Source organism: Bradyrhizobium sp. CCBAU 51753 (assembly GCF_015291565.1).
GTDB lineage: Bacteria > Pseudomonadota > Alphaproteobacteria > Rhizobiales > Xanthobacteraceae > Bradyrhizobium > Bradyrhizobium ivorense.
In genome coordinates this window covers 1,651,561-1,706,229 of record NZ_CP030037.1, presented here as the reverse complement: position 1 = coordinate 1,706,229, position 54,669 = coordinate 1,651,561, and the positions used below count along the sequence as shown (strand labels likewise).

Genomic DNA, 54,669 nt, shown 5'->3' with positions numbered 1-54,669 from the left:
GCGGCACGCCGCGCGCAAGCGATCGCGTCTGGTCGAACGACGGCGTGACGCGCGTTCCGTTCTGGATATTCCAGGACAAGGCGATCTACGCCGCCGAGCAGCAGCGGATCTTCCAGGGACCGAGCTGGAACTTTCTCTGCCTCGCGATCGAGGTGAAGAACACCGGCGACTTCGTCACCACGTTTGTCGGCGACACGCCGGTGATCGTCTCGCGCGATTCAGACGGCGAGCTCTATGCGTTCGAGAACCGCTGCGCGCATCGCGGCGCCCTGATCGCGCTGGAGAGCCGTGGCAACACCAAAGCATTCACCTGCGTCTACCACGCCTGGAGCTACGACCGGCAAGGCAACCTCAAGGAGGTCGCGTTCAAGGAAGGCATCAAGGGCAAGGGCGGCATGCCGCCCTCGTTCTGCATGGAGCAGCACAACCCGCGCAAGCTCCGGCTCGCCGAAGCGTTCGGCGTCGTGTTCGGCAGCTTCTCCAACGACGTGCCGCCGCTGGAGGAGCATCTCGGCGAGGAGATCTATTCCCGGATCGGACGTGTGATGAGCGGGCGGACGCCGGTCGTGCTCGGCCGCTACACGCAGGCGCTGCCCAACAACTGGAAGCTCTACATAGAGAACGTGAAGGACTCCTACCACGCGAGCATCCTGCATCTGTTCTTCACGACCTTCGAGCTCAACCGTCTGTCGCAGACCGGCGGGATCATCGTCGATCCCACGGGTGGTCACCATGTCAGCTTCTCCGCCATCGATCCGAATGCTGCGAAAAGCAGCGACTACGACGCGCAGGATTTGCGCTCCGACAGCGAGTTCAAGCTCGCCGATCCGTCGCTGCTGCAGAGCTTCAAGGAATTCCCCGACAACACGACGCTGCAGATTCTATCGGTGTTTCCGACCTTCGTGCTGCAGCAGATCCAGAACGCCATCGCGGTCCGGCAGATCGTTCCCCGAGGTCCCGACAAGACCGACCTGCATTGGACCCTGCTGGGCTTCGCCGAGGACACGCCCGAGCAGCGAATGACGCGGCTGAAGCAGGCCAATCTGGTCGGCCCGGCCGGCTACATCTCGATGGAGGACGGCTGCGTCGGCGGCTTCGTGCAGCGCGGCATCCTGGGCGCGCCCGATGAGCAGGCGATCATCGAGATGGGCGGCTCCGGCACCGACTCCAGCGAAAGCCGGGTCACCGAGGCCTCGGTGCGCGGCTTCTGGAAGGCCTACCGCGCGCGGATGGGCGTTTGAGGTCATGCACGTGAGCAACACGACCGGCCTCATCAACCACGTTCAGAACGCCTATGCGCGCTGCATCGACAGCGGCAACCTCGAGGCCTGGCCCGACTTCTTCGAGGACGACTGCGTTTACAAGATCACGACATCGGACAATTTTGCGCAAGGTCTGGAGGCCGGCGTGATCTTCGCCAACTCCAGGGGCATGCTGCGCGACCGCGTCGCCTCGCTGCGCGAGGCCAATATCTACGAGCGCCACGTCTACCGACACTTCCTCGGCCAGGCGTGGATCGTCGCCGAAAGCGCGGACGAGGTCCGCAGCGAGACATCGTTCTTCGTGGCGCGGATCATGCGCGACGGCACCACCGACGTCTATGCGACCGGCCGCTACATCGACCGCTACGGCATGCACGGCGGCGAGCCCAGGCTGCGCGAGCGCATCGTGGTCTGCGACAGCTCCCGCTTCGACACCTTGCTGGCGTTGCCGCTATGACGCAGGACAGCAAGACCATCGCGCTGACCATTGGCGATCCCAATGGCATCGGTCCGGAGATCGCGGTCAGGGCCGCGGCGGAGCTGCGCGCGAGCAAGGATATCCGCATCGTGCTGGTCGGCGACGCGCACGTCGTCAGGCACTATGTCGAGCGCGTCGGTGCGGGCGCCCGGCTGCAGCCGTTCACGGCTGCCCCCGCGGCTGATGGCGCCATCCTGCTGCATGCAGTCGACGCGCTGGCCGCATCCGAATTCCGCCCCGGCCAGATCGAGGCCGCCGCCGGGCGCGCCACCATCGCCTATGTCGAAGCCGCGATCGGCTTGGTCCGCGATGGCAGGGCCGACGCGATCGTCGGCTGCCCGCACAACGAAACCGCGGTCAACGTCGCCGGCATTCCGTTCTCCGGCTACCCCGGCCTGATCGCGCGGCTCACCGGCACGCCCGAAGAAAAGGTCTTCATGATGCTGGTCGGCGGCGGCTTGCGCATCCTGCACGCGACGCTGCACGAGCGCATCCATCATGCATTGGCGCGGCTGACGCCTGATCTGATCGAGGAGGCCGGGCTCGCCTGTGCGTCCACGCTGCGGCGGCTGGGAGTAGCACACCCGCGCATCGGCGTGTTCGGCATCAATCCGCATGCCGGCGAGAACGGCCTGTTCGGCGATGACGATGATCACATCACCGCACCCGCCGTCGCCCGGCTGCGTCAGGCCGGCATCGCGGCCGAAGGCCCGGTCGGCGCCGACATCATGCTCGGCCGCAAGGACATCGACGGCTTCGTCGCGATCTATCACGACCAGGGCCACATTCCGATCAAGCTGTTGGCCGGGCGCAACGCCTCGGCGCTGTCGGTCGGCGCCGGCGTGCTGTTTTCCAGCGTCGGTCACGGCAGCGCCTTCGACATCGCCGGTCAGTGCAAGGCCGACCACTCGGCCGTGCTGCGAACGCTGCGGCTGATTGGCAATCTGCCCGCCGACAAATCCACCACGCAGGCGGGCATCGCATGAGCTTCAATGTCACCGTCGCCGAGCATGGGGTGACATTCCCTTGCGAGCCGCGCGAATTCGTGCTCGACGCCGCTGAGCGCGCCGGCTACGCGATGCCGTCGTCGTGCCGGAAGGGTGCCTGCAACACCTGCGAAGCCGGCCTGCTCGGCGGCGAAGTCGACCAGCGCGGTCGCGGACGGCGGACCGCCGAGGACCGCACCGCGCTGATGTGCCGGGCGCGCCCGCGATCCGACCTCGTGATCAAGCCGAAGCGGTTCGAGCGGATCGACATCTTCCGCCGCAAGACCATCACGGCAACGGTCTACCGGCTGGCACGGCCGGCCGCCGACGTCAGCATCGTGACGTTGCGCTTTCCGATTGGGCTGCGCGCCCCGTTCAAGGCCGGGCAATATCTGCAGGTCATCATGGACGACGGCGAGCGGCGCAACTTTTCGCTGGCCAACGCGCCGCGCGACAATGACGGGGCGGAGCTGCACATCAGGCACGTCTCCGGCGGCAGATTCTCGACGCAGATCCTGCCGCGGCTGGCGGTGGGGGACACGCTACAGATCGAGGCGCCGTTCGGCGATTTCTTCCTGCGCAAATCCGGGCGGCCAGCGATCCTGCTGGCCAGCGGAACCGGTTTTTCACCGATCAAGTCGATCGTCGAGTCCGCGATCCATGCCGGCGCCCAGCAGCCGATGCATCTCTACTGGGGCGCCCGGACGCGGGAGGACATCTATCTGGCCGATCTGCCGACGAAGTGGGCGAAGCGCTTTGCCTGGTTCAGCTTCACGCCGGTGCTCTCGGAGCCATCGCCGTCCTGGACCGGCCGCACCGGCCTCGTGCACGACGCGGTGCGCGAGGACCATGGCGACCTTTCCGCTGCCGACGTCTATGCCTGCGGCAATCCGCTGATGGTGAGCGCCGCGCAGCGCGACTTCACCGAAAACCATCGCCTGCCGGACGCGCAATTCTTTGCCGACGCCTTTGTCGAGTCCGGCGCTCCCGCAGACCTCCAACCGATTGTGGCTCAGACATGAGATTTTACACCGCCGCCCGCATTGCCCTGGGCATGCTCGCCGCCGCCACGCCGCTCGCCGCGCAGGCGGACGATGCGGCCGGCTATCCGGCCCGCCAGATCCGGATCGTCGTGCCGTTCCCGGCCGGCGGCACCGCGGATACGCTGCCGCGAATCCTCGCCGAGAGACTGCGCCAGAAATGGAATCAACCCGTCATCATCGACAACCGTTCGGGCGCCGGCGGCAACATCGGCGCCGAGGCCGTCGCCGGCAGTGCGCCCGACGGCTATACGCTGCTGGCGAGCCCGCCCGGTCCGATCGCGATCAATCAGTCGCTCTACGCCAAGCTTGGCTACGATCCATCCGAGCTGAAGCCGGTGGCGCTGATCGGCATCGTGCCGAACGTGCTCGACGTGCGCCCCGGCTTTCCGGCCAAAACCGTCAAGGAGCTGATCGACTACGCCAAGGCCAATCCGGGCAAGGTCACCTTCGCCTCGCAAGGCAACGGCACGACCTCGCATCTGACGACCATCCTGTTCCAGAAGCTGACCGGCACCACGATGGTGCACGTCCCCTACCGCGGGACGGCGCCGGCACTGCAGGACATCATGGGCGATACGGTCGACCTGTTCTTCGACAATCTCGGCTCGTCGCTGAGCCTGCACCAAGGCGGCACGCTGCGCATTCTCGGCGTCGCCGGTCCGACCCGCGCACCCTCGCTGCCCGACGTGCCGACGGTCCGCGAGACCGTGCCCGACTTCACCTCGGTGACCTGGTTCGCGCTGATGGCTCCGAAGGGCACGCCGGACGACGTCATCGCCAAGCTGAACGCGACGGTGACGGAGCTGCTGCGCGAAGACGACGTGCGCGGCCAGTTCGGCAAGCTGGGCGTGCAGGTCGATCCGATGGATGTCGAGGCGACGGCAAAGTTCATCGCGGCCGAGCGCGTGCGCTGGGGCGAGATCATCAGCACGGCCCACGTGACGGTCGACTGAACCAGCGCGTGGTCGATCCCTCTAGTGTTCCAGGAATCGTCCTGACGCGATCCGCGGCAGGTCGGTCACCGGCCAGTTGTAGAGATAGGTCCAGGCCTCACTGATGCTGCCGTCGGCGAGCCTGACCGGCAGCATCTCGCGGACATATTCGGTCGGCGGCGGAAACCCCTCGCCGCAGGCCTCGTACATGTCGAACTCATCCAGCATGGCGTCGCGCGCGCGCAAGCGGAACAGCTCGCCATGCACGATGTCGGCAGGATCGTCCGATCGCACCAGCCCCGGATAATGCTTGACGAGATAGAGCCGGCCGCGGCACTGCGCCTCGCCGAGGAAGTCGGCATTGCCCGCCAGCAGTTTTGCCATCGGATGGTCGAAGCCGCGCATCAGCGTGCCGTAGACAAAGAGAAGGTCGGAGGTCATGGCCTTCTATGTCATTGCGAGCGGAGCGAAGCAATCCAGGCCGCTCACGCCGCGGCCACCTCCTCGGTCACCACCACGAATTTCGTCAACGTCATTCGGCCAAAACTCGTGGTCAGCGCGACGTCTGCGGCGTCGCGGCCGGTCGCCATCAGGATGCGGCCGATCCGCGGGGTGTTGTGGCGGGCATCGAAGGTGTGCCACTGGCCGGAGAGGTAGACCTCGAACCAGCCCGAGAAATCCATCGGCGCCGGGTCGGGCGGCACGCCGATGTCGCCGAGATAGCCGGTGCAGTAGCGCGCGGGAATCCCCATGCAGCGGCAGAAGGTCAGCGCGAGATGGGCAAAGTCGCGGCAGACGCCGGCGCCGCTCTCGTAGACATCATGCGCCGACTTCATGTGGTGGGCATGCTGATAGCCGAAGCTGACATGGTTGTGGACGAAATCCGTGATCGCCTGCACCCGCGCCCAGCCCGGCGGCGTGTTGCCGAACAGCGACCAGGCGATGTCGGTCAGCTTGTCGGTCTCGCAGTAGCGGCTCGCCATCAGATAGACCAGCATCTCGTCCGGCAATTGCTCGATCGGCAGTTGCTGCGCGGCTGGATTGACCGCGTCGGGCACCCCGGAATCCCGCACCAATGCATTGCCGCGGAACGTGACGCCGCCGGCCGGCGCAACCAGCCGCCCGCAGACATTGCCAAAGCTGTCGCGGTAGAAGCCGACCGGCACGTCGGGATCGGTCGTGATCTGCTCGGTGCCGGCGATGTCGGCGAAGCGCGACGGGTGGATCGACAGCATGATCACCATCGGCGTCGGCTGCGGAGCCGTGTAGGTGATCTCGAAGCCGACCCCGATCTGCATCGTCACGCCATCTCCCTGTTCGCACTCTGGCTGGCCGAGACCACGTCGATATCGACGTCCATGCCGACAAAGGCATCGGCCGGACCGAGATAGACGCCGTGCAACGGGATCGCCTGGCGGGGATCGCGGGCCACCGCGACGCGGATCAGATCGCGCGTACCGACGATGCCGTTGGTCGGATCGAACTCGATCCAGCCGGCGCTTGGCAGATAGGCCTGCACCCAGGCATGCGTCGAGCCGCCGCCGAGATAGCCTGCGCCATCCGACGGCATCGCCAGATAGCCGGAGACAAAGCGCGCGGCCATGCCGAGCCGGCGCAACGCCTCGATCATGAACAGCGCATAGTCGCGGCAGGTGCCGGACCTCGTCTGCAGTGTATCAAGCGGATGCTGGGTGCCGCGCTCATGGCGCTTGCGGTAGCTGAACTCTTCCCTGATCGCATGCGTGATGCCGCTCAGGATCTTGAATGTCGGGGTCGGCGCCTCGGCATCCAGGAAGCGGCGCGCCCACGCCGACAGCTCGCCGTTCGGATCGCCGTATTGCGGCGTGACGAACTGCTGCACGTCGGGATATTCCTCATCGTCGTAGAGGAAGGGATAGAAATAGGCGGGATCGTCCGGCGTCAGCGCGAAGGCTTCCGCGGTGTTGAGCTCAACCGTCGCGGTCGACACGAACGACAGCGTGTCGGCGCGCTCGTCGAAGGTCGCGATCGCCACACTGTTGCCGAATACGTCGTGGATCCAGCGTAGCGACATCGGCGCCGGATCGATCACCAGCGCACTGTCGAGCACGCGCAGATCGTGGCCGTCGCGCGGGCGCAGCATCAGGCGGTGCTCGCCAAACGCCACCGGGCGGGCGTAGCGATAAACGGTCTTGTGATGGATGGTCAGCAGCGGCATCGTCGACAATCATCGTGATTCTGGATTGGATAATCTATAGAGGGTACTGCTCGATTCCAGATCAGCGTGCCGCCTGAATAGGCAAAGTTGAGGAAAAAAGCCGTTGAATTACGCTGGTGGTCCATCCGTCCTGCTCGCAAGCACCGATGCGTCACCGGTCCTCGAACATAATTCCGACGGCCGCTCGCCGTTCCTGTTCACCTGCGATCACTACGGCCGCCAGATCCCCGCGCCGCTCGGCGACCTCGGCCTGCCCGAGGGCGAGTTGGTGCGCCACATCGCCTGGGACATCGGCATCGCCGGGGTCGCCACGCAACTCGCCGACCACCTCGGCGCGCATCTGGTCGCGCAGCGTTATTCGCGGCTGGTGATCGACTGCAACCGCCCGCCGCATGTCGCAAGCTCGATCCCGCTGATCAGCGAAGCCACCACCGTTCCCGGCAATGAGGGGCTGACGCGCGAGGCGGCCGAGCTGCGCCGCACGCAGATCTTCGATCCCTATCACGCACGGATCGACGAGATCATCGAGCGGCGGCTGCGCGACGGCATGCCGACGGTGCTGGTGGCGCTGCACAGCTTTACGCCGGTCTATGCCGGGATCGCGCGGCCCTGGCACATCGGCACGCTCTATCATCGCGACACCGTGCTGCCGCCGCTGCTGCTGAAACATCTGCGCAGCGAGGGCGATCTCGTGGTCGGCGACAACGAGCCCTATGCGGTCAGCGACGAGACCGACTACACCATCCCCGTGCACGGCGAGAAGCGCGGCCTGATGAACTCCGGCATCGAGATCCGCCAGGACCTGATCTCCGACCAGGCCGGCGAGACCGCGTGGGCCGACCGCCTGGCGCGCATCCTCGGCGAGATCGAGACGACGCTGCGCAAGGAAGCGAAGATCTAGCCGCGAAACGAGATTGGATTCGAAATTCGCTCATCTCTCCCGCTTGCGGGAGAGAGGCACGATCCGATGCAGCTACTGCTCGACCTAATCTCATCACGCTCCGGCGGCCCGCGATCAATCGGGCCTCGCCGCAGCTCTCAGCCCAGCGACACGCCGGCCTTGGCGCGGCTGATGCCCAGCGCAACAATCCGCTGCAGCAGGTCCGGGTAGTCGAACCCGTCATGCCGGGCTGCGGTCGCGAACTCCTGGCTCTTGGCGATTTCGGGATTGGGATTGGCTTCGATGAAATACGGGATGCCGTCGGCGGAGAGGCGAAAGTCGATGCGCGCATAGCCATCGAGCCCGAGCGCCCGGTAAATGCGCTTGGCGGTATGCTGGATGCGGGTCGCCAGTTCCGGCGCCAAATCCTTGGCGGGCCCGTCGACGATTCCGACGCGTTCCTGATAGCTGGTATCGTGCTTGGCTTTTTCGGTGGCGATGCGTCGTGCGCGCTGGCCGCCCATGCTGCCGAATTCCAGTTCCCAGACCGGCAACGCGCGCAGCCGGTTGTTGCCGATGACGCCGACATAGAGCTCGCGTCCCTCGATATATTGCTCGGCGATCGCGGCCGATCCGATCCGCTCGTGAATGAAGGCGACGCGCTCGGCGAGCTTCTCGTCGGTATCGACGATCGAGGCCTGCGAGATGCCGAAGGAGCCGTCCATGTTCAGGCTCTTGACGATCAGCGGCAGCGCCAGCCGCGCCGGCCGCTTCACCTTGCGGCGCATCGGAAACACCGCAAACGCCGGGACCGCGATGCGGCGATGATGCACCAGCGCCTTCGACAGATCCTTGCCGCGCGCCAGGATCAGGCCGCGCGGGTTGCAGCCGGTATAGGGAATCCGCATCAGTTCGAGAAAGCTCGCAATGTGCTGGTCATACACGACCTCGTAGTGGAACTCCTCGAGCAACGTGAACACCACATGCGGCTTGAAATTCTCGATCTCGTCGCGCACCGGCTTGATTTCTTCCTGCACGCCCAGCGGCCGGACTTCGTGGCCGGCCGCGCGCAAGGTGCTGACGACATCGTATTCGGTCTTCCACGCATTGATTTCCTGCGCGGAGTATCCGTCGGACGAGTCCGGCGGCACGAAGTCCGGATGCATCAGCACGAGAATGCGAAGGCGCCTCATAGCGCAATCCATTTCCGCCGCGACGGACCAAACAGCGCGTGCATGGTCTTGGCGGTCAAGAGGATGGTGAAGTTGGTGACGAGCTTGTGCTCGGGCCCGACCGCGCGCAGATTGAGCTCGCGGCAACGCGAGATCATGTCATCGAGCACGGCATCGAGCGTCAACTGGTTCTCGCCGGTCCACTGCGCGACCAGTTGCCTGATCCTCGCGCGGTGGCGCCGGATGAACACCGCCGCCGGCGGCGAGCGCACATGCTTGATATCGGCGGAGAACAGCCGGGACAGATCGCGGTCGTAGGTCTTCGGCGGACTGAAGGCGTAGAACGCCTGCTTCTTCCTGTAGTGCTCGGCAAGCGTCTGGCTGAGGGTGTGCAGCGGATCGACCCGCTCCCGGTTCACGACCAATGGCCGCTTGCCGGCAATCTCGCCCATCAGCTCGTCGACATATTCGAGCTTCTTCAGCGCCGGCCAGCCGGCATAGCGCGTGCGCCAGTTCGAGCGCGGCCGCAGCCACACCGCAAAGGTTTCGGCGAAATCCTCGTCCGGATGGCTCTGCGCGTACCACAGCCGCAGATGCTGGACGTAGTTCCGGCTGGCCGGATTGGGCCGGTAGTAGCGCGGGTAGTGTTTCGAGGACGGCCCGAACAGCTGCTGCCAGCGCCGGCGACGCTGCAGCTGGTAACCGTGCTGCAGGGCATGGCCGGCCTCGTGACGGAGAATCGCCATGCACTGCGACCAGGTGCCGCCCTCGACGTCGAGCATCATCTTCTTCTCGAGCTTCATCAGGCGAGGATGGGCGAGATAGAACGGGATGGCGATGCCGGGCACGTTGGCCGGGCTGAACCATTCGCTCGAGATCCACGCGTGCGGCCGCAGCCGGATGCCGCGCTCTTCCAACTCTTCGTGCAGCGTGCCGAGACAATCCTGAAGCCAGGTGCCCTCGACCGCAACCCGCAGGCTGCTGAGACGTTGCCCGAGCAACTGCTCATCCGACAGTTTTTCCCAAGCAAATTTCCGCCGTGGCATGGGCCTCCAGAAACCATGACAATTCGATGTCCGGATGGTGACATAGGTTGCCGCCGGCAACAACCGCCGGGCTGCATCGCGACCGTCGCGCAACAGACATGGTGTCGTGCGGCGCTGTTCGTTCCGTCATCCTGAGGTGCTCATGAAGCGAGCCTCGAACGATCGACGGCCGCCAGCCGGGCCGGTTCATCCTCCGAGGTCCAGCAGCGCAACTGCGCTGCTGGGCTTGCACCTCCAGCGATAAAGGCGAAGCCTTTGCGCGAGGATGACGATTTGGAAAATCGTAACACAAAGCTCGGCCCTTTGCTCAGATGCGTCAGGACTACTGTCTTTCACAAACGTCGCACCGCCTTGCGATCGAGCGCGCGTTTTCGGATAAGTGCAGCAGGATCGGACAAATCGCAGTCGCTTCAGGAAAGACCCCAGACCCGTACCGCGCCTAGAACGCATCGAACGCGCAAGACAGACCCTCTCACCGGCGAGAACAGGTCCATGAGCAAGCCGCTTGCGCGAGCTATTTCGCAGAATCAGGCAGGCGCGTCTCCGGTGCAGCAAGACGATTTACCGACCGGCGAACGCCCGCATGCCGACGCGGAAATGGCGCGGGTGCTCAAGACGGCGCCGCTGCACATGGCGTCGGACCCAACCAGCGGCATGATCACCTTCTGGAGGCATGATCCGCTGCACGACGTGGTCCGGCCGATGGCCGACCACGTCATCATGACTTTTCCCGCCGAGCCGGTGCGGTTCGAGCGCCGCGACGGCCGGGCGTTTGTCAACGGAATGACGCGTCCCGGGACTGTCACGGTGATTCCGGCCGGTTCGACCTCGCGGTGGGATATCTTTCAGCCCTTGAGCGTCCTTCAGCTCTATCTTCCGCAGACAACGCTCGATCGCGTTGCCCTCGAAGCCGGCACCGCCGCGGCCGGCGACCTCGTGGAGCGAACCGCGCATCCCGACCCCATCACGTCCCGATTGCTGCTGAGCGCGGCCGATGCGCTCGAAGGCTGCGCGGCGCTGGATACGCTGTTCAGGCACCAATTGACCGACCTTTTGGCGACGCGCCTGCTCTCGGCGCACGCCGGCGCACCTGCCGCGTTCCGGCCGATCATGGGCGGGCTGTCGCCCAGGGTGCTGAGCCGGACCATCGAGCGACTGCGTTCGGATAGCGACACCGACGTCTCGCTTGCCGCCCTGGCTGCGGATGCAGGCCTGTCGCGCTTCCATTTCTGCCGCGCGTTCAAGGAAAGCACCGGGCTCTCCCCGCATGCCTGGTTGCGCCAGCATCGGCTCGAGCAGGCCATGAGCATGCTGCGCGACACCGACGTGTCGGTCGTCTCGGTCGCGGCCGCGCTCGGCTATTCCTCCCAGACCGCCTTCGCCGCGGCGTTCAGAAAGTTGACCGGGGAAACCCCGAGCGATTGGCGGCGACGCGTGCGGTGAATGTTCAAGTGCAGCGTCGAAGGGAAACAAGCGATGAAGACATTTCTCAGCATCGGAGCGGGCCCGGGAATGGGTTTCGCGACCGCCGAGCGCTTTGCAAGGGAAGGCTTTCAAGTGGTTCTGGCCGCTCGCAGGCTCCCCAGGGCTCAGGAGCTGGCCGATCGACTCATGTCGAAAGGTTACAAGGCCGAGGCGCGGAAAGTGGATGCGAGCGACGCGAAGAGCGTGGCGGAGCTGGTCGCCGAAGTTGAGACGCAGCACGGCTCGGTGGACGTCCTGCACTACAACGCCGCGTCCTTGCGCAAGGCGACGCTCGCCGAGCAGCCGCGCGACAGCTTCAATTTTGATCTGGCCGTGAATATCGGAGGCGCGCTTGCTGCCGCTCAGGCCGTCGCTCCGAAGATGGAAGCGCAACGGTCCGGTACGATTCTGTTGACGGGAGGCGGCTTCGCCCTTGCCCCGAGCCCGGACTTTCTCTCGATCAGCATCGGCAAGGCCGGCATTCGCGCGTTGGCTCACGGGCTTTTCGAACAGTTCCGGGCCAAGGGAATCCATGTCGCGACGGTGACGGTCTGCACCCTGGTTGCCCCGGAATCGAAGGAAGCCTCAGCGGTGGCGGACCAGTTCTGGCATCTGCACAGCCAGCCGAAGGACTCCTGGACGGTCGAAGCGAACTACGGACTGTGATTTCGGGGTACTGGGGATCTCTCAGTGCGGCTTGCCGAGGACGGATGCAAAGGACAGGACGCAGATCTCATCGCCGGCTTCGTCGCTGACATGCATGGCCCAGTCGCGCCAGTCTTCCAGGCTGGCCGTCGCGACCAGCGATCGCATCGCGCAGGTGGCCGCCTCGCACGCCTCGGTGAGGCTGGTGACGGCGGTGCCGCGGCGATCCATCAGCACGCCTTGGGTGTTGGAGCAGTGAAAATAGACCTGGGTCATGCACGTGTCCTCGCGGGATCCGGGTAAGCCGGCTCGACCCCGCATGACCGAACTCTACGCGGCCGAAGCCGGGCCATCTGTGAGGCTGCTCACACGCGCGGCGGCGCTGCGGACAAGTGCTGATCGCAAGTTTGTGAGCTGCTAGAGCTCCGTTCCGATGGAATCGGAACGGAGCTCTAGATTCTCGTTTTGACGCGTCTTCTTCACGCGAACCGGTATCCACTTCGCTGGAAAACGCTCTATCCGCGGAACGGCGTCAGCAGGACGTGCGGATCGGTCTGCAGGTCGGAATTCCTGCGCAGATGCTCCAGCATGAATTTAACAAAGGCCCTGACCCGCGCCGGCAGACCCTTGCGGCTAGGGTAGTGCAGCGAGATCTCGAGGCCGGGCGAGAACATCACCGCGCACGCACTGGCGTCCTGATCAATAGGATCGGCGCCGCCAGATGAACAGCAGATAGAGCAACGCCGGTAGACCGAGCGCCACCCAGGAGATGGCATCCCACAAGCCGTCGCCGACCAGCGCGCTGATCAGTCCGACCGTGCTGAGGATCGCGATGACGAGCGGGGCCGCGAAGATCTGGGCCAAAGAGCGATGCGAGATCATCAGCGGCGCGACGACGACAAGAGTGGATTATCGATCGCCCCGGCATTGGCGATCGCGCGTTCCTGGCTGACGCCGGCCTTGCGCCGCCGCCACCACAAATAGAGGCCGGTGACCAGGATGAAGATGGTCAGGATATCCAGCAGCGCCCAGACGATCTTCAGCGGCATGCCGCCATAGTCGCCGAAATGCAGCGGCTGCGACACGAACAGCGTCAGCACATACCAGGGCATGTCGCGGCTGTCGGTCAATTTGCCGGTTTCCGCATCGATCAGCGCCGGCTTGAGCAGCCGCGAGGTCAGCGGCGTGTCGCCATGCAGGAACACGGCGTAGTGGGTCTTGCTGCTGAACAGCGTGCCTGGAAATGCGACGAAGCTCGGCGTCATCCCGGGCACCGCCTCGGTCGCCACCTGCACCGCCGCATTGACCGAGGTCAGCTTCGACGGCACGGGCCGGTCGCTGTACTGCGCCGTCATTTCGGCGAGCTGGCCGAACTGCCACATCTTCAGCACGAGATCGGCCCAGGTGTTGATGACGCCGGTGAAGCCGACCACCAGTGTCCAGGCCACCAGCAGGATGCCGGCGAGATTATGCACGTCGAGCCAGCGCACGACGCGGGTGCGCTTGGCGCGGTAGGCGCCGAACCGCAGCTTGCGCATCGAGGGCGCGTAGACCACGATTCCGGAAATGATCGCGACGCAGAACAGGATTCCCATCAGCCCGAGAAACAGCTTTCCGGGCAGGCCGGCGAACATGTCGGTGTGCAGCTTCAGCATGATGTAGGTGAAGCGCCCCGTCACGTCGGGCGCATCGAGATAGGCGCCGGTGTGCGAATCCATCCGGATCAGCAGGTTCTTGGTCGGATCGGCGTCGATGGTCGGGCCGACGCTGACGAACATGGCGTTGGGATCGTCGCGATCCCAGATCAGGAAGTGCGGCACCTTTCCCGGCGCCTGCGCCAGCGCGTTGGCGAGCATGTGGTCCAGATTGGCGAGCGGCGTGCCGGCCGGCACGTCGGCCGCCTTGACCTGCTCATGCAGCAGATCGTCGATCTGCTCGTGAAAGATCAGCGGCAGGCCGGTGATGCACAAAAGCAGCATGAACAGCGTGCAGATCAGGCTGGTCCATTTGTGGACCGCGCCCCAGCGCCGCAGGGATGTTGTGGTCGACGTCAATTGAATTGCCAATTCCGGATCATCTAACGCGCGCGTCAGATGCATTTCATCGCCACGTCACTAGCATGATGAGATCGGCGCGCAGCGGTGCGGCTCTTAGAACCCGTCCAAGGTCCGGCTATCTCGCTGCTTCTGTTGCGAACCCGCAACGCGCGTTGAAGTAGGCTGCGGCAATTTCGCCCACTTCAGTCGAGGATACTTAGGATCGTTCTAATCGATCGCGGTCGCCTGCCCGCCGCTATTGCGAACCGTTGATCGGATTCTCTGGAGAGCCCAGCCCCGAACCGGTCGAACCGATCGGCCGTCCGTTGGCGGCATGGCCGACGCCGACGCCGGGCCCGCCGACGGTGTTGTTGGCCGTCCCGCCACTGCGATCCAAATTCTCCGTGACGCCATGTTCCGTTCCATTGCCACCCCCGCCGACAATGCGTGTCGGCAGAGATGGTTTCGCGGAAAGGCGGCACCACACTCAGGCGGCCGCGTGGCCGGCAGGTGCCACGGCTAGGCGAGCCCCAGACCGCCGTCGGCCGCGATCACCTGGCCGGTCATCCATTCCGAGGCCGGGCCGGCAATCCGAACGATCCATTCAGCAACATCGTCGGGCACACCGCGCCGGCCGAGCGGAATGCGCTCGCGTTCCTGCTGCTTGATCGCTGCCGCCTGCTCCGGGGAGAGCCCCATCATGCCGGTCAGCGCGCCCGATTCGGTGGGCCCCGCCGCCACCGCGTTCACCCGAACGCCGAACGGCGCGAGCTCCAGCGCCCAGCAGCGCGTCAAATGCTCCAACGCCGCCTTGCTGGCGGCGTAGTGCGACAATCCCGCCGCCGGCTTGTGGCCGAAGGTGCTCGAGACGTTGACGATGCTGCCCCGCGTGGCCCGCAGGTGAGGAAGCGCGGCCGCCGCAAGCAGGCTGGGGCCGATCACATTGACCGCGAAGATATCCATGATGCGATCAGCTGCCGCATCGGCCAGCGGCAAGATCGCGCCAGCGCCCGCATTGTTGATCAACGCATCCACCCTGCCCCAGGTCTCGATCGCCTTGGCGATGGTGCGCGCGGCGTCGTCCGCGGAGGCCGCATCCGCAACCAGGCCCACGATGCCCGGGTGCTCCGCAACCGTCTGCTCGATCGGCCCGGCACGTCGTCCGGTTACGAGCACCCTGTCGCCCTGCCGGGCAAAGCGAAGCGCCGCCGCGCGCCCGATGCCGGAGCTCCCGCCGGTGACAATAATGACTTTCGCGTCCTGCATGTTGGTTCGCCCTTCTGTCACTGCGCGGTCCAGCCGCCATCGACCGAGATCGCGGTCCCCGTGATCTGATCGGCCGCGCCCGAGCACAGGAAAGCCACAGTGCCGCCGAGCTGCGCCGGCGAGACGAACTGCAGCGACGGCTGCTTCTCCGCCAGCAACTCCTTCGCTGCATCCTGCTGGCTGATGCCGCGCTGCGCGGCGATGTCGTCGATCTGCTTGTCGACCAGCGGCGTACGCACCCAGCCGGGACAAACCGCATTGCAGGTCACGCCGCTGCCGGCGGTCTCGAGACCGACCACCTTGGTCAGGCCGATCAGCCCATGCTTGGCCGCGACATAGGCGGCCTTGTGCGTCGACGCGACGAGCCCATGCGCGGAGGCAATGTTGACGATGCGGCCCCAGCCCTGCTTCCGCATCTGCGGCACCGCGGCGGCAATACCGTGGAACGCGGCCGACAGATTGATCGCCAGGATCGCGTTCCACTTCGCGGCCGGAAATTCCTCGACCGGCGCGGTGAACTGGATGCCGGCATTGTTCACGAGAATGTCGAGCCGGCCGTATTTCTCAACCGTGGCGGCGATCAATCCGCGCACCGCCTCCTCCTTCGACATGTCGGCGCCGTCATAGGCGACGCGCACGCCATACTCGCGCGTGATGCCAGCGCGGATCTGTTCGATCTCCCCGGCATCGCCAAAGCCGTTCAGCACGATGTCGGCGCGGAGCCTCGCCAGCTCCCTGGCGATGCCGAGCCCGATGCCGCTGGTCGATCCGGTCACGATCGCGACCTTGCCCTTCAACATGACAATTCCTTTCGATGCTTTGTAGGTGAGATGTGCCGCAAGCTCAGTCGCGGCGATGGATGTCGTGGGTGACGATGCCGAGCTCCGGCGCGGGCCGGTCGAGGCGGCCCGGGTCGGCCAGCGTGCGGCGGATGTCCTCCAGCCCGCTCTGCCAGTGTGCGCGCATTCCGCTCAGCCCGAACTCGTAGTCCCGCGAATGGCCTTCGTGGAGCTTGGTCTGATAGATCAGGTGGACGATGTTGCAGGAGCGATGGCGGGCCATCTCGGCGATGGCGCGGATTTCCGGATCCTGCTTGGCGGAGTCCGGCAGCAGCGCGAGCGTCCGTTGCAGCGCCTGGCGCATCTTCTGCATCCGCAGCGCCTGATCGGTGATGGCGCGGGTGCGGCTGGAATATTGGATGTCCTTCTGGCGGCTCGACACTTCCATCATGTCGTAGGGAACGCGGCCCTTGGCCGACCAGAGGTCGATCTGGAATGTCAGCGTGTCGCATGGCTCCCCGGAGAGCACGCGGGACAGCGGCGTGTTCGAAACCACGCCGCCATCCCAGTAGTGCTCGCCTTCGATTTCGACGGCGGGGAATCCCGGCGGCAGCGCGCCTGACGCCATGAAATGCTTCGGTCCGAGGCGGCGTTCGGCGGTGTCGAAATAGGTCAGGTTGCCGGTGCGGACGTTGACGGCACCGACGCTGACCCGCACTTCGCCGGAGTTCAGCCGGTCGAAATCGACCAGCCGCTCCAGGGTCTGTTGCAACGGTGCCGTGTCGTAGAAGCTGGTCGAGGCATCACCCGAGAACGGCGACCACAGCGGCGAGGGAAAGCGCGGCTTGAAGAAGCCGGGCTGCCCCTGGACCAGCGCCCGCATCGCCGCCAGCGCGTTGCGGACCGAGCTGATGTCGAAGGCAAAGGGCAAGGCATTGACCAGCCCCTCTCCGGCGGGCCACTCGATCGAGAAGGCACAGATGGTCTCCCAGAATTGCCGCAGCCGCTGCACCCGCTCGGCTTCGGGCGAGCCGGCGATGATGGCGGCGTTGAGCGCGCCGATCGAAATCCCGGCAAACCAGTTCGGCCGGATGCCGGCCTCGTGCAGGCCCTCATAGACACCGGCCTGATAGGCGCCGAGCGCGCCGCCGCCCTGCAGCACCAGCGCCACGACATCATACGGCAGCGACCTGGCCTGCCGCGGCACCGGATTGGTCTGCTCGCGCATCACATTCAACATGGTTGGCACTCCTGATGAGGCTGATTCCGCTCAGCCGGCATTCGCTTCGATCAAGGCGTCGGCGCCGCGGCGCGGCGCGGTGTGGCCGGCGGCGAGATAATCGTGCACCACGCTGCCGAGCCCGAGCGTGAGGTCGGCGACAAGGTGCTTGGCTGACAGTACCTGCAGCACCGGCAGCTCGGCGACAGGGGCCAGCGCATGCGAGTAAAGGTCGAGCGCAACCGGCCCGGTCCACGCGCCCTTCACGGTGATATCCTCGAGGTGATAGCGCACCAGCTCGCAGATCCGCGGCGTGCCATCGACATGCGGGATGATCTTGAGCAGGAAATTCGGCGCGGCGAGCTTCTTCGCCTCGGCCGCGATGTCGAGCGCGCGGTGCTTGTAGCCCATGGTGCCGGTGGCGATGCGCACCGAGCCGTAGTTCAACGTGCCGACCAGCGTGTCGATCTCGACCTCGAGCTTCGGCTGCGCCAGCTTCTTGGGAAAGCCCCACAGCTCGCGCCCGCCGGCGATCGGCGGATGATCGTTGAGGAACATCTGATGGGTGAAGCCGCCGAGCTGGCCCTTGTAGGCGACCGGAATCACCTGGCCGCTCTCGGTGTAGTCGCCGAAGCCGGTGGAGTCCGGCATCCGGATGAACTCGTAGTTCACCACGGGATCGGTCAGCTCCAGCGGCTCCGGCACCACGCGGCGCAGCGCCTCGGGATCGGTGCGGTACTGGATGATGAAATATTCGCGGTTGATGAAGCGGTAGGGCCCGGGCGGAAAGGCCGGATTGGTCAGCGGCATCGCGAACGACGACGCGCGCACGGTGTCGTGTTTCATGGTGATCAAGCTCCAGAGTGATTTGAGGTGGGCGGGCCGCGCTTCAGGGCAAGCGCGGCCCGCTCCGTGACGGGTCTAGAAGAAGCCAGACACGTCGGTCACATGTTCCGGATCGGCGGAGGCCAGCGCGGCGGCACGCTCGGCCCGCGGCGGGTAGATCCAGACGGTGTTGATTTCCTGCTTGGTCTTCTTGGCGACGTCGCCGACCATCGTCACCTCGCGCTCCCAGCCGCGCGTGAACAGCGCGCCGGCGCCGCCGAGGTCGAGGCAGGTGACGTAACCCTTCTGGTGGTAGGGCCTGGTCGGAACGCCGAGCAGCTCGGCGGCGGCATTGTTGCCGGCAAAGGCGCCCATTCGCGTCGCATGCTGGCACGACATCAGCGCGTAATTGCCGACATCGTCGCACGCGGCGCGCGCCGCATCGCCGGTGGCGAACACGCCGGGGATCCCCGGCACGCGCAGATCGCGGTCGACCAGCAGGCGGCCGAAATTGTCGCGCTCGGCGGGGATCTGCTGGGTCAGCGGCGCGGCGCGAATGCCCGCGGCCCAGACCACGGTCGCGGCCTCGATATGCTCGCCGTTCGACAGCGTGACGCCGGACTTGCTCACCTCGGCGACGCCGGCGCCGAAGCGGCCCTCGACCCCGAGCTTGCGCATCGCGTCCTCGATGATCGGGCGCGGGCCCTCGCCCATATCGGGCGCGATGGCGGCCCCGCGATCGACGATGACGATGCGCGGCTTGGCATCCTTGCCGAGGATGGCGCGGAGCCGCGACGGCAACTCGGTGGCCGCCTCGATGCCGGTGAAGCCGCCGCCGGCAACGACGACCGTGTCGCGCGCCGCCGATTGCGGCAGTTTGGCAAGGCCGTGCAGATGCTTGTCGAGCGCGATCGCGTCCTCGAGGCTGTCGACGCTGAAGCCGTGCTCGGCAAGCCCGGGCACGTTGGGACGGAACAGCTGGCTGCCGGTCGCCACGATCAGGCGATCGTAAGGCAGCGTCTTGCGCGCGTCCTTGGCGGTGACGATCTGCACGGTGCGGGCCTTGGTGTCGACCGCCTCGGCGCTGCCCTGCACATAGACCACATCGATCGCGTTGAAGACGTCGAGCAGCGGCGCGGTCAGGGTTTCCGGCTTCGGCTCGTAGAGCCGCGGGCGGACCACCAGCGTCGGCTGCGGCGCGACCAGCGCAATCTCGAGCTCCTCGGGCGAAGCGCCCTTGATCTCGCGCAGACGGGCGGCGGACAGCGCGGCATACATACCGGCGAAGCCGGCACCAATGATGACGATTCGCATTTCAAGTCTCCTCTGGTTTGGTAGTCGGGCGCACGCGCGCCGCCGCTGCCTGCCGCGGGCGGCAAGGCTTGTTGCGATCAACGACGCGAACAGGTGAAACGGGCTTCAGTCGCGCTATTGACGCGAGACGCAGCCGGTGACGAATGGCATGCGCGCGGGACGCTCGCATGCCGCAAGGCAACCTCGCGAACTCAGCGACGCGCCGCGGCGAAAGGCAGTCAGTTGCGCCGGCCCCGGCCGCCAGTCCCCGGCGAGGATCGGCGTAGCGTCATTGATCATGATCGACGTGATCGGATCGTTGCCCTGAACGGCCCTTGCCGGCGTGTCCGCTTCGTCACCGGCCGCCGACGTGAAGCGAACCGTCAGCGTGAGCCCGTACATGAGCGCAGTGGCGACGGCCCTGCGTCGCCGGGTGAGAGCAAGGGAGCTGCCTAAATCTTTCCAGATCATCGCGTGTCTCCGTCGTTGGCGTGGGCGCGATGATGGTCTAGCGAATCGGACGCGCCGCCGCCCCAGAGCGATTGCCGTACCTGCAGAGCGATTGCGGCTAGCGCACCTGCCGGCGCCGGCCGCCGGCATGCGGCGCAACGTCATCGGACCGCAATGCCCTTGAAATCATTTCGAAATCGCGTTGTCGTGATCGCTCCGCCAAGGCCGCTTACGATCGTGCCAGGAACTGGACGGCGCCGCGCCGATCTCTGATAATGCAGCACGACCATGGGACGATGATCATCGCCTCCCGGTCTGATATCACTGACGGAATTCATCGATATGGCACAGGCTGGCGTCTACGGACGGAAGCTCGGGCAACCCCTGCAATTGAAACACGCGCCCTCGCTGATCACGCGCTCGTTGCGCAGCGATGCGCTCGCGGTCACCGAAATCCGCAACGACAATCCGGTGCGCGACCTGTCCGGCTCGCTGCCTGCGGACGACGCCTATCTCGTCAGCCTCAAGTTTCGCGACTACGACGATTGCGAGTGCTGGGAAGACGGCCGCTGCATCACCAAGTCGAACATCCGCAGCGGCGCGACCTATCTGTACGATCTGAAGCGCGACCCGCGCTACGTGATCGACAAGCCGTTTCACTCCGTCTTCTTCTACCTGCCGCGCTCGGCGCTCGACGATATCGCGCGGCAATCCCGCGCGCGGCGGATCGACGAGCTCGGCTACGAGCCCGGCATCGGCCACGACGACGGCGTCATCCGCCATCTCAGCGCCGTGCTGCTCGAGGCCCTGCGCCGGCCGGAGGAAGTCAACCAGCTGTTCGTCGATCATGTAATGCTCGCCTTCACCGCCCATGTCGCCCGGACCTATGGCGGGCTGCGCAGCGTCACCGCGCCGGCCCGCGGCGGCCTTGCCGCATGGCAGGCCAGGCAGGCCTGCGAACGGCTCGAGGCCGACCTGCGCGGCAAGATCCCGTTGAAGCAGATCGCGGCCGAGTTCGATCTCTCGGTCAGCCACTTTTCGCGCGCGTTTCGCGTCTCCACCGGCCTGCCGCCGCACCAATGGCTGCTGCAGCAGAGGGTGAAGGTCGCCAAGCAATTGATGGCGGTGCGCGACCTGCCGCTGTCCGAGATTGCGATCGCGGCCGGCTTTGCCAACCAAAGCCATTTCACGCGGGTGTTTTCCGCCGCGGTCGGCATCAGCCCGGCGCTATGGCGCCGCGAGATGTATCGCGTGCCGAATATCGAGACCTGAGCCGCGCCCCGCGCGGCAAGGTGTCCGCCCCGGCAGTCACCAAATCGCGATTTGACAAATTTCCATAATTTGTCAAATTCGACAAATGGGACCGAAAACCCGCATTCTCGATGCGACCATGCTGGTGTTCCGCCGCCACGGCTTTCGCCGCTCCTCGATCGAGCAGGTGGCGGAAGCCGCCGGGCTGACGCGGCAGGCGCTGTATCATCATTTCGAATCGCGCGAAGCGCTGTTCCGCGCCGTGATCGAACGCGTGCATGAGGACGCGATTGCCGCCGAGCAGGCCGCGATCAGCAAGGCGGAGCAGGACGGCGGCACGCTTGCCGACATCCTCGTCGCCGGCATGACCGCACGGATGCAGACGATGATCGGCTCGTTCGACGGCTCGCCGCATATCGAGGAACTGTATTCCGAGCATCTGGCGCAGGCGCGCGACCTCTACCAGAAATATTCGGCCGTTTATGCCGAGCGTCTCGTCGCGACCGTCACGCGCACCGCGCAGAGGCTGCAGCTCGTGCTGCCGCAGGGCATGGCACCGGCCGAATTCGCCCGACTGGTCGAAATGGCCCTGCACGCATCGAAATCGCAGCACCCGGGGATGCAGCCGGTCGATGCGTTTCTGAAGGACATGGCGCTGATGGTGCGGGTGCTGTGCGCCGGCGCCGCGCCAAAGCAAAAGCCGTCCGCCCGCAAGGCGGCGGCGAAGCGAAGACCGTCACGGAGCAAGGCTGGAGGATCTCCATGAGCACGATGACCATCAACGGCCGCGTCGAAGCCCTGCCCGACGATCCCGACGCGCTGCTCATCGACGTCGTCCGCGATCAGCTCGGGCTCACCGGCACCAAGCTGGTCTGCGGCGCCGGTGTTTGCGGTGCCTGCACGGTGCTGGTCGACGGCGCGCCGGTCGCAAGCTGCCTGATGCCGGCGCAGGCCGCCGCCGGCAAATCGGTGACGTCGGTGGAGGGCATCGGCGCGGCAAGCCTGCATGCGGTGCAGAAGGCGTTCATGGCGCATGATGCCCTGCAGTGCGGCTTCTGCACGCCCGGCTTCATTGTGGAAGCCGCCGCGTTCTGCGACCACTGGCGCGCGACCAAGGGAACCGCGGTGCCGTCGCGCGAGGAGATCGGCGCGGCACTCTCCGGCCATCTCTGCCGCTGCGGCGCCTATGACGGGATTTTTCGCGCGGTGGCGGATGCCTGCGCGGGCCGATTCGACGGCGACCACGTGGTGACGCCGCGCATCGAGGCACGCGACAAGGTGACGGGCGCGGCAAAATACACTGTCGATATCAGGCACGACGGCCAGCTCGAGGGCGTGATCCTGCGCTCGCGCGAGGCGCACGCCCGCATTACCGCACTCGATCTGGCGCCAGCGCGCGCGCTTCCCGGCGTTGCCGCGGTGTCGTTGCTCGCCGACGACCGCGTCGTGCGCTATGTCGGCGAGCCGATTGCCGCGGTCGCCGCCAAGGACCGCAAAAGCGCGCTGGCCGCGCTCGCCGCGATCAAGGTGACTTATGAGCGCCTGCCCGCGGTGATCGGGCTCGACGCCGGACGCAAGGATGATGCGCCTGTGGTGTTCGACAAAGCCAGCCGCAAGCGCGCAGGCAACGTCTCGGAAGCTGGCGGCGGGCCGGCGCCGTGGAAGCAGAACGTGCGCGGGCCGACCGCGGCGTTCTCGCAGCGCGCCGGCAAGGTGCGCAGCTGGGTGGACGCGGCGCGGCAGGCCGGCAGCCCGCTGCTGGTGGAAGCAACCTTTCGCACCGGCACGCAGCAGCACGCCTGCCTTGAGCCGCATGCCGCGGTGGCGCGTTTCGACGGCGACCGGCTGACCGTGCACGCCTCGTCGCAGTGGGTGTTTCATCTCAAGGAGCAAATCGCAAAGCGCTTCAAGCTCGACCACGACAAGGTCCGCGTCATCGCCGATCATGTCGGCGGCGGCTTCGGCTCGAAGTCGAGCATGGGCGTCGAGACGATCGCCGCGATCGAACTCGCGCGCGCGGCGAAGGCGCCGGTCCGGGTCGCCTACGACCGGCACGAGGAGCTCTCGGTCGCCGGCTATCGCCCGGCCGCGGAAGTGAAGGTCGCGCTGCTGCCCTCCGAGCAGGGCGGGCTGAAGGCGCTGTCCGTCACCGCGCATGCCGATACGGGCGCGGCAACCAATTCGACCATCGCCGGCCTGGCGCGGCTGATCTATCCGGCCGAAGCCAAGGCGCTCTCGGATTTCGACGTCATCAGCAACCTGCCGCCCGGGTCCGCCTTCCGCGGCCCCGGCGGTCCGCCGATGGCCTTCGCGGTGGAGCAGGCGATCGACGAGGCCGCGCGGCGGCTCAAGATCGACCCGATTGCGCTACGCAAGCGCTGGGATCCCGATCCCAACCGGCAGCGGCTCTATGACTGGGCGGCCGGGCTCGACGTCTGGCGCAACCGCGAGGCCACACAGAGCGGCCGCTATCGCCGCGGCGTCGGGGTCGCGACCGGCTACTGGCTCTACCTCTGGCAGCCCAAGGTCAAGGTCGAGGTCGCGGTCAAGGGCGGCCGCATCATCGCCAGCACCGCGACGCAGGATATCGGCACCGGTACCCGCAGCGTGATCGCCGATGCGGTGGCGCGCGAGTTCGATCTCGAGCCAAGCGAGATCGAGGTCCGCATCGGCGATTCGTCGCTGCCGGAAGGTCCCGGCTCCGGTGGCAGCCGCGTCACCGCCTCGGTGCTGCCGCCGACGCTGCTCGCGATCCGCAAGCTGAAGGCCGCGATCCTCGAACAGGCGACGCGCAAGCCGGCGCCCGGCTCGAACGCGCCATGGCGCGAGCTGATCGCGCGCGCGCCCGACATCTCTGTGTCCGAAACGCGCGGCGAGGACGGCAAGAACACCGCGCCCGGCGTCCGCTCGCCGCTGCGTGACGCCGGCTTCATCGGCATCATCTTCGGCTGGATGATGCGCCGCTTCTCCAACATCGTGGTCGGCGCCGGGGTGCCGAGCTCGGTGCAGGTGATCGAGGTCGAGGTCGACACCTGGCTCGGCCATGTCCGCGTGCTCAACGTGCACACCGGCCTTGCGGTCGGCAAGGTCGCGGCTCCCGCGCTGGCGCACAGCCAGGCCTGCGGCTCGGTGATCCAGGGCCTGGGCTACGCCCTCTACGAGGCGCGCGAGCTCGATCCGATCAGCGGCGACGTATTGACGGCCGGGATGGAGGATTATCGCATCCCGGGGATTTCAGACACGCCGGAGATCAACGTGCATTTCGACGAGGCCGGCTTCGACCATGTGCTCGGCAACAGCGTCGGCATCGGCGAGGTCGCCACGGTGCCGACGTCGCCCGCGGTGGCGAACGCGATTCACGACGCGATCGGCGTCCGCCTCACCGAAATTCCGATCCGGCCCGACCGCATCATTGCCGCGCTGAAAGGGAGGACCGCCGCATGAGTGCTGCAGCCGCAGCTACAATCACGGCGCCGGAATTCCGTGCCGCCGGCACCGATCTGTCGGAACGCCGCCGCAGCGGCGTGTCGCGCGGGCCGATCGTCGATCTCACCGCCACTCCCGATACGATCGGGATCACCTGGGCCGCGGACGGCGCGGCCCGCATCGGTGCGCTGACCTCGGTCGCGGCGATCGCCTCCGACGCGCGGCTCGCGCAGGCCTATCCCGGCATCGCCGCGGCCGCGCAGGGCCTTGCGACGCCGCAGATCCGGCAGCTGGCGACGCTCGGCGGCAACCTCGCGCAGCGCTCGCGCTGCTGGTATTTCCGCAATCCGCAGATCGGCTGTCTCAAGAAGGGCGGCACCGACTGTCCGGCACGATCCGGCAATCATCTCTATCACGTCGCGTTCGACCTCGGCCCTTGCGTGGCGCCGCATCCATCGACGATGGCGATGGCGCTGTTGGCCTATGACGCGAAGATCACCACCGACCGGCGCAGCGGGCTGTCGATCACCGACCTGCTCGGCGACGGCAGCAATGGCGCCGCCGACAATTTGCTTGGATCAGGCGAACGGATCGCGCGTATCGAGTTCGCTGCGCCGCTCGCCGGCGAGCGCGCGCTCTACAAGCGCGCCATCAGCCGCACCCATGCGGAATGGCCGCTGGTGGAGGTCTGCGTGCGGGCCGTGATCTCAGGCGGCACGTTCCAGCAGGTCGATATCGCGGCCGGTGGCATCGCCCCGGTGCCGCTGCGGTTGGCGGCATGCGAGGCGGCGCTGAAAGGGAAGCCCACCGATGCCGAAACCGTCGCGCGGGCCGCCGAACTTGCGACATCAGGCGCAAAGCCGCTGCCGATGACCGGATACAAGCTCGACCTGCTCAAGGGCTTGGTGCGCGACGTGGTCGAGCGGCTTGCGGGCTAGGTCGGATGGGATGAGCCTGTAGCGGCATCGGAAGTACCACCTCTCCCTTGGGAGAGGTCGATTTGCGCAGCAAATCGGGTGAGGGGTCATGGTCTATCGAGTGAGCAAGGCCCTCACCCGGATTGCACCTGACGATGCTTCGCATCGCCGAGCGCAATCCGACCTCTCCCCGACGGGGAGAGGTGAACCGAGATCCCGTCCCGCCGCATACTCATCCCGCTCGAGGCTCAGCGCGCCCGGGTCAGCGCCAGCCAGATGCCGCCGCCGATCATGAAGCCGCCGGAGATCCGCGACATCAGCCGGGTGCGCTCCTTGGAGAAGAATTTGCGGGCGCGGCCGGCCAGCAAGGCATAGAGCCCGTCGCTCATCACCGCCGTCACCATGAAGGTGACGCCGAGCAGCGCCACCTGCGGGACGTGAGGCTTCTCCATATCCATGAACTGCGGGATGAAGGCGCCGAAGAACACCAGCACCTTCGGGTTGGAGAGCAGCACCAGAAAACCCTGCAGGAAGAAGCCGCCGCGCGGCGGCGCCAGCGGCTCATCGGTGCTGACGCCCTCAACCGGCGCGCGGATCAGCTTGTAGCCGAGCCAGACCAGATAAGCGGCGCCGGCAAAGCGCACCCAGTCGAACCAGTAGCCCATGGTCGCCATCAGCGAGGTCAGGCCGACCGCGACGATACCGATCACGATCGCCAGCCCGGCCTGGGCGCCGAGCACATTGATCATCGCAGCGCGCGTGCCGTAGCGCAGGCCGTTGGCAATGACCATGGTAACGATCGGACCGGGCAGCAGCGCCAGCGCAACGCAGGCGGCAACGAAAGCGAGATAGGCTTGCAGGGACATGACGGGGCTCGTTTGTTTCAAACAGATATTATGCACGCGAGGGAGACAGATGGAAGCGGCGCGCTTCCCCTTCTCCCCGCGTGCGGGGAGAAGGTCGGGATGAGGGGGGCTCTCCGCACGTCTGGTGCGGATGGTGAGACCAGTACCCCCTTACGCGGATCGCGCCGGACGATGCTACGCATCGCCGGGGGCGATCCGACCTCTCCCCGCAAGCGGGGAGAGGTGAAGAAGGAGCGTTGCGCTCAGCGCGCGATCTGCTCCCTCGCCCCGCTCTTGCGGGAGAGGGTTGGGGTGAGGGGCTCTCTCCACCAGGCGGTGCTGGTTGCTAGACCTGTACCCCCTCACCCGGATCGCGCCGGACGATGCTACGCATCGCCGGGGGCGATCCGACCTCTCCCCGCAAGCGGGGAGAGGTGAAGAAGGAGCGTTGCGCTCAGCGCGCGACCTGCTCCCTCTCCCCGTCCTTTACGGGGAGAGGGTTGGGGTGAGGGGCTCTCTCCACCAGGCGGTGCGGGTTGCTAGACCTGTACCCCCTCACCCGGATCGCATCTGACGACGCTACGCATCGCCGGGGCGATCCGACCTCTCCCCGCAGGCGGGGAGAGGTGAAAGGGCCGCGCGTTGCGCTCAGCGGCCCTCCATCGCCATGGTCATCCACTTGCTCACGTCAGCGGATTCCAGCAACGCCAACACCGCGCGCTGCACATGCGCCGCATCGCCGCTGCCCTGGGCCGCCACTGCCAGCAGATCGCAACGATGCGACACCGCGATGCCGATCGCGGTTCGCCTGCCATCGGGCATGTCGAGGTCATAGGCTCTGATGCGGCCAGGCATCTCCGCGACCCGCACGACCTCGCCCGCCCGCAGTGGCGCGAAGCGCGGGCTGATCATGTCGACGTCGGCAACGCGATCGACCTCGTCGTCATCGGCAACGCCGCTATCGCAGTTGCAGAAGCCGAGTTTGGGCCGGAGGTACACCTCGACATCGCTGCCGCACGCGGCGGCGCCGCAGCGGTAGGCGCGGCCGGCGGGCCAGCCGTCGCGCGGGAACGGCCAGGCGATCTCGCGCCATGCACCGCCGCGCGGAGACGCCATCTCGTAGCCGGCCACGGCCGAGAGGCCGCCGAGCGCCACAAACATCGCTGCGATGACCGGCCATGCGCGCATCACGACCTCACGGCAGGCCGGCGATGGCGCGCGCTTCGCCGGTCAGTTCGAGAATGTGCAGACCGGTGTTGGCGCGGTCGACCGCGTAGATGTAGCCGCGCTCGTCGGTCTCGACATTGTTGGTCTGGATCGCGACCTTGCAGCGGTCCTTGCCGTCGACGGTGACGCAGCGCTTGTCGGTTGCCGCCGTGATCGACGGAATGAAATAGCCGACCTCTTTGGGGTGGTAGGGATCGCGGATGTCGAGCGCGCGGACGCCGGCGTTGAAGAAGGCGATGAAGGCGAGCTTCTTGTAATAGACCGGCGCCATGCTCTCGTTCGACGAATGCGAGCCGAATCGGCCGCCGCGCTCGCAGAAATCTCCGCTGACCTCCGGCACCGTATAACTCGAGATCAGCATCGGCCGCGCCTCGGTGGTGACGTCGGCGAACCACACCATCTGCCGCGCCTCGCCGCACTCGTTCTGGATCGCCTCGTCGACGATCATCACGATGTCGCGGGTCTTGCCGTCCTTGTCGTGGGCGAACTCCGCGATCGGCATGCCCGGCATCGGAAACACCGTGTGCGCGCCGTTCAGCGCCGACAGCGGCATCCGCGCGATCTCCGGCAGTTTCAGATTGTCCGGCGTCGGCTCTTTCGGCCCGTTCAGCAGCTTGTCGCGATCGACGATCTGCAGAAAGCCGCCCTTGTTGGTGCCGTAGCCGAAATAGACGCGGTTGCCTTTCGGCCCGGTCGAGATCGGCCCATGCAATTCGGTCGGCACCGCACCGGTCGAGCCCGGCTCCTGCCCCGGCAGACCAAAATCCCTGATCTTCCTTGGCTGCGCGGGATCGCTGAGATCGTAGATCTGCGTCATGCGCCGCGTGCGCCAGTCGGGTGCGCCCGACACCAGGTACGCAATTCCGGTATCGCATTCCCAAAAACTCTTGTGCGTGTCCTTCAGGCCTTCGCCGATCCTGGTGACGAGCACCGGATTGGCGGGATCGGCGACATTCCAGATTTCATGCCCTTGAGAACCGACGGCACGAAGCATGTAGACCGCATTGTGGTCGGCCTTCGGCAGATCTTTGCCGTCGCAGATCCGCACCATCTGCGCGCCGCCGGATTCGTATTTGCCTTCCTGTCCCGGAATGTGCCGCAGATACTTCGGATGCGCGGGATCGGTGACGTCGACGATCGAGGTGCCGTTCGGTTCCGCTTTGCCGGTCATCGGATTGACCGGATCGGGAATGTCGTCGGTGCCGCCGTGATGACCGATATAGGCGATCCACCTGTCGCCCTGGTGATGAATGGTCGGCTGATACGCGCTGCGCGCCTGCAGGTCGCTGGTTCCAACCAGCCTCATGTTGGAGGCTTCGGGCGGGTCGCCGATCTTTTGTTGCTGGGCATTCGCGCCACCTGCGAACAGAACAAGCAAAACCGTGCAGCAAGCTGCCGTAACGCGACCACCCATCCGCATCACCCCGTGTTCCCGCGCCAATCTGCGTTGGCTGCCGGTGACATAGCACGCCGGAATGCCCGCCCAAACACACGCTCTTGACATGCAACCATTTGGTTGCCTATTATCCGACCCATGGATGAAGTCTTCAAAGCACTCGCGGATGCCTCGCGGCGGACGCTGCTCGACCGGCTTCATGATCAGAACGGACAGACGCTCGGCGAGCTCTGCGACGGCCTCGACATGACGCGCCAGGCCGTCACCAAGCACCTTGTGATTCTCGAAGAGGCCAACCTCGTCACCACGATCAAGCACGGCCGCGAGAAGCTGCACTACCTCAACCCGGTTCCGATCCATCAGATCGGGGAGCGGTGGATCAGAAAATTCGAGCGCGGGAAACTTGCCGCGCTCAGCGAATTGAAACGACAATTGGAGAAGCGTGATGAGTAAGCCGGACTACGTCTACGTCACCTACATCGAGGCCACCGCCGAGAAGCTGTGGCACGCGCTGACATCGGGCGATTTCACCGAGCGCTACTGGTTCGGTTACCGCGCCACATCGGACTGGAAGGTCGGCTCACCGTTTCGCCTCGTCAAGGACGGCCGCAGTGCCGTCGAGGGCGAGGTGCTGATCGTGGAGCCGCCGAACAGGCTCGCCTATAGCTGGGACGTCGTGAAGGACGGCGCCGCGCGCGAGCAAACGTCTCGCGTCACCTTCGACATCGAGCCGCGCGGCCGCGTCGTCAAGCTGACCGTAACGCACGACAACCTCGGTCCGAAGACGCTGCGCGACATCTCCGGCGGCTGGCCGATGGTGATCGCAAGCCTGAAGAGTTTCCTCGAGACCGGACGCGAGCTGCCGGCCGATCTGCCCGCGAGCGGCGCCAGGGAGGCCAGCCATGCCTAAGCCCGAATTCGTCTATGTCACCTACATCGAGACCACGCCGGACAAGCTGTGGGACGCGCTGACCCGAAGCGAGTTCACGCGGCAATACTGGTTCGACACCGAGCTCAAGTCCGACTGGAAGGTCGGCTCATCGCTCGCGCTGGTGATGAGCGGAACGATCACCGACACCGGCGAAATTCTCGAGGCCGACCGGCCGCGCCGGCTGTCCTACACATTCAAGCACGAGGCCGATCCCGAGATGCGCAAGGAGCCGGCGACCAAGGTCGTCTTCACGCTCGAGCCGCATGGCAAGATCGTCAAGCTGATCGTGACGCATGAGGGTTTTGGCGTCGGCAGCAAGCTGCTCGACGGCATCTCCAAGGGCTGGCCTGCGATCCTGTCCGGGCTCAAGAGCCTGCTCGAGACCGGCAAGGCGGCTGCGATTCCGCTCGCTGCGCTCGGGATCGAGGGCGCCGAATGACCATGAAGATCTATCGAAGGATACGCGTGGACATGAACATCGAGAAATTCAAACCAGCGATCGTCTACACGATCTACATCGCTGCCACGCCGCAGAAGGTGTGGCAGGCGCTGACCGAGGCCGAGTTCAGCCGGCAGTATTTCTCTGGCCATGCGGTCGAAGTCGACCTTCGGATCGGCGGCGCCTACATCGTTCGCACGCCGGACGGTGCGCTGCATATCTCCGGCGAGGTGATCGAATGCGATCCGTTGAAGCGGCTGACCGTCACCTTCAACGTCAACTGGCCACAGCTCGTCGAGAAGCTCGGACCGACGCTCGTGACTTACGAGATCGAGCCGGCCGGCGACGGCGTCAAGCTGACGCTGCTGCAGTCGCACGACCGCCCGATCAGCGACGACATCCTGTCTGGCGGCCGCACCGGCTGGCCGGCGATCCTCTCCAGCCTGAAGAGCCTCCTGGAGTCCGGCAAGGCCATGGTAATCCCGATGCAGCCCCCGGCACGCATGATGGCCGCGCTGAAGGAACTGGGGATCGCGCTGCCGTCGTAAAGCTGGCGACGCAAGTCGTCGCTTACTCCGCCGTCGTCCCGGCGAAAGCAGGAGTGCTCCCTCGCCCCGCTCTTGCGGGGAGAGGGTTGGGGTGAGGGGCCGCTTCCGCGAAGACGGTGGAAGACGAATTCGCGGAGAGTCCCCCTCACCCGGATCGCATCTGGCGATGCGATCCGGCCTCTCCCCGCAAGCGGGGCGAGGCGAAGAGATCACGCCGGCGCACTATCAGCTCCGACTGCAGCTCCGCACTCCTCGCCGAAATCGGCAGGCTTTTCGTGAATGGCTAAACCAGCAGCAGCGCGACAATCAGGTTGGCCACGAACAGCGTCGCGTCGATGACGAATATCCTGAGCATCGGGCCCTTCAGCACCGGCCAGTAGGCCACGCCGACGCGGCCGCCGCGCAGCAGGACGGGCAGGTTGTAGACGAGTTGGCTGAAATGGCACGCGGCGAAGAACAGGAACAGCGCGAGCTGCGCGTCGGTCGCCTGAAAGAAGGGCGGCCGTGCCAATAGGCAATATAGCGACAGCAACCCGATCGGCAGATTGATGCCGCCGAGAAACGCGACGCTGGCCGACAAGGTCGGCGCAATCGGATTCCCACGCTCTTCTCGCGGAACCAGTATCTTCAGCGTATTGCCTTGCGCGATGCTGAACTGGACGAAGGCGGCGCAGAACCAGAGCGCGTTGAGGAGCAGGATGAAATCCAAAAATCGCATCGGCTATTTTCCGTAGAAGGCTTCGCTGCGCACCACACGGCCGGCACCGTCGAAGTCCATGAACTCGCTGGCGCGTGTCTCGCCGAGTTGCCACCACACCGTCAGGCGCGCGATGGTTTCGTCCCAGCTCCAATTCAGGATCTTGAGGTCTGCGCTTTCGATGCTGCCGTACGCCTTGCGCCAGTAGGCGCGGATGTTCTCCGCCCCCGCGACCACCGGAGAATCCGTCAGTTTGAGCGCCAGCGGGCTGCGCATCTCCGCGTCGTCGGCAAAGTGCGCGACGACGGCGTCGATATCGACCTTGCACCAGTTCGCACACCACGCCGCGACAAAGCGTCCGGCGGCCGCCCGATCCATGATCTGTTCGCCCATGCCATCGCCCTCCCCGGCATCACCGCGGAGAACACTGGCATGGTCAAATCCTGACGTCAACTATGTTGACATGAGACGACTAGTTGTTGTCGGCGATGGCTTCCATGACTTTCATCCAAGCCGCGGCGCCGGGCGCGCCGGCACGATCGAACGCCTCACGAAGCACTTTGCGCTCGTAGCCCGACGCGCGCTGTTCGATGCGTTGCCCGGCCTCGGTCAGGCGCAGCAATTTGGAGCGATGCTGCTCGGGCGAGCGCTTCGACGCCAGCAGCTTGCGCTCCAGCAACAGACCAAGCGGCCGGTTCAAGGCTTGCTTGGAAATCCCGAGCACCTCGATCAGCGCGCCGATCGAGATGTCAGGCCGCCGCGCAACGACGTAGAGAATGCGATGGTGCGGGCGCGACAGGCCGAGCGTGGCAAGATACCGGTCCGCCTCTAGCGTCATCCCGCGCCAGCCGTAATACATCAGCTCCAGCGCAGCATCGAGGTCGTGGAGTTTTTTGAGCGAGGCGCGGTGCAGGCCCGGGGCCTGAGAGGCGGTTTTTTGCATGTGCGTATCGTGTCGAACCTGCCGGAGATAATCTACCCCAACGCCCGCAGCTCGCGCCGCAGCACCTTGCCGGTCGCCGTCATCGGCAAGGTCTCGGCGAACTGCACGAAGCGCGGGTATTCGTGGGCGGCGAGCTGCACCTTGACGAACTCCTGAATTTCGCGGGCCAGCGCATCGCTCGGCGCGTAGCCCGGGCGCAGCACGATCCAGGCCTTGATCGATTCCGTCCTGATCGGATCGGGAATGCCGACGACGGCGGACATCGCCACCGCCGGATGCTTCATCAAGGTGTGCTCGATCTCGGACGGGCCGACGCGATAGCCGGCGGTGGTGATGACGTCGTCCTCGCGGCTGACGTACCAGAAATAGCCGTCGGCATCCTGCACGCCGAGATCGCCGGTAAGCAGGAATTCCCCGGCATATTTCTTCGCGGTCGCGTCGGGATTGCGCCAGTATTCGATCATGGTGCAGGGGCATGGCTGGCGCACGCCGATGATGCCGCGCTCGCCGCGCGGCAATTCCTCGCCTCTGTCGTTGACAACGCGCACGTCGAAGCCCGGCGTGGCGCGGCCCATCGCGCCCGGGCGGATCGGAAACAGATTGGAGTTGCTGCCGATCACGAGATTGCATTCGGTCTGGCCGAACACCTCATGGGCATCGATGCCAAAAGTGTCGCGCACCCAGCCCAACAATTCGCCGCCGAGCGACTCGCCGCCGGTGAAGATGCTGCGCAACTTGACGCCCGGATTTTTCACATTGGCCTGCCGCATCAATTTGAGCGCGGTCGGCGGCAGGAACACGTTGCGGATGCCGAGCTCGGCCATCATCTGCATCGCCGCCTGCGGCTCGAATTTGCGCGCGCGATGTCCAACCATCGGAATGCCGTGGTACCAGAACGCGAACAGGCCGTTGATCAGGCCGCCGATCCAGGCCCAGTCGGCCGGCGTCCACATCAGATCGCCCGGCCGCGGCAGGAAGTTGTGACACATCTCGACATTGGGCAGATGGCCGAGCACGACGCGGTGCGCGTGCAGCGCACCTTTTGGATTTCCTGTCGTGCCCGAGGTGTAGATGATCAGCGCCGGGTCGTCGGCCGAGGTGTCGACGGTCGCAAACTCGGGCGATGCCGATCGGATCGCGTCCCAGAACGATGTCGTGCCGGCCGGCACCTCCTCGCCGACGATGTAGACGCGCTTCAGCTCGGGCAGGCGATCGCGGATCTTTGCCAGCTTCTCCCAGCCGGCTGCGTCGGTGACGACGGCCTTGGCGGCCGAGTTCGACAGGCGGAATTCGAGCGCATCCTCGCCGAACAGTGCAAACAGCGGGATCGAGATCATGCCCGCGCGGTAGGCTGCAAAATGCGCGACCGGCAGCTCGAGCGATTGCGACAGGAACACCGCGACGCGATCGCCGCGAACGATGCCGTCGGCCGCAAGCACATTGGCGAAGCGGCGCGAGGCGTCCGCAACCTCGTCGAACGAGGTGCGGGCGATGCCGCCGTCCTCGTCGACATAGATCAGCGCGAGCCGGCCGGTGCCATCGGCATGACGGTCGCAGCAGGCGGTCGCGATGTTGAAGCGTTCCGGAATCTCCCAGCGGAAGTTGCGGTAGAGCTCGTCGTAGGTAGCGGCTTCCTTGAGCATGGCGCGCGTCGCTTCCGTCCCTCGTCATGGCCGGGCATGACCCGGCCATCCACATCCTTGATTGGACGCCAGTCTAAAGACGTGGATGCCCGGGACAAGCCCGGGCATGACGAAGAAGGTGATGTCCATCGAATGCGTAGCCCGGATGGAGCGAAGCGTAATCCGGGGATCTCGCCGAGCGGAACGCCTTTACCCGGATTTCGCTTCGCTGCATCCGGGCTACAAGGATCAGGCCGATAGCGCCGCCTTCACCAGGCCGCTGGCCTTGGCGAAATCCATCTGGCCGGCGTATTTGGCCTTCAGCGCCCCGATCACCTTGCCCATGTCCTTGATGCCGGCGGCGCCGGTCTCGGCGACGATGGCGGAGATCGCGGCCTTCACTTCGTCGTCGGACATCTGCTTCGGCAGATAGGCCGAGATCACCGCGATCTCCTCGCGCTCCTGGGCGGCAAGCTCGGCGCGGCCGCCCTTGTCGTAGAGCTCGACGGATTCCTGGCGCTGCTTGATCATCTTCTGCAACAGGCCGAGCAGATCGGCGTCCGAAAGCGGCGGCTTGCCCTGCCCGCGCGCATCGATGTCGGCGTTCTTGATGGTCGAATTGACCATGCGCAGGGTGGAGAGCTTGCGCTCGTCCTTCGCCTTCATCGCGTCCTTGACCGCATTATTGATGTCGTCGCGCAGCATCCTGATGTCCTTGAACCGGTAATCCCCTCATGTAGGCAGTTTGCCGCGCGAGAACAACTAGTTCCGCAACCATTCAACCAGCGCGTCGGCGCAGGCCTTCGGCTGTTCCAGCTGCGGCAGGTGACCGCAATTGGACAGCACCACGAGCTTCGCGCCGGGAATCCCGTTGGCCATCTCGTCCGACAGCGCATTCGGCACGGTGTTGTCGGTATCCGATGTCAGCACCAGGGTCGGACACTTGATCCAGGCCATGCTCGGCCGCGAATCCGGCCGGCTCAGCACCGCGGTCTGCTGGCGGACAAAAGCCTCGGCGCCGACGTCCTCGCTCATATCGTCGACGATCTGGCGCAGACTTGCGTCGCTCTGCCGCGACGGGTGCACGAAGCCCGGATACAACTCGTCGACCACGCTGCGGTACTGGCCGGTTTTGGCGCGCTCGATCATGCCGCGGCGGCGCGCCGTCGCCTCCGGCGTGTCGGCCCGCGCCTGGGTGCTCATCAGCGCCAGTTTGGCGACCCGGTCCGGCGCCTGGCGCATGATCTCGAAGGCGATGTAGCCGCCCATCGAGTGGCCGGCGAGCGCAAAGCGCGGCGGCGCCTCGGCCAGGATGCGGCGGGCGATCGCCCCCATATTGTCGTCGCGGACGTGGTTGGCGACCGTCACCGGCCCGAACCGCCACAGCGCGGGGATCACGGGGGCAAAAATCCGCGGCGAGCAGATGACGCCAGGGACCAGCAGGATCGGCATTGTGTTGTCCATGGACGCTCCGGACCCGGTCATTTTCGGCAAGCAAACCGCCTGCAAAGGGAACTTTAGATTAAAAGGCCGATCCGGCCTGTCAAATCGGCCGGCATTGCCGTGTGAATCCGCGCCCTTTCGCTTTGACGCCACAGGGTGCGGCGGCTATTTAAAGCGCTCATGACAACATCCGAAAACGCTCCCGCCTGGCCGGACCACAAACCGACCGCGCTCCTTGTGCTCGCCGATGGCACCGTGCTGGAAGGCTTTGGCCTCGGCGCCGAAGGCCACGCCGTCGGCGAGGTCTGCTTCAACACCGCGATGACCGGCTATGAGGAGATCCTCACCGATCCGTCCTATGCCGGCCAGATCATCACCTTCACCTTCCCGCATATCGGCAATGTCGGCACCAACGAGGACGACATCGAGACGGTGAACATGGCCGCGACGCCGGGCGCGCGCGGCGTGATCCTGCGTTCGGCGATCACGGATCCCTCGAACTACCGCGCCACCCGCCATCTCGACCAGTGGCTGCGGGCCCGCGGCATCATCGGCCTGTCCGGCATCGACACCCGCGCGCTGACCGCGCTGATCCGCTCCAAGGGCATGCCCAACGCAGTGATCGCGCATGCCAAGAGCGGCGCGTTCGACCTGCACGGGCTGAAGGAAGAGGCGCGCGAATGGCCCGGCCTCGAGGGCATGGACCTCGTGCCGATGGTCACCTCCGGCCAGCGCTTCACCTGGGACGAGACGCCCTGGGTGTGGGGCAAGGGTTTTGGCCAGCAGACCGCGCCGGAATTCAACGTGGTCGCGATCGACTACGGCATCAAGCGCAACATCCTGCGCCTCTTGGCCGGCGTCGGCGCCAAGGTGACCGTGGTGCCGGCAACGACCTCGGCCGAGGACATCCTGGCGATGAAGCCGGACGGCGTCTTCCTGTCGAACGGCCCCGGCGATCCGGCCGCGACCGGCAAATATGCCGTGCCGGTGATCCAGCAGGTGATCGATTCCGGCACACCGACCTTCGGCATCTGCCTCGGCCACCAGATGCTCGGCCTCGCCGTCGGCGCCAAAACCATGAAGATGCATCAGGGCCATCACGGCGCCAATCATCCGGTCAAGGACGAGACCACCGGCAAGGTCGAGATCACCTCGATGAACCACGGCTTTGCGGTCGACCAGGCGACGCTGCCTTCCGGCGCGACGCAGACCCACGTCTCGCTGTTCGACGGCTCCAATTGCGGCATCGCGCTCGAGGGCCGGCCGGTGTTCTCGGTGCAGTACCACCCCGAGGCCTCGCCGGGCCCGCGCGACTCGCACTATCTGTTCCAGCGTTTTGCCGATCTGATGCGGCAGAAGAAGAGCACGGCGTAAGCTCGCGCCTCGTCATTGCGAGGAGCGAAGCGACGAAGCAATCCGTCGTTCCGCAAATGCGGGGAGATGGATTGCTTCGCTCCGCTCGCAATGACGGAGACTTTTTCCAATGACCGATAGCCCCGCCCGGAAGGTCGAATACGGCGTCGCCTCGATGGCGGTAATGGCCTCGATGTCGGGGCTCGACTTCGTGCGCGGCATCTTCGCCCGCACGCTGCCGGAGCCGCCGATCATGGAGAATGTCGAGCCGTTCGACTGCACGGCCGGCGCGGGCCATGTGGTGATCCGCAGCGTGCCGGGCCTGCGCCATTACAACCCGATCGGCTCGGTGCATGGCGGCTATGCCGCGATCCTCTTGGATTCCGCGATGGGGCTTGCGGTGCAGAGCACGCTGCCGCAGGGCTTTGGCTACACCACGCTGGAGTTCAAGATCTCCTTCGTCCGCGGCATGAGCAAGGACACCGGCACCATTCGCACCGAGGGAAAGGTGCTCAACGCCGGCCGCCGCGTCGCGACCGCGGAGGCCCGCATCACCGATACCAAGGGCAAGCTGGTCGCGCACGCGACCACGACCTGCCTGGTGTTCGAGCTGCCGAAAACCTGAGGCCATCACGTCCGCGCGCATTGGTGGCATGACGCCGTGCGCTGGATCAGCGCCGGCGTTGTGTGGTTGACTTTCGCTGTCCGAGATCAGGCCAACATGATCCGGCAGTGACAGGGAGACGCGCGATGACTTCAGCCAATCCGGACATGACCATCCGTGACATCAGCGTGACGATGCTGCGCCTGCCCTGGGCCGACGATCCCTGGCTGAAGGGCGCAGCGCTCGGCGACACCCGCGACATCCTGATTTGCGACGTCGAGACCGCCGGCGGCATCACCGGCATGGGATATCTCTTCGTGTTCCGCCCGGCGATGAAGTCGATCGCCGCCTGCCTCGACGAATGCATCATCCCGCGCGTCAAGGGCAAGGACGCCACCGCCATCGAAGCGATCTGGCGCGACCTCTGGACCGCGACGATGACCTATGGCCGCGGCGGCATCGCCGCGATGGCGATGTCCGCGCTCGACATCGCGCTATGGGACGTGGTCGGCAAGCGCGCCGGCCTGCCGCTGCACCGGCTGTGGGGGCACTATCGCTCGCAAATCCCGGTTTACGGCTCCGGCTGCTTCCGCGGCGCCGGCGGCGACGGCATGATCGAGAAGGCGCTGCATTTCGTCAAACAAGGCTACAAGGCGATCAAGATGCAGGTCGCGCATGTCCACACACCCGCGCAGGACCTCGACAATGTGCGCCGCATGCGCGAGGCGCTCGGCCCCGACATCGACATCATGATCGACGTCAACATGGGATGGAGCGCCGATCTCGCCATCGAGATGGGACGCAAGTTCGAAAAGTACGACATCTACTGGCTCGAGGAGCCGGTGCCGGCCGATGACTTCGCCGGCTATCAGCGCATCGCCGCCGCGCTCGACATGCGCGTCGTCGGCGGCGAGACCCATTTCACGCGTTATGATCTGCGGCCGTTCTTCCTCAATCCCTGCCTGCCGATCCTGCAGCCCGACCCGATGCGCGGCGGCATGACCGACCTGCGCAAGATCGCGGCGCTTGCCGACACCTGGGGCGTCACCATCGCACCGCATCTGTTTCCCGAACTGAACGTGCACCTGTTGGCCTCGATCCCGAACGGCATCTGGTGCGAGAACATGGCGCTGATCGACGATCTCTGGGTCGATCCGCCCGAGATCAGTGGCGGCATGATCACGGCGCCGGAGCGGCCGGGGCATGGGCTGAGATTCAAGGACGAGGTGCTGAAGTTCAGGATTCAGTAGGAACCGGCCTTCGGACAGGCGATTTGGTCTGTGCGAAGATCAGTTCGTTCAAACGCCGGAGAGCTGCCATGTCCGTCGTCCGTGCCGATAGCAGTCCCCTGACCATCGTGTTTCAGGACGACGGCCTGGTACCGAACAATCCGATGCCGTTCCTGGTCTACAAGGGCGCGGTCGACGTCGGCAAAGATCCCGAAGCCACGATCGAGCGGCTGTTCGGCAGCCATGGCTGGGGTGCGATGTGGCGCAACGGCGTCTACGACTATGCGCATTATCACGCCACCGTGCATGAGGTGCTCGGCGTCGCCCGCGGCAGCGCCCGCGTGCAGTTCGGCGGCGCGCACGGGCGGGCACTGGAGATCGCGGCCGGCGACGTCGCGATCCTCCCCGCGGGCACCGGGCATCAATGCCTGTCGGCGAGCGGCGATTTTTCCGTGGTCGGCGCCTATCCGCCGGGACCGCCGATGGATCTGCAGCGGCCGACGCCGGAGAACCACGCGAGGGCGCTGAAGACGATTCCGCTGGTCGCAATCCCCGCGACCGATCCGGTGATGGGCAAGGACGGCCCGCTGGTGCGGCTGTGGAAGCAAGTCCGTCGGCCCGGCGAAAGCCGCGGCCCGTGAGCACACAGGGGGCCGGATTCCAATATGGCGAAAACAACCCCATGCAAAGTAGCCGGCGGCTGCCGCCGGCTACCGCGGCTCGAGAAGGCGACTTGACACGTCGGGCAAGTCAGGGGTAATATTCCAATATTCCGAAGTTGTACAAATTCGTAGCCCTGGATGGAGCGCAGCGCAATCCGGGAACGGCATTTCCGCGGATTGACGATCTTCCCTTCTCCCCTTGTGGGAGAAGGTGGCGCGGACGCAGTCCGCGACGGATGAGGGGTTTCTATCCGCGGAGACATACCCCTCACCCGGCGCCTTCGGCGCCACCCTCTCCCACAAGGGGAGAGGGTGAATTCTACGCCGCGTTGCTGCCTTCCTGGCGGCTAGCCTCGAACAGGAACCAGGTGCGGCGCTCGGTCTCGTCGATGAAGGTTTCCAAAAGACCCGCGGTGCCGGAATCCTCGTGATCGTCGGCGACCTTGTGCGCCTTGCGCATCGCGGCGGCCATGTGCTTGTTGTCTTCCATCAGTTCGCGCAGCATCTCGCGCGGCGGGACGTAGTCCTCGTCATTGTCCTTGATGGTCTGGTGCCTGGCGATATCGCCGATCGACTTCAGCGTGGCGCCGCCGAGCTTGCGCACCCGCTCCGCGAGCTGGTCAGTGGTGGCGAAGATTGCGTCCGACTGTTCGTCCAGCAACAGATGGTAATCATGGAAATGCCGGCCGCTGACGTGCCAGTGGAAATTCTTGGTCTTGAGGTAGAGCGCGAAAGCGTCGGCCAGAAGCGTGTTGAGCGAGGCCGAAACCGTGTCCACCGCGGCCTGCGGCAGATCGCTCGGCGTGTCGAGATCAGAGGAAATCTTGCTGGATTTGTTGTTGGCTTTGCTCACGGTGAACCTTCCTGTTAGGAACCGGACTATCGGCGCATTGATGCTGGCTGCCGGACCGCTAACGCATCACCCCAATCACCGGTTCCTGCGCTCAGGAACCCCTGTTCTACCGGATACCTAACGCGATGGATGAATGGATCGACTATTACGATTCCACGCATACGATCTATGCAAGCCGGCTGCACCGCGACCTGCATTTTGAAGTCATCGCGCGCGACATCATCGGCTACATCGCCTCGCCCGATGCCGTGGTGCTGGACTATGCCTGCGGCGAGGCGCTGTCGGCCGCCAAGGTTGCCGATGCCTGCGCACGGCTCTATCTCGCCGAGCCCGCGCCCGGGGTGCGCGGCCGGCTGGTCGCGCGCTTTGCGCCCAACACCAAGATCCGGGTGCGCTCGCTCGATGAGCTGAAGCAGATGGAGGCTGATTCAATCGACCTCGTCGTGATGAACTCGGTGGCGCAATACATGACGCCGCAGGAGCTCGACTCCGCGTTCGACGTGATCCACCGCCTGCTGAAGCCGTCGGGCCGCTTCGTGCTCGGCGACATCCTGCGCCCCGAGGTCGGCATGGTCAGGGACGTGCTTGCGCTGCTCGGCTTCGCAGCGCGTCACGGCTTCCTGCGCGATGCGCTGATCGGGCTGATCTCGACCGCCCTGTCCGACTACCGGCAGCTCCGCAACAAGGTCGGCCTGCAGCGCTACGGCAAGGACGAGATGATCGCAAAGCTCGGCGCCGCCGGCTTCAGCGCCACGCTCGCGCCGCGCAACATCGGGCACAATCCGTGGCGAATGACCTTCGTCGCGCACCACTGATCAGAGGTTGCAACACAGGTTAACGTTAATCAAAATGATAGATGGCCGCTGCGGAAATAATCAGCAATGATCCGCTCGGCCCGGTGGCGGAAGCGTCGACGCGGCAGTGGTGCAACACTGAGTATCCTGGTTCAAATCCAGGCCGGGCCTCCAGCCTTCGCGGCGTCGCCGCTTCGGCTTGGCAAGCCAGCCTGCCCCGCCGCAGCTCGAACAGCGTAGGCGGGCCTTCGCGCGGTTCGCAAGCTTCGGTCCGGCAAGCCCTCTGGTCGCGAGAGCCGCCACGGCGGAGCCCGCAGGGCCCTCTCCAGCCCCCCAATCCGGCACTCGCCCAATGCGGAATTTCCCCCAGAAACGCTGTCGATTCGGCGCTTTTGGGGGTTTCGCGGGTGCGGAAACTGGTCTAAAGACCACCCGCGCGCGAGGGATCGCGCTTCCGGCGCTACAAGCGTAGCGCATGGCCCCGAGGGACGCGCGACCAGCGCGCCCTTTTTTTGTGCCTAAATTCCAGTCCGCGAGAGCTGATGCCCAAAAGAACTGACATCTCCACCATCCTGATCATCGGCGCCGGTCCCATCGTGATCGGCCAGGCCTGCGAATTCGACTATTCCGGCACGCAGGCGGTGAAGGCTCTGAAGGAAGAGGGCTACCGGGTCGTCCTGGTCAATTCCAATCCGGCCACGATCATGACCGATCCGGAGCTGGCGGACGCCACCTACATCGAGCCGATCACGCCCGAGATCGTCGGCAAGATCATCGAGAAGGAGCGCAACGTCATTCCGGGCGGCTTTGCGCTGCTGCCGACCATGGGCGGCCAGACCGCGCTGAACTGCGCGCTGTCGCTGCGCCGCCAGGGCACACTCGACAAGTTCGACGTCGAGATGATCGGCGCCACCGCAGACGCGATCGACAAGGCCGAAGACCGCCAGCTCTTCCGCGAGGCGATGACCAAGATCGGACTGGAGACGCCGAAATCGCGGCTCGCCAACGCCTCGGCGCTGAAGAAGTCCTACCGCGACAAGTACCTTGCCGAGCGGGAGAAGCTGTCCGGCGAGGCGCTGGAAGAACTCGAGCGGCAGTGGACGCTCGGCGAGAACGAGCGCCGCAAACGCTATCAGGAGCACGCGTTCGGCGAGGCGCTGATGGCGCTGTCCGAGATCGGCCTGCCCGCGATCATCCGACCCTCCTTCACCATGGGCGGCACCGGCGGCGGCATTGCCTACAACAAGGAAGAGTTCCTCGACATCATCGAACGCGGGCTCGACGCCTCGCCGACCAACGAGGTGCTGATCGAGGAAAGCGTGCTCGGCTGGAAAGAGTACGAGATGGAGGTGGTGCGCGACAAGAAGGACAATTGCATCATCATCTGCTCGATCGAGAACCTCGATCCGATGGGCGTGCATACCGGCGATTCCATCACCATCGCGCCGGCCCTGACCCTGACCGACAAGGAATACCAGATCATGCGCGACGCATCGATTGCGGTGCTGCGCGAGATCGGGGTCGAGACCGGCGGCTCCAACGTCCAGTTCGGCATCAATCCGGTCGACGGCCGCATGGTCGTGATCGAGATGAATCCGCGCGTGTCGCGCTCCTCGGCGCTGGCGTCGAAAGCCACCGGCTTCCCGATTGCCAAGGTCGCGGCCAAGCTCGCGGTCGGCTACACGCTCGACGAAATCGCCAACGACATCACCGGCGGCGCCACCCCGGCCTCGTTCGAGCCGACCATCGACTACGTCGTCACCAAAATTCCGCGCTTTGCGTTCGAGAAATTCCCCGGCGCGTCCTCGACGCTGACCACGTCGATGAAGTCGGTCGGCGAAGTGATGGCGATCGGCCGCACCTTCCAGGAAAGCCTGCAGAAGGCGCTGCGCGGGCTCGAGACCGGCCTGACCGGCCTCGACGAGATCGATATTGAAGGCCTCGGCCGCGGCGACGACAAGAACGCGATCCGCGCCGCACTGGGCACGCCCACGCCGAACCGCATCCTGCAGGTCGCACAAGCGATGCGGCTCGGCTGGACCAACGAGGAAATCTTCAACTCCTGCAAGATCGACCCCTGGTTCCTCGCCGAGATGCGCGCCATCGTCGAGATGGAGGACAAGGTCCGCAGCAACGGCCTGCCGCCGAACGGGTTCGGAATGCGGACGCTGAAGGCCATGGGCTTCTCCGATGCGCGGCTCGCCGTGCTCACGGAGACCACCGAGGCCGACGTCGCCGCCAGGCGTCACGCGCTCGGCGTGCGCCCGGTGTTCAAGCGCATCGACACCTGCGCGGCGGAATTCGCCTCGCCGACCGCCTACATGTACTCGACCTATGAGCGCCCGTTCGCGGGCGAGCTCGCCGATGAGAGCGCGCCGTCGGACCGCAAGAAGGTGATCATCCTCGGCGGCGGACCGAACCGCATCGGCCAGGGCATCGAGTTCGATTATTGCTGCTGCCATGCCTGCTTCGCACTCGACGACGCCGGCTATGAGACCATCATGATCAACTGCAATCCGGAGACGGTGTCGACCGACTACGACACCGCCGACCGGCTGTATTTCGAGCCGCTCACCGCCGAGGACGTGCTGGAGATCATCGCGACCGAGCGCAAGAACGGCACGCTGCACGGTGTGATCGTGCAGTTCGGCGGCCAGACCCCGCTGAAGCTGGCGCGCGCGCTGGAAGCTGCGGAGGTGCCGATCCTCGGCACCTCGCCCGATGCGATCGATCTCGCCGAGGACCGCGACCGCTTCAAGCGCGTGCTCGACAAGCTGCGCCTCAAGCAGCCGAAGAACGGCATCGCCTATTCGGTCGAGCAGGCGCGCCTGGTGTCCGCCGATCTCGGCCTGCCGCTGGTGGTGCGCCCGTCCTACGTGCTCGGCGGCCGCGCGATGCAGATCATCCGCGAGGAGAACCAGCTCAACGATTACCTCTTGGGCACGCTGCCCGAGCTGGTGCCGGCCGACATCAAGGCACGCTACCCGAACGACAAGACCGGGCAGATCAATACCGTGCTTGGCAAGAATCCGCTGCTGTTCGACCGCTATCTGTCCGACGCCACCGAGGTCGACGTCGACTGTCTGTCCGACGGCAAGGACACCTTCATCGTCGGCATCATGGAGCACATCGAGGAAGCCGGCATCCACTCCGGCGACTCGGCCTGCTCGCTGCCGCCGCATTCGCTCGACGCCAGCACCATCGAGGAGCTGGAGCGGCAGACGCGTGAGCTTGCGCTCGGCCTCGACGTGGTCGGCCTGATGAACGTGCAATACGCCATCAAGGACGGCGAGATCTACGTGCTCGAGGTCAACCCGCGCGCCTCGCGCACGGTGCCGTTCGTCGCCAAGGTGGTCGGCACGCCGGTCGCCAAGATCGCGGCCAGGATCATGGCCGGCGAGAAGCTCGCCGATTTCAAGCTGCGGAAGAAGCAGCTCGGCCATGTCGGCGTCAAGGAATCGGTCTTCCCGTTCGCGCGCTTCCCCGGCGTCGACACCGTGCTCGGACCGGAGATGCGCTCGACCGGCGAGGTGATGGGCATCGACCGTTCGTTCGAGGTCGCGTTCGCGAAGAGCCAGCTCGGCGGCGGCACGCGGGTGCCGCGCCGTGGCACGGTGTTCGTGTCGGTGCGCGGCGACGACAAGATCCGCATCGCGGATGCGGTGCGGCTGCTGCACTCGCTCGGCTTCAAGGTGATGGCGACGTCAGGCACCCAGCGCTACCTCAGCGACAACGGCGTGCCGACCGAGAAGGTGAACAAGGTGCTCGAAGGACGGCCGCATATCGTCGACGCCATCACCAATGGCGACGTCCAGCTGGTCTTCAATACCACCGAAGGTCCGCAGGCGCTGGCCGACAGCCGTTCGCTGCGGCGGGCTGCCCTCTTGCATAAAGTGCCGTATTACACCACTCTTTCCGGCGCGGTGGCGGCCGCGCAGGGGATCCGGGCCTATCGGGACGGGGACCTTGAGGTCCGCACGCTTCAGAGTTACTTTTCCGAGAGCTGACCGCTTCCCGGGCTGAAGCCCGAAGCGGTCAATTAGCCGAATGGCTGGAACTCACCGCGCGCTTAGATGTTGTCACGGCCCTTAGCGGGGCCGAAAATCACTGGGCTCCGGGCACGCTTGTGCCCTGATCCTGCGTAAACCGAACCAAATACTCGTGCACGCCGGCGGCGTGCGCGATGAAGGACCGAAGATGATGGATAAGGTTCCGATGACTGCCGGTGGATACGCCGCGCTGACTGACGAGTTGAAGCATCGCCAATCGGTGGATCGTCCGCGCATCATCGAACACATCGCGGAGGCGCGCTCGCACGGCGACCTTTCGGAAAATGCCGAGTATCACGCCGCGAAGGAAGAGCAGTCGCACAACGAGGGCCGCATCGCCGAGCTCGAGGACAAGCTCGCGCGCGCCGACGTCATCGACATCTCGAAGCTCTCCGGCGACACCATCAAGTTCGGCGCCACCGTCACGCTGATCGACGAGGACACCGAGAAGAAGGCGGTGTGGCAGATCGTCGGCGAGGTCGAGGCCGACGCCAAGAAGGGACGCATCTCCATCACCTCGCCGCTTGCGCGCGCGCTGATCGGAAAAGCCAAGGGCGCCACAGTGGAAGTGATGGCGCCGGGCGGCGCCAAGGCCTACGAGATCACCAAGGTCGAGTGGCGGTAGATTTCTCCTAATTTTGTGCTGCAAAAGAGCCGCGTTTTCCAACGCGGCTCTTTTGCATAGTGCGGCATTCCTTCCCACCCGCTGACACAATCGTGAGTTGGCAAAACTGCCTAACTTGTTAATTAATCCGCCTGGAATGATTATATAGCATAACCATCTGGGGACTTAAGCAACATGATCAGCACATTGGCCGCGCGGTATTCGCCCAGCCTTCTCAGCATCCTTCGTATCTACGTCGGTCTCAGCCTGCTCCAGCACGGCACCGCAAAAATTCTCCATTTTCCGACCGTTCCGATGTTCGCCAACGTCGAAATCGGCTCGCTGATGGGCGTCGGTGGATTGATCGAGCTTGTCGGCGGCGCCCTGTTTATTATCGGCCTGTTCACGCGGCCGGTGGCCTTCATCCTTTCGGGCTTTACCGCGGTCGCCTATTTCATGGCACATGCGGGCAAGGGCTTCTATCCGATCCTGAACGGCGGCGAGCTCGCCGCGGTCTACTGCTTTGTCTTCCTCTATTTCGTGTTCGCCGGCCCGGGCCCGTTGAGCTTGGACGCGATCCGCGAAGGCAAGACCGCATAGCGCTCCGGAAGGAATCGCACGCGGGGGGCGTGACAGCGTCGCCACGTTCTCCATAATGCGCGCCGGCATCGGCGCGCATTTTTATTCGGAGGGCAACATGGACATGGATCGCCTCGGCGCAACCGCTCGGCCCTATTTGCTGAGCGTTCTCCGCTTCATCACCGGGCTGTTGCTCTTCCAGTTCGGTGTCGCCAAGCTGTTCAAGTTTCCGCATGTCGAGATGTTCGCCGAGGTGACGCCGTTCTCGCTGTGGGGGGTCGCAGGCATGTTCGAGCTGGTGCTCGGCGGAATGCTGATGCTGGGCCTGTTGACCCGGAGCGTCGCCTTCATCCTCTCCGGTGAAATGGCATTCGCCTATTTTATTGAGCACGCGCCAGTGAGCTTCTTTCCGTTGCGTAACGAGGGAAGCCTTCCCATCATTTTCTGCTTTGCCTGCCTCTATCTGGCCTCGGCCGGCGGCGGGCCGCTCAGCATCGACGCCCTGCTGCGATGGAAGCGGAGGCTGTAGCGCGGCACCGTGTAGCGGGTCACGCAGGCGCCTCGGAATTTCCGGCCGATCCATCCGTCTCGCGAGGCGCACCACAACCACCGTCGGGCCAAGTTCCAATGCTTGACGATACGGATCTATTTTCAACGCTCACGAACTCGTTAGCGTGTCGCGCCTCTGCGATCTGCTGATCGTTGAACCAAACATCGCCGCTGTCGTTGACCGCGGGGATGGTCGGTGGTGGAGAGCACGATGAACATGAACCTGGATCCTCTTCCCGTAACCTATCGGCCCTTCATATTGAGCCTGTTCAGGTGCATTACGGGTCTGCTTCTGTTCCAGTATGGCATCGCAAAAGTCTTCAAGTTTCCGGCGCTCGCCTATTTCGCCAATCCGCCTCCATTGATTGTCACCGCCGGCGCGCTCGAACTCGTGCTCGGCGCATTGTTGATGATAGGTCTGCTCACCCGGATTTCGGCGTTCATCCTGGCGGGCGAAATGGCCTTCGCCTATTTCCTCGGCCACATGTTCAAGACCGGAGAGCCGGTGTTTCTGCCGCTCGTCAATGGCGGAACCGCAGCGATCCTGTTCTGCTTCGCCTGTCTCTATCTGTCGGTCGCCGGCGGCGGACCGGTCAGCGTCGATGCTGCGATTGGCAAGTTGCGCTACTCGCGTGATGAGGAGCAGCGGCGCGTCAGGCAGGCCGCTGCTGAATAGCGCGCGTCAGCCCGCCGCCTTCAGATCGAGCGGCACCGCGGCTTCGTATTTCGAGTTGTGCAGCACCAGCGAGGTCCGCACATTGCGCACATGCGGAGCGGCGGTCAGGTGGGTGACAAAATCCTGGAAGGTCGCCATGTCGGGCGCGACGCATTTGAGGATGAAATCGACCTCGCCCGACAGCATCCAGCATTCCCGCACCAGCGGCTCGGCGCGCACGAAGTTTTCGAAGGCGCGCAGATCGGCGTCGGCCTGGCTCGATAGATGCACCGCGGCAAACACCGTGACGTCGAAGCCGAGCCGGCGCGGATCGAGCAGGCCGCGATAGCCCTGGATGTAGCCTTCCTCCTCCAGCGCCCTGACCCTGCGCAGGCAGGGTGGCGGCGAGATGCCGACCCGTTTGGCCAGTTCCACATTGGTGATTCGGCCATCGGCCTGGATTTCGGCCAGGATTTTGAGGTCGATCTCGTCAAGGCTCTTCGACACGCGACTACAGTTCCCTAGAAAGTTTGCAGACTTGGCAAGTCCGCCCGCAACTCTCATAGCGCAGGCGGCGCGCGTTGCGCAATTTTATTGCGCGTGCAGCGCACGATTTCGCGATTGTGACCTTCAGTTCCGGGGAAAAATCGCTGAGATGGATTGCAAATCTTGCATAGCTATCCAGATATCCTAGACTTGGATTTGACACTTTTGGCGCCGCCCGCGACGCGTTTCCGGGGCGCTTCCCGCACAAGTCCTCATCAAAGTCCCCAACACAGAGGGATCGCAAAATGCCCGCGCCTATCCATGCCAAGATCGTAATCATCGGTTCCGGCCCCGCCGGGTACACCGCAGCGATCTACGCGGCGCGCGCGATGCTCGAGCCGGTGCTGATCCAGGGCATCCAGGCGGGCGGGCAGCTCACCATTACCACCGACGTCGAGAACTATCCGGGCTTCGCCGACGTGATCCAGGGCCCCTGGCTGATGGAGCAGATGGAGAAGCAGGCGGCCCATGTCGGCACCAAGATCGTGACCGACCTGGTCACCAAGCTGGAGCTCGGCCAGCGGCCGTTTCGCCTGACCTGCGACAGCGGCGACGTCTATCTCGCCGAGACCGTGGTGCTCGCCACCGGCGCCCAGGCGCGCTGGCTCGGGATACCGTCCGAAGCGAAATTCCAGGGCGGCGGCGTGTCGGCCTGCGCGACCTGCGACGGCTTCTTCTACCGCAACAAGGAAGTGGTGGTGGTCGGCGGCGGCAACACCGCGGTCGAGGAGGCGCTGTACCTGACCAACCACGCCTCGCAGGTCACCATCGTGCATCGCCGCGGTCATTTCCGCGCCGAGCGCATCCTGCAGGAGCGGCTGTTCAAGCACCCCAAGATCAAGGTGGTCTGGGACTCCGTGGTCGATGAAATCTGCGGCACGGAGAACCCGAACAAGGTCACCCATGTGCGGCTGAGGAACGTCAAGAGCGGCACGCTGACCGAGCTCAAGACCGACGGCGTGTTCGTCGCGATCGGCCATGCGCCGGCGACGGAGCTCGTCAAAGGCCAGATCAAGCTGAAACCGTCGGGCTATGTCGAGGTGGCGCCGAACTCCACCGCGACCTCGGTGCCCGGCCTGTTCGCCGCCGGCGACGTCGCCGACGAAACCTATCGGCAGGCGGTGACCGCCGCCGGCCTCGGCTGCATGGCAGCGCTCGAGGCGGAACGCTTCCTGGCTTTACGCGCGAGCGATCGCGCAGCGGCGGAATAAACCCATGGCACGATCTCGCGACGGATTTACGGATATGGACTGGGACAAGCTGAAGGTCTTTCACGCAGCGGCGGAAGCGGGCAGCTTCACGCATGCCGGAGAGCAGCTTGGGCTTTCGCAATCGGCGGTCTCCCGCCAGGTCAGTGCGCTGGAGCAGGAGCTCTCGGTCTCGCTGTTTCACCGCCACGCCCGCGGACTGATCCTCACCGAGCAGGGCGATCTGCTGTTTCGCACCGCGCATGACGTGTTCATGCAGTTGCAGGCGGCGCGCGCCAAGCTCACCGACAGCCGCGAGCGGCCGAGCGGCGACCTCAAGATCACGACGCCGCCGGCGCTCGGCATCAACTGGCTGATCCCGCGGCTCGACGAGTTCACCGCGCTCTATCCCGACATCCGAATCTCGCTGATCGTCACCGACGAGGATCTCGATCTCTCGATGCGCGAGGCCGACGTTGCGATCCGCACCCGCAAGCCGACCCAGCCCGACCTGATCCAGCGCAAGCTGTTCTCGATCGGCTTCCACGCCTACTGCTCGCCGGAATACATCAAGCGCTTCGGCACGCCGCGCACGCTCGACGATCTCGACTCGCATCGCATCATCATGCTCGGCGACGCGCAGGTGCCGCCGCATCTGCAGAACCGCAGCTGGCTGATCGACGCCGGCCGCAACGGCTCCGGTCCGCGCGAACCCTATTTCAAGGTGAACAACATTTTGGGATTGGTGCGCGCCTGCCAGCAGGGCCTCGGCATCGCCGCGCTGCCCGATTATCTGGTCGAGCAGAACAACCTCGTGCAGCTGTTCGGCGAGTCCGACTCGATCGCGCTCGACACCTACTTCGTCTATCCGGAGGAGCTGAAGACGGTCGCGCGCGTGCAGGTATTCCGCGACTTCGTTGTCAGCAAGGCGCAGCGCTGGCCGTCCTGATTAAGCGGCGCTTATAGGCATTGGCTATACACAAATTGCGCGACCTCACGAGGCCGCGAGCGCCCCCCAAGTCTCCGCATGTCTGACATGCGACCTGGATGGTTGCTGCATGGCACCGATGGGGATCATAGTGCCTACACGCTGAGCGTTCGCGTCGCGCATATGTCCCCCTCCTCCAGTGGCGCGGGTGTTCAGTAATCCCTCTTGGAAGGTGATTGTGTCGGCCTCACGTGGCCAATACCTTAAGCCGGGCTCGTTCGAGCCCGGCTTTTTTTTCGTCCGGATGTCACGCCGAATACGCTGCACGCCGCGGTCAGCGCGCGCATTGACAACAACCACGCGGCGCAGCATGATTAACGGATGATCACGACTTCGTGCGCCGCTCTCTCGTCGAAAAAAGCTCCCCTCCCGGGGACACGAGATCGCGCGCGATAAGATCATCTTCGCATTTGACCGATCCCGAAACCCCGCCGCCTGGACGGGGTTTTTTTGTTGGTCCCGTCTCCGGCTTGTCTTCCCAAGGAGATGGAACATGACCGAACTACATCAGCAATTGCAGGGCCTTTGGCTGCCCTTGATCACGCCGTTTCGCGACGGCGAACTCGACGTCGCCTCGCTGCGCCGCCTGGTGCGACACTACGCCGGCGGGCCGATCGACGGCCTGATCTTAGGTGCAACCTCCGGTGAAGGCATGTCGCTCAGCATGGGCGAGCTGGAGGGGCTGGTGAGCGTGGTGCTCGCCGAGCTTACTGCCAACTCCCGCCAACTGCCGATCTGCCTCGGGCTGTCGGGCGCCAGCACCGCACGCATGAAGGAGACGCTGGACGACACCTGCGACTGGCCGATCAGCGGCTATCTGATCGCGAGCCCCTACTACACGCGGCCCTCGCAGCGCGGGCTGCTGCAGCACTTCAATGCGCTCGCCGATCATGCCGCCGCGCCGATCGTGCTCTACAACATCCCCTACCGCACGGCGGTGAACCTGACCAACGAGACGCTGCTGGCGCTCGCCGCGCATCAAAACATCGTCGGCATGAAGGATTGCTGCGCCGACCGCGCGCAGTCGATCGACTTCCTCAACCGGCGGCCCGCCGGCTTCCGCGTGCTGACCGGCGAGGACGCGCAGACCTTCGATGCGCTCTCCGACGGCGCCGACGGCGCGATCCTGTTGTCGGCGCATCTGGAGACCAAGACCTTCGCCGCGATCCGCACGCTGCTGCAGCAGGGCAATCGCGATGCCGCGCAGGCGGCCTGGCGCAGCGTCGCCGGCCTGACGCGGCTGCTGTTCGCCGAGCCGAGCCCGGCGCCGGCCAAGCACTGGCTGTGGCGGCAGGGCCTGATCGACAGCCCCGAGGTGCGGCTGCCGATGGTCGAGGTCAGCGAGGATCTCGCGACCTGGCTCGATGCGGAGATCGAGCGGAGGGCCACGGTGCTGCAGCCGGCGTGATGGCTGTTCTCTCTCCGCGCTACGCGCTGTGCTCCCTCTCCCCGTTCTTTACGGGGAGAGGGTTGGGGTGAGGGGCGGCATCCGCAAATATGGTCAGAGTCGGATTCGTGGAGAGTCCCCCTCACCCGGATCGCATCTTGCGATGCGGTCCGGCCTCTCCCCGCAGGCGGGGAGAGGCAAAGGAGAACTCAATCCAGCTTCGCCCTTCCCAGCCGCAGCGCGTTGCCGATGACGCTGACCGAGGACAGCGCCATCGCGGCGGCGCCGAGCATCGGCGAGAGCAGAATGCCGAACAGCGGATACAGCACGCCGGCCGCGATCGGCACGCCGGCGGCGTTGTAGACGAAGGCGAAGGCGAGGTTCTGGCGAATGTTGCGCATGGTCGCGACCGACAGTTTTCGCGCGCGCACGAGGCCAGTGAGATCACCGGTCAACAGCGTGACGCCGGCGCTCTCGATCGCAACGTCGGTGCCGCCGCCCATGGCGATGCCGACGTCGGCGGCTGCCAGCGCCGGCGCGTCGTTGACGCCGTCGCCGGCCATCGCGACGGTGCGGCCCTCGCCGCGCAGCCGCTGCACCACCTCGCTCTTGCGCTCCGGCAGCACGCCGGCCTCGACCTCGTCGATCCCGAGCGTGCGCGCCACCGCACGCGCGGTGGTCTCGTTGTCGCCGGTCAGCATCACGACGCGCAGCCCTTCGCCGCGCAGCGCCTGCAGCGCGCTCGCCGCCGACGGCTTTACGGGATCGGCGATCGCGATCACGCCCGCAATCCGGCCATCGGCCGCGACGTAGATCGCGGTCGCACCGTCGCGGCGCGCGGCCTCTGCGGCCTCGTCCAGCGCCGATGTTGCGATCTTCAGTTCGCCCATCAGCACTGCGTTGCCCAGCGCAACTTGCTTGCCGTCGACCGTACCGGTCGCGCCTTTGCCGGAGGGCGAGGCAAAATCGCTGACGGTGGCAACCGCAAGCGCGCGCTGCTTTGCCGCCGCGAGGATGGCCTGCGCCAGCGGATGCTCGCTACCCTGCTCGACGCTGGCGGCCAGACGCAGCAGGCCGTCTTCATCAAAGCCCTCAGCAGGGATGATGCGCACGACCTTCGGCTTGCCCTCGGTCAGCGTGCCGGTCTTGTCGATCACCAGCGTGTCGATCGCTTCCATCCGTTCCAGCGCCTGCGCGTCGCGGATCAAAATGCCGGAATGCGCGCCGCGGCCGACGCCGACCATGATCGACATCGGCGTTGCCAGTCCGAGCGCGCAGGGGCAGGCGATGATCAGCACCGTCACTGCGGCGACCAGCGCAAAGGTCAGGCGCGGCTCGGGGCCGAACATCGCCCAGGCGGCGAACGCAGCGACGGCCGCGGCGATCACCGCCGGCACGAACCAGCCGGCGACGCGGTCGGCAAGCCGCTGGATCGGCGCCCGCGAGCGCTGCGCCTTCGCCACCATGTCGACGATCCGCGACAGCATGGTGTCGCGCCCGATCTTCTCGGCGCGCATCACGAGACCGCCGCTCTGGTTCACGGTGCCGCCGATCACGCCATTGCCCTCGGCCTTGCTGACCGGCATCGATTCACCCGTGACCATGGATTCGTCGATCACGGCGCTGCCCTCGATCACGATGCCGTCGACCGGGATCTTCTCGCCGGGACGCACGCGCAGGCGATCGCCGACCTTGATCGCGTCGATCGCGATGTCCTCGTCGCCGTGCTCGGTGATGCGCCGTGCCGTCTTCGGCGCGAGGCCGAGCAGCGCGCGGATCGCGCCTGAGGTTTGCGCGCGGGCGCGCAGTTCCAGCACCTGGCCGAGCAGCACCAGCACCGTGATGACGGCGGCCGCCTCGAAGTACACCGCGACCGCGCCATGCATGTCGCGGAAGGTCGGCGGGAACAGATCTGGCGCCAGCGTGGCGACGACGCTGTAGACATAGGCGACGCCGGTGCCCATCGCGATCAGCGTGAACATGTTGAGATTGCGCGTGCGCTTTTCAGTGGGGCTTGATCTGGTCCGAAAACCGGAAAGCCACTTTTCGGGATCAAGCCCTAGCGACTGCCAGCCGCGGACGAAGAACGGCGCGCCGGCCCACAGCACCACCGGCGTCGCCAGCACCAGCGAGATCCAGTTCGACCAGGTCTGCGGCACCAGATGCATCAGCCCGAGATGGCTGCCCATCTCGAGCACGAACACCGGCAGCGTGAGCGCGAGGCCAATCCAGAACCGCCGCGTCATGTCGATCAGTTCGGGATCGGGCCCGTCGTCGAGCGAGACCTGCTCGGGCTCCAGCGCCATGCCGCAGATCGGACAGCTGCCGGGGCCGACCTGGCGCACCTCCGGATGCATCGGGCAGGTGTAGATGGTGCCGGCTGGCGCCGGCGGCTCCGCCTCGCGAGGCTTCAGGAATTTTTCCGGCTCGGCTTCAAAGCGCTCGCGGCAGCGGCCGCTGCAGAACAGATACTCCTCGCCCTTGTAGCTGAAGCGATGCTTCGCAGTCGCCGGATTGACCTTCATGCCGCAGACCGGATCGATCGCGAACGCCGTCTCGGGCGGTGCCGCGCCGTGATCGTGCTTGCCGCCGCAACAGGCGTGCGCGGCGCCGTGATCGTGGTGATGGGCGTGCGAATGGTCATGCTCGGCGTGTGCCAACGGAAACTCTTCCCGGCCGGCATCCCGGCCTCTTGATTTAGATACCCTAGGGGGGTATATGAGCCTTATGAGGGAAGAGATCAAGGCATCCTGTTTAAAACGGCTCAAACGGATCGAAGGTCAGATCCGCGGATTGGCCGGCATGGTCGAGGACGACCGCTATTGCATCGACGTGGTGACGCAGATCGCCGCGGCGCGCGCGGCGCTGCGCCGTGTCGAGGAAGAGGTGCTGCGCGACCACGTCGCGCATTGCGTCGAGCACGCGATCGCCTCCGGCGACAAGGCCGACCAGCGACGCAAGATCACCGAGCT

At 65.4% G+C, this 54,669-nt stretch carries 57 protein-coding genes and 1 tRNA gene (2 of these 58 cut by a window edge); 31 read left to right on the top strand and 27 right to left on the bottom strand.

The annotated features are described in order from the left end of the window. The 5 genes in view from XH93_RS07895 to XH93_RS07875 are tightly spaced (at most 10 nt apart) and all read left to right on the top strand, a layout consistent with a single transcriptional unit that may run on beyond the window. Nucleotides 1-1,241: the 3' portion of an aromatic ring-hydroxylating dioxygenase subunit alpha gene (locus XH93_RS07895; RefSeq protein ID WP_194473067.1), read on the top strand. Its footprint begins 16 nt before the window's first position; 1,241 of the gene's 1,257 nt are visible here — the last part of the coding sequence; the start codon falls outside the window, past its left edge; the stop codon is at nt 1,239-1,241. Between the two features lie 10 nt (nt 1,242-1,251). Beyond that, entirely contained in the window at nt 1,252-1,719 is a 468-nt protein-coding gene (locus XH93_RS07890; protein ID WP_246799506.1) for an aromatic-ring-hydroxylating dioxygenase subunit beta, read from the top strand. Further along, on the top strand, nt 1,716-2,726 hold the full coding sequence (locus tag XH93_RS07885) for a PdxA family protein (RefSeq protein ID WP_194473065.1): 1,011 nt from the start codon (nt 1,716-1,718) through the stop codon (nt 2,724-2,726). Before XH93_RS07890 ends, XH93_RS07885 begins: the two co-directional genes overlap by 4 nt. Further along, nucleotides 2,723-3,748: a 2Fe-2S iron-sulfur cluster-binding protein gene (locus XH93_RS07880; protein ID WP_194473064.1), complete on the top strand. Its 1,026-nt coding sequence runs from the start codon at nt 2,723-2,725 to the stop codon at nt 3,746-3,748. Before XH93_RS07885 ends, XH93_RS07880 begins: the two co-directional genes overlap by 4 nt. After that, on the top strand, nt 3,745-4,722 hold the full coding sequence (locus tag XH93_RS07875) for a tripartite tricarboxylate transporter substrate binding protein (protein ID WP_194473063.1): 978 nt from the start codon (nt 3,745-3,747) through the stop codon (nt 4,720-4,722). The genes XH93_RS07880 and XH93_RS07875 overlap by 4 nt, the downstream gene beginning before the upstream one ends. A 21-nt stretch (nt 4,723-4,743) precedes the next feature. On the opposite strand, the gene XH93_RS07870 is transcribed toward XH93_RS07875, so the two are convergent. Genes XH93_RS07870 through XH93_RS07860 form a run of 3 tightly spaced genes read right to left on the bottom strand, consistent with a single transcriptional unit; the run spans nt 4,744 to nt 6,898 of the window. Further along, nucleotides 4,744-5,142 carry a gamma-glutamylcyclotransferase gene (locus XH93_RS07870; RefSeq protein ID WP_194473062.1) on the bottom strand — a complete coding sequence of 133 codons (399 nt, stop codon included), beginning with the start codon at nt 5,140-5,142 and terminating at the stop codon, nt 4,744-4,746. A gap of 44 nt (nt 5,143-5,186) precedes the next feature. Next, nucleotides 5,187-5,999 carry a transglutaminase family protein gene (locus XH93_RS07865; RefSeq protein WP_194475026.1) on the bottom strand — a complete coding sequence of 271 codons (813 nt, stop codon included), beginning with the start codon at nt 5,997-5,999 and terminating at the stop codon, nt 5,187-5,189. A 2-nt stretch (nt 6,000-6,001) separates the two neighbouring features. Then, nucleotides 6,002-6,898 (bottom strand): transglutaminase family protein, encoded by an 897-nt coding sequence (locus XH93_RS07860; protein WP_194473061.1) that lies wholly within the window; start codon nt 6,896-6,898, stop codon nt 6,002-6,004. Nucleotides 6,899-7,001: 103 nt separating this feature from the next. On the opposite strand from XH93_RS07860, the gene XH93_RS07855 reads away from it, so the two are divergent. Then, a complete protein-coding gene (locus XH93_RS07855) occupies nt 7,002-7,799 on the top strand; it encodes an N-formylglutamate amidohydrolase (RefSeq protein ID WP_194473060.1) in 798 nt (265 codons plus the stop codon). Between the two features lie 137 nt (nt 7,800-7,936). Here XH93_RS07855 and XH93_RS07850 read toward each other — a convergent pair whose 3' ends face one another. Together XH93_RS07850 and XH93_RS07845 are read right to left on the bottom strand one after the other, a co-directional pair. After that, entirely contained in the window at nt 7,937-8,971 is a 1,035-nt protein-coding gene (locus tag XH93_RS07850; protein WP_172626701.1) for an ATP-grasp domain-containing protein, read from the bottom strand. After that, the gene (locus XH93_RS07845; protein WP_139481019.1) at nt 8,968-9,996 is read right to left on the bottom strand and encodes a putative zinc-binding metallopeptidase; all 1,029 of its coding nucleotides are present in this window, start codon (nt 9,994-9,996) and stop codon (nt 8,968-8,970) included. Before XH93_RS07845 ends, XH93_RS07850 begins: the two co-directional genes overlap by 4 nt. A 492-nt stretch (nt 9,997-10,488) precedes the next feature. Between XH93_RS07845 and XH93_RS07840 the strand changes: the two genes are divergently transcribed. Then, nucleotides 10,489-11,439, top strand: coding sequence for an AraC family transcriptional regulator (locus XH93_RS07840; RefSeq protein ID WP_194473059.1), 951 nt, complete (start codon nt 10,489-10,491; stop codon nt 11,437-11,439). A gap of 33 nt (nt 11,440-11,472) precedes the next feature. Then, complete coding sequence (locus XH93_RS07835; protein ID WP_194473058.1) at nt 11,473-12,126, top strand: SDR family NAD(P)-dependent oxidoreductase; 654 nt, start codon at nt 11,473-11,475, stop codon at nt 12,124-12,126. Nucleotides 12,127-12,147: 21 nt separating this feature from the next. On the opposite strand, the gene XH93_RS07830 is transcribed toward XH93_RS07835, so the two are convergent. From XH93_RS07830 to XH93_RS07785, 10 genes are all read right to left on the bottom strand, one after another. Further along, complete coding sequence (locus XH93_RS07830) at nt 12,148-12,381, bottom strand: hypothetical protein (RefSeq protein ID WP_194473057.1); 234 nt, start codon at nt 12,379-12,381, stop codon at nt 12,148-12,150. 239 nt (nt 12,382-12,620) lie between these two features. Beyond that, nucleotides 12,621-12,779: a hypothetical protein gene (locus tag XH93_RS07825; RefSeq protein ID WP_194473056.1), complete on the bottom strand. Its 159-nt coding sequence runs from the start codon at nt 12,777-12,779 to the stop codon at nt 12,621-12,623. 25 nt (nt 12,780-12,804) lie between these two features. Continuing rightward, entirely contained in the window at nt 12,805-12,987 is a 183-nt protein-coding gene (locus XH93_RS07820) for a hypothetical protein (RefSeq protein ID WP_194473055.1), read from the bottom strand. Next, a complete protein-coding gene (locus XH93_RS07815; protein ID WP_244622124.1) occupies nt 12,987-14,084 on the bottom strand; it encodes a PepSY domain-containing protein in 1,098 nt (365 codons plus the stop codon). The genes XH93_RS07820 and XH93_RS07815 overlap by 1 nt, the downstream gene beginning before the upstream one ends. A 576-nt stretch (nt 14,085-14,660) precedes the next feature. Next, nucleotides 14,661-15,407, bottom strand: a complete 747-nt coding sequence (locus tag XH93_RS07810) for an SDR family NAD(P)-dependent oxidoreductase (protein WP_194473054.1) — start codon at nt 15,405-15,407, stop codon at nt 14,661-14,663. Between the two features lie 17 nt (nt 15,408-15,424). After that, on the bottom strand, nt 15,425-16,207 hold the full coding sequence (locus XH93_RS07805) for a 3-hydroxybutyrate dehydrogenase (RefSeq protein WP_194473053.1): 783 nt from the start codon (nt 16,205-16,207) through the stop codon (nt 15,425-15,427). Between the two features lie 43 nt (nt 16,208-16,250). After that, the gene (locus XH93_RS07800; protein ID WP_194473052.1) at nt 16,251-17,426 is read right to left on the bottom strand and encodes a patatin-like phospholipase family protein; all 1,176 of its coding nucleotides are present in this window, start codon (nt 17,424-17,426) and stop codon (nt 16,251-16,253) included. Nucleotides 17,427-17,456: 30 nt separating this feature from the next. Next, complete coding sequence (locus tag XH93_RS07795; RefSeq protein ID WP_139481010.1) at nt 17,457-18,251, bottom strand: acetoacetate decarboxylase; 795 nt, start codon at nt 18,249-18,251, stop codon at nt 17,457-17,459. Nucleotides 18,252-18,326: 75 nt separating this feature from the next. Next, nucleotides 18,327-19,544 (bottom strand): NAD(P)/FAD-dependent oxidoreductase, encoded by a 1,218-nt coding sequence (locus XH93_RS07790; RefSeq protein ID WP_194473051.1) that lies wholly within the window; start codon nt 19,542-19,544, stop codon nt 18,327-18,329. Nucleotides 19,545-19,658: 114 nt separating this feature from the next. Then, on the bottom strand, nt 19,659-19,994 hold the full coding sequence (locus XH93_RS07785) for a hypothetical protein (RefSeq protein ID WP_194473050.1): 336 nt from the start codon (nt 19,992-19,994) through the stop codon (nt 19,659-19,661). A 321-nt stretch (nt 19,995-20,315) separates the two neighbouring features. On the opposite strand from XH93_RS07785, the gene XH93_RS07780 reads away from it, so the two are divergent. From XH93_RS07780 to XH93_RS07765, 4 genes are all read left to right on the top strand, one after another. Continuing rightward, the gene (locus tag XH93_RS07780) at nt 20,316-21,245 is read left to right on the top strand and encodes an AraC family transcriptional regulator (protein ID WP_194473049.1); all 930 of its coding nucleotides are present in this window, start codon (nt 20,316-20,318) and stop codon (nt 21,243-21,245) included. An 85-nt stretch (nt 21,246-21,330) separates the two neighbouring features. Then, a complete protein-coding gene (locus XH93_RS07775; protein ID WP_194473048.1) occupies nt 21,331-21,990 on the top strand; it encodes a TetR/AcrR family transcriptional regulator in 660 nt (219 codons plus the stop codon). Further along, a complete protein-coding gene (locus XH93_RS07770) occupies nt 21,987-24,668 on the top strand; it encodes a molybdopterin-dependent oxidoreductase (protein WP_194473047.1) in 2,682 nt (893 codons plus the stop codon). The genes XH93_RS07775 and XH93_RS07770 overlap by 4 nt, the downstream gene beginning before the upstream one ends. Next, the gene (locus tag XH93_RS07765; protein ID WP_194473046.1) at nt 24,665-25,588 is read left to right on the top strand and encodes a xanthine dehydrogenase family protein subunit M; all 924 of its coding nucleotides are present in this window, start codon (nt 24,665-24,667) and stop codon (nt 25,586-25,588) included. Before XH93_RS07770 ends, XH93_RS07765 begins: the two co-directional genes overlap by 4 nt. A gap of 227 nt (nt 25,589-25,815) precedes the next feature. Here XH93_RS07765 and XH93_RS07760 read toward each other — a convergent pair whose 3' ends face one another. The 3 genes from XH93_RS07760 to XH93_RS07750 all read right to left on the bottom strand — a co-directional run bounded on the left by XH93_RS07760 (nt 25,816) and on the right by XH93_RS07750 (nt 29,053). Beyond that, on the bottom strand, nt 25,816-26,433 hold the full coding sequence (locus XH93_RS07760) for a LysE family translocator (RefSeq protein ID WP_139481003.1): 618 nt from the start codon (nt 26,431-26,433) through the stop codon (nt 25,816-25,818). A 627-nt stretch (nt 26,434-27,060) separates the two neighbouring features. Then, the gene (locus XH93_RS07755; RefSeq protein WP_194473045.1) at nt 27,061-27,600 is read right to left on the bottom strand and encodes a hypothetical protein; all 540 of its coding nucleotides are present in this window, start codon (nt 27,598-27,600) and stop codon (nt 27,061-27,063) included. Nucleotides 27,601-27,607: 7 nt separating this feature from the next. Continuing rightward, complete coding sequence (locus XH93_RS07750) at nt 27,608-29,053, bottom strand: LVIVD repeat-containing protein (RefSeq protein ID WP_194473044.1); 1,446 nt, start codon at nt 29,051-29,053, stop codon at nt 27,608-27,610. Between the two features lie 120 nt (nt 29,054-29,173). Here XH93_RS07750 and XH93_RS07745 point away from each other — a divergent pair, with 120 nt between their 5' ends. The 4 genes from XH93_RS07745 to XH93_RS07730 are packed head-to-tail and all read left to right on the top strand — an operon-like array spanning nt 29,174 to nt 30,953. Beyond that, entirely contained in the window at nt 29,174-29,488 is a 315-nt protein-coding gene (locus XH93_RS07745) for a helix-turn-helix transcriptional regulator (RefSeq protein ID WP_028343393.1), read from the top strand. After that, nucleotides 29,481-29,945, top strand: coding sequence for an SRPBCC family protein (locus tag XH93_RS07740; protein WP_194473043.1), 465 nt, complete (start codon nt 29,481-29,483; stop codon nt 29,943-29,945). Before XH93_RS07745 ends, XH93_RS07740 begins: the two co-directional genes overlap by 8 nt. Next, nucleotides 29,938-30,405 carry an SRPBCC family protein gene (locus XH93_RS07735; protein WP_194473042.1) on the top strand — a complete coding sequence of 156 codons (468 nt, stop codon included), beginning with the start codon at nt 29,938-29,940 and terminating at the stop codon, nt 30,403-30,405. The genes XH93_RS07740 and XH93_RS07735 overlap by 8 nt, the downstream gene beginning before the upstream one ends. A gap of 32 nt (nt 30,406-30,437) precedes the next feature. Next, nucleotides 30,438-30,953: an SRPBCC family protein gene (locus tag XH93_RS07730; RefSeq protein ID WP_139859181.1), complete on the top strand. Its 516-nt coding sequence runs from the start codon at nt 30,438-30,440 to the stop codon at nt 30,951-30,953. A gap of 283 nt (nt 30,954-31,236) precedes the next feature. Here the strand turns inward: XH93_RS07730 and XH93_RS07725 are convergent, their stop codons facing one another. From XH93_RS07725 to XH93_RS07700, 6 genes are all read right to left on the bottom strand, one after another. Next, nucleotides 31,237-31,671 (bottom strand): hypothetical protein, encoded by a 435-nt coding sequence (locus tag XH93_RS07725; RefSeq protein WP_194473041.1) that lies wholly within the window; start codon nt 31,669-31,671, stop codon nt 31,237-31,239. A 3-nt stretch (nt 31,672-31,674) separates the two neighbouring features. After that, nucleotides 31,675-32,043, bottom strand: coding sequence for a nuclear transport factor 2 family protein (locus tag XH93_RS07720; RefSeq protein WP_194473040.1), 369 nt, complete (start codon nt 32,041-32,043; stop codon nt 31,675-31,677). Nucleotides 32,044-32,122: 79 nt separating this feature from the next. Further along, nucleotides 32,123-32,593 (bottom strand): MarR family winged helix-turn-helix transcriptional regulator, encoded by a 471-nt coding sequence (locus XH93_RS07715; RefSeq protein ID WP_139480996.1) that lies wholly within the window; start codon nt 32,591-32,593, stop codon nt 32,123-32,125. A 32-nt stretch (nt 32,594-32,625) separates the two neighbouring features. After that, on the bottom strand, nt 32,626-34,236 hold the full coding sequence (locus XH93_RS07710; RefSeq protein ID WP_194473039.1) for an acyl-CoA synthetase: 1,611 nt from the start codon (nt 34,234-34,236) through the stop codon (nt 32,626-32,628). 228 nt (nt 34,237-34,464) lie between these two features. Then, nucleotides 34,465-34,920 (bottom strand): GatB/YqeY domain-containing protein, encoded by a 456-nt coding sequence (locus XH93_RS07705; RefSeq protein ID WP_194473038.1) that lies wholly within the window; start codon nt 34,918-34,920, stop codon nt 34,465-34,467. 57 nt (nt 34,921-34,977) lie between these two features. Beyond that, nucleotides 34,978-35,679: an alpha/beta fold hydrolase gene (locus XH93_RS07700; RefSeq protein WP_194473037.1), complete on the bottom strand. Its 702-nt coding sequence runs from the start codon at nt 35,677-35,679 to the stop codon at nt 34,978-34,980. A 159-nt stretch (nt 35,680-35,838) separates the two neighbouring features. On the opposite strand from XH93_RS07700, the gene carA reads away from it, so the two are divergent. The 4 genes from carA (at nt 35,839) to XH93_RS07680 (ending at nt 39,485) form a co-directional block, all read left to right on the top strand. Beyond that, nucleotides 35,839-37,032: a glutamine-hydrolyzing carbamoyl-phosphate synthase small subunit gene (carA, locus tag XH93_RS07695; protein ID WP_194473036.1), complete on the top strand. Its 1,194-nt coding sequence runs from the start codon at nt 35,839-35,841 to the stop codon at nt 37,030-37,032. A gap of 109 nt (nt 37,033-37,141) precedes the next feature. Beyond that, entirely contained in the window at nt 37,142-37,636 is a 495-nt protein-coding gene (locus XH93_RS07690) for a PaaI family thioesterase (protein ID WP_194473035.1), read from the top strand. 125 nt (nt 37,637-37,761) lie between these two features. Next, the gene (locus tag XH93_RS07685; RefSeq protein ID WP_194473034.1) at nt 37,762-38,865 is read left to right on the top strand and encodes a mandelate racemase/muconate lactonizing enzyme family protein; all 1,104 of its coding nucleotides are present in this window, start codon (nt 37,762-37,764) and stop codon (nt 38,863-38,865) included. 68 nt (nt 38,866-38,933) lie between these two features. Beyond that, on the top strand, nt 38,934-39,485 hold the full coding sequence (locus XH93_RS07680) for a cupin domain-containing protein (protein WP_194473033.1): 552 nt from the start codon (nt 38,934-38,936) through the stop codon (nt 39,483-39,485). A 340-nt stretch (nt 39,486-39,825) separates the two neighbouring features. Here the strand turns inward: XH93_RS07680 and XH93_RS07675 are convergent, their stop codons facing one another. Further along, nucleotides 39,826-40,359: a Dps family protein gene (locus XH93_RS07675; RefSeq protein WP_139480887.1), complete on the bottom strand. Its 534-nt coding sequence runs from the start codon at nt 40,357-40,359 to the stop codon at nt 39,826-39,828. Between the two features lie 125 nt (nt 40,360-40,484). On the opposite strand from XH93_RS07675, the gene XH93_RS07670 reads away from it, so the two are divergent. The 7 genes from XH93_RS07670 to XH93_RS07640 all read left to right on the top strand — a co-directional run bounded on the left by XH93_RS07670 (nt 40,485) and on the right by XH93_RS07640 (nt 47,610). Then, the gene (locus XH93_RS07670; RefSeq protein ID WP_194473032.1) at nt 40,485-41,174 is read left to right on the top strand and encodes a class I SAM-dependent methyltransferase; all 690 of its coding nucleotides are present in this window, start codon (nt 40,485-40,487) and stop codon (nt 41,172-41,174) included. Between the two features lie 77 nt (nt 41,175-41,251). After that, nucleotides 41,252-41,327 (top strand) — tRNA-OTHER (locus XH93_RS07665). Between the two features lie 368 nt (nt 41,328-41,695). Next, a complete protein-coding gene (gene carB / locus XH93_RS07660; protein ID WP_194473031.1) occupies nt 41,696-45,160 on the top strand; it encodes a carbamoyl-phosphate synthase large subunit in 3,465 nt (1,154 codons plus the stop codon). Nucleotides 45,161-45,353: 193 nt separating this feature from the next. Beyond that, complete coding sequence (greA, locus tag XH93_RS07655) at nt 45,354-45,827, top strand: transcription elongation factor GreA (protein WP_139480892.1); 474 nt, start codon at nt 45,354-45,356, stop codon at nt 45,825-45,827. Between the two features lie 174 nt (nt 45,828-46,001). Beyond that, complete coding sequence (locus XH93_RS07650; RefSeq protein WP_139480894.1) at nt 46,002-46,406, top strand: DoxX family protein; 405 nt, start codon at nt 46,002-46,004, stop codon at nt 46,404-46,406. A 103-nt stretch (nt 46,407-46,509) separates the two neighbouring features. Next, on the top strand, nt 46,510-46,914 hold the full coding sequence (locus XH93_RS07645) for a DoxX family protein (protein WP_139480981.1): 405 nt from the start codon (nt 46,510-46,512) through the stop codon (nt 46,912-46,914). A 231-nt stretch (nt 46,915-47,145) separates the two neighbouring features. Next, complete coding sequence (locus XH93_RS07640; RefSeq protein WP_371814941.1) at nt 47,146-47,610, top strand: DoxX family protein; 465 nt, start codon at nt 47,146-47,148, stop codon at nt 47,608-47,610. A gap of 6 nt (nt 47,611-47,616) precedes the next feature. On the opposite strand, the gene XH93_RS07635 is transcribed toward XH93_RS07640, so the two are convergent. Then, nucleotides 47,617-48,096, bottom strand: a complete 480-nt coding sequence (locus tag XH93_RS07635) for an Lrp/AsnC family transcriptional regulator (RefSeq protein ID WP_139480895.1) — start codon at nt 48,094-48,096, stop codon at nt 47,617-47,619. 284 nt (nt 48,097-48,380) lie between these two features. On the opposite strand from XH93_RS07635, the gene trxB reads away from it, so the two are divergent. The 3 genes from trxB (at nt 48,381) to XH93_RS07620 (ending at nt 51,718) form a co-directional block, all read left to right on the top strand. After that, complete coding sequence (gene trxB / locus XH93_RS07630) at nt 48,381-49,346, top strand: thioredoxin-disulfide reductase (protein ID WP_139480897.1); 966 nt, start codon at nt 48,381-48,383, stop codon at nt 49,344-49,346. Between the two features lie 4 nt (nt 49,347-49,350). Beyond that, nucleotides 49,351-50,271: a LysR family transcriptional regulator gene (locus XH93_RS07625; protein WP_172626690.1), complete on the top strand. Its 921-nt coding sequence runs from the start codon at nt 49,351-49,353 to the stop codon at nt 50,269-50,271. A 532-nt stretch (nt 50,272-50,803) separates the two neighbouring features. Further along, nucleotides 50,804-51,718, top strand: a complete 915-nt coding sequence (locus XH93_RS07620) for a 4-hydroxy-tetrahydrodipicolinate synthase (protein ID WP_194473030.1) — start codon at nt 50,804-50,806, stop codon at nt 51,716-51,718. 188 nt (nt 51,719-51,906) lie between these two features. On the opposite strand, the gene XH93_RS07615 is transcribed toward XH93_RS07620, so the two are convergent. Continuing rightward, nucleotides 51,907-54,357, bottom strand: a complete 2,451-nt coding sequence (locus XH93_RS07615; protein WP_194473029.1) for a heavy metal translocating P-type ATPase — start codon at nt 54,355-54,357, stop codon at nt 51,907-51,909. Nucleotides 54,358-54,424: 67 nt separating this feature from the next. On the opposite strand from XH93_RS07615, the gene XH93_RS07610 reads away from it, so the two are divergent. Continuing rightward, on the top strand, nt 54,425-54,669 hold the 5' portion of the coding sequence (locus XH93_RS07610; RefSeq protein WP_139859315.1) for a metal-sensitive transcriptional regulator. It continues 31 nt past the right edge of the window; the window shows 245 of its 276 coding nt (coding positions 1-245); it begins with the start codon at nt 54,425-54,427; the stop codon falls past the right edge of the window.

Excerpts from the sequence above, each read along its gene's own strand:
- XH93_RS07885 (WP_194473065.1), top strand. The coding sequence starts at position 1,716 with ATGACGCAGGACAGCAAGACCATCGCGCTGACCATTGGCGATCCCAAT.
- XH93_RS07880 (WP_194473064.1), top strand. The coding sequence starts at position 2,723 with ATGAGCTTCAATGTCACCGTCGCCGAGCATGGGGTGACATTCCCTTGC.
- XH93_RS07875 (WP_194473063.1), top strand. The coding sequence starts at position 3,745 with ATGAGATTTTACACCGCCGCCCGCATTGCCCTGGGCATGCTCGCCGCC.
- XH93_RS07870 (WP_194473062.1), bottom strand. The coding sequence starts at position 5,142 with ATGACCTCCGACCTTCTCTTTGTCTACGGCACGCTGATGCGCGGCTTC.
- XH93_RS07865 (WP_194475026.1), bottom strand. The coding sequence starts at position 5,999 with ATGCAGATCGGGGTCGGCTTCGAGATCACCTACACGGCTCCGCAGCCG.
- XH93_RS07860 (WP_194473061.1), bottom strand. The coding sequence starts at position 6,898 with ATGCCGCTGCTGACCATCCATCACAAGACCGTTTATCGCTACGCCCGC.
- XH93_RS07850 (WP_172626701.1), bottom strand. The coding sequence starts at position 8,971 with ATGAGGCGCCTTCGCATTCTCGTGCTGATGCATCCGGACTTCGTGCCG.
- XH93_RS07845 (WP_139481019.1), bottom strand. The coding sequence starts at position 9,996 with ATGCCACGGCGGAAATTTGCTTGGGAAAAACTGTCGGATGAGCAGTTG.
- XH93_RS07840 (WP_194473059.1), top strand. The coding sequence starts at position 10,489 with ATGAGCAAGCCGCTTGCGCGAGCTATTTCGCAGAATCAGGCAGGCGCG.
- XH93_RS07835 (WP_194473058.1), top strand. The coding sequence starts at position 11,473 with ATGAAGACATTTCTCAGCATCGGAGCGGGCCCGGGAATGGGTTTCGCG.
- XH93_RS07830 (WP_194473057.1), bottom strand. The coding sequence starts at position 12,381 with ATGACCCAGGTCTATTTTCACTGCTCCAACACCCAAGGCGTGCTGATG.
- XH93_RS07825 (WP_194473056.1), bottom strand. The coding sequence starts at position 12,779 with ATGTTCTCGCCCGGCCTCGAGATCTCGCTGCACTACCCTAGCCGCAAG.
- XH93_RS07820 (WP_194473055.1), bottom strand. The coding sequence starts at position 12,987 with ATGATCTCGCATCGCTCTTTGGCCCAGATCTTCGCGGCCCCGCTCGTC.
- XH93_RS07815 (WP_244622124.1), bottom strand. The coding sequence starts at position 14,084 with ATGCTGCTTTTGTGCATCACCGGCCTGCCGCTGATCTTTCACGAGCAG.
- XH93_RS07810 (WP_194473054.1), bottom strand. The coding sequence starts at position 15,407 with ATGCAGGACGCGAAAGTCATTATTGTCACCGGCGGGAGCTCCGGCATC.
- XH93_RS07805 (WP_194473053.1), bottom strand. The coding sequence starts at position 16,207 with ATGTTGAAGGGCAAGGTCGCGATCGTGACCGGATCGACCAGCGGCATC.
- XH93_RS07800 (WP_194473052.1), bottom strand. The coding sequence starts at position 17,426 with ATGTTGAATGTGATGCGCGAGCAGACCAATCCGGTGCCGCGGCAGGCC.
- XH93_RS07795 (WP_139481010.1), bottom strand. The coding sequence starts at position 18,251 with ATGAAACACGACACCGTGCGCGCGTCGTCGTTCGCGATGCCGCTGACC.
- XH93_RS07790 (WP_194473051.1), bottom strand. The coding sequence starts at position 19,544 with ATGCGAATCGTCATCATTGGTGCCGGCTTCGCCGGTATGTATGCCGCG.
- XH93_RS07785 (WP_194473050.1), bottom strand. The coding sequence starts at position 19,994 with ATGATCTGGAAAGATTTAGGCAGCTCCCTTGCTCTCACCCGGCGACGC.
- XH93_RS07780 (WP_194473049.1), top strand. The coding sequence starts at position 20,316 with ATGGCACAGGCTGGCGTCTACGGACGGAAGCTCGGGCAACCCCTGCAA.
- XH93_RS07775 (WP_194473048.1), top strand. The coding sequence starts at position 21,331 with ATGGGACCGAAAACCCGCATTCTCGATGCGACCATGCTGGTGTTCCGC.
- XH93_RS07770 (WP_194473047.1), top strand. The coding sequence starts at position 21,987 with ATGAGCACGATGACCATCAACGGCCGCGTCGAAGCCCTGCCCGACGAT.
- XH93_RS07765 (WP_194473046.1), top strand. The coding sequence starts at position 24,665 with ATGAGTGCTGCAGCCGCAGCTACAATCACGGCGCCGGAATTCCGTGCC.
- XH93_RS07760 (WP_139481003.1), bottom strand. The coding sequence starts at position 26,433 with ATGTCCCTGCAAGCCTATCTCGCTTTCGTTGCCGCCTGCGTTGCGCTG.
- XH93_RS07755 (WP_194473045.1), bottom strand. The coding sequence starts at position 27,600 with ATGCGCGCATGGCCGGTCATCGCAGCGATGTTTGTGGCGCTCGGCGGC.
- XH93_RS07750 (WP_194473044.1), bottom strand. The coding sequence starts at position 29,053 with ATGGGTGGTCGCGTTACGGCAGCTTGCTGCACGGTTTTGCTTGTTCTG.
- XH93_RS07745 (WP_028343393.1), top strand. The coding sequence starts at position 29,174 with ATGGATGAAGTCTTCAAAGCACTCGCGGATGCCTCGCGGCGGACGCTG.
- XH93_RS07740 (WP_194473043.1), top strand. The coding sequence starts at position 29,481 with ATGAGTAAGCCGGACTACGTCTACGTCACCTACATCGAGGCCACCGCC.
- XH93_RS07735 (WP_194473042.1), top strand. The coding sequence starts at position 29,938 with ATGCCTAAGCCCGAATTCGTCTATGTCACCTACATCGAGACCACGCCG.
- XH93_RS07730 (WP_139859181.1), top strand. The coding sequence starts at position 30,438 with ATGAACATCGAGAAATTCAAACCAGCGATCGTCTACACGATCTACATC.
- XH93_RS07725 (WP_194473041.1), bottom strand. The coding sequence starts at position 31,671 with ATGCGATTTTTGGATTTCATCCTGCTCCTCAACGCGCTCTGGTTCTGC.
- XH93_RS07720 (WP_194473040.1), bottom strand. The coding sequence starts at position 32,043 with ATGGGCGAACAGATCATGGATCGGGCGGCCGCCGGACGCTTTGTCGCG.
- XH93_RS07715 (WP_139480996.1), bottom strand. The coding sequence starts at position 32,593 with ATGCAAAAAACCGCCTCTCAGGCCCCGGGCCTGCACCGCGCCTCGCTC.
- XH93_RS07710 (WP_194473039.1), bottom strand. The coding sequence starts at position 34,236 with ATGCTCAAGGAAGCCGCTACCTACGACGAGCTCTACCGCAACTTCCGC.
- XH93_RS07705 (WP_194473038.1), bottom strand. The coding sequence starts at position 34,920 with ATGCTGCGCGACGACATCAATAATGCGGTCAAGGACGCGATGAAGGCG.
- XH93_RS07700 (WP_194473037.1), bottom strand. The coding sequence starts at position 35,679 with ATGGACAACACAATGCCGATCCTGCTGGTCCCTGGCGTCATCTGCTCG.
- carA (WP_194473036.1), top strand. The coding sequence starts at position 35,839 with ATGACAACATCCGAAAACGCTCCCGCCTGGCCGGACCACAAACCGACC.
- XH93_RS07690 (WP_194473035.1), top strand. The coding sequence starts at position 37,142 with ATGACCGATAGCCCCGCCCGGAAGGTCGAATACGGCGTCGCCTCGATG.
- XH93_RS07685 (WP_194473034.1), top strand. The coding sequence starts at position 37,762 with ATGACTTCAGCCAATCCGGACATGACCATCCGTGACATCAGCGTGACG.
- XH93_RS07680 (WP_194473033.1), top strand. The coding sequence starts at position 38,934 with ATGTCCGTCGTCCGTGCCGATAGCAGTCCCCTGACCATCGTGTTTCAG.
- XH93_RS07670 (WP_194473032.1), top strand. The coding sequence starts at position 40,485 with ATGGATGAATGGATCGACTATTACGATTCCACGCATACGATCTATGCA.
- carB (WP_194473031.1), top strand. The coding sequence starts at position 41,696 with ATGCCCAAAAGAACTGACATCTCCACCATCCTGATCATCGGCGCCGGT.
- greA (WP_139480892.1), top strand. The coding sequence starts at position 45,354 with ATGGATAAGGTTCCGATGACTGCCGGTGGATACGCCGCGCTGACTGAC.
- XH93_RS07650 (WP_139480894.1), top strand. The coding sequence starts at position 46,002 with ATGATCAGCACATTGGCCGCGCGGTATTCGCCCAGCCTTCTCAGCATC.
- XH93_RS07645 (WP_139480981.1), top strand. The coding sequence starts at position 46,510 with ATGGATCGCCTCGGCGCAACCGCTCGGCCCTATTTGCTGAGCGTTCTC.
- XH93_RS07640 (WP_371814941.1), top strand. The coding sequence starts at position 47,146 with ATGAACATGAACCTGGATCCTCTTCCCGTAACCTATCGGCCCTTCATA.
- trxB (WP_139480897.1), top strand. The coding sequence starts at position 48,381 with ATGCCCGCGCCTATCCATGCCAAGATCGTAATCATCGGTTCCGGCCCC.
- XH93_RS07625 (WP_172626690.1), top strand. The coding sequence starts at position 49,351 with ATGGCACGATCTCGCGACGGATTTACGGATATGGACTGGGACAAGCTG.
- XH93_RS07620 (WP_194473030.1), top strand. The coding sequence starts at position 50,804 with ATGACCGAACTACATCAGCAATTGCAGGGCCTTTGGCTGCCCTTGATC.